The following is a 55132-nucleotide window of genomic DNA, read 5'->3' as shown; positions in this document are numbered from 1 at the left end:
CGGTGAGCGTGTCGTCCAGCGGGGTGTCGATCCGGACCCGCGTCACCGCGTGGAGTGTGGAGCGCGGGAACGGCTTGGTCCGGTCGGCGACGCCGAGGGTGTCCTTGATGTGCAGATAGCCCAGGACGGCACCGGCGGGCCCGGTGACCGGGATCCGCGAGAAGCCGGCCGACGACGCGATCCGCTCCAGCTGTTCGGGCGTCACCCGGTGGTCGACGGTGACCATCCGGCGCAGCGGTACGAGGAGTTCACCGACCGGGCGGGTGCCCAGCTCCAGTGCGTCCCGCAGCCGTTCGCCGTCGGCCGGGGCGAGCAGCCCGGCCTCGCTGGAGACGGCGACCATACGGGCGAGTTCGTCGTCGTTGAAGACGGCGGCGACCTCGTCCTTGGGCTCCACCTTGATCAGCCGGAGCAGGACGTTGGCGAACGCGTTGATACCGAAGATCAGCGGACGCAGCGTGCGGGTCAGGGCGACCAGCGGCGGGCCGAGCACGAGCGCCGTCTTGGTGGGAGCGGCGAGCGCGATGTTCTTCGGGACCATCTCACCGAACAGCATGTGCAGATACGTGGCCACGGTCAGCGCGATCACGAACGCGATCGGGTGCACCAGGGCCTCGGGGACACGTGCCACCTCGAAGGCGGGCTCCAGCAGATGCGCGATGGCCGGTTCGGCCACGGCGCCGAGGACCAGCGACGAGACGGTGATGCCGAGCTGGGCCGTCGCCATCATGGCCGACAGGTTCTCAAGCCCGTACAGCACGGTGGGTGCCCGCTTGTCGCCCTTGCGGGCGTGCGGCTCGATCTGGCTGCGGCGGACGGCGATGAGGGCGAATTCGGCGCCGACGAAGAAGGCGTTGGTCAGCAGTGTCAGGGCGCCGATGGCGAGTTGCAGAGTGGTCATCGGGCTTCTCCGGCGTACTGGCGCGAGGGGTCGTCGGTTTCGGTGTCGGTCTCCGAGCCGGGCTCCATGCCGGTGCCGTTGCCGGGTACGGCTGTGACCGCGACCACCCGCGCCGGCTCCGTGATGTGCACGCGCTCAGCGACGTGGTGCTCGATGTCCAGGACATCCAGCCGCCAGCCGTCCAACTCGACCGTGTCGCCCTCGACGGGGATCCGCGCCAGCCGGGCCGCGACGAGGCCCGCGACGGTCTCGTACGGCCCCTCCGGGGCGACCAGCCCGATCCGCGCCAGCTCGTCGATCCGTACGCTGCCGTCCGCCTCCCAGGTCGCGCGCCCGTCCGCGTGCGGCGGCGCGGGCAGCAGGTCGGGGGTCTCGGCGGGGTCGTGCTCGTCGCGTACCTCGCCGACGACCTCCTCGACGATGTCCTCCATGGTGGCCACTCCGGCCGTGCCGCCGTACTCGTCGATGACCACGGCCATCGTGCGCGCGGCGCGCAGCCGGTCGAGCAGCCGGTCGGCGGTCAGGGTGTCGGGCACCAGCAGCGGCTCGCTGGCCAGCTCGGTGACGGACACGCGGGCGCGCCGCTCCGGTTCCAGGGCGAGGACGTCACGGATGTGGACCGTGCCGATCACCTCGTCCAGGCTGTCGCGGTAGACGGGGAAGCGGGAGAGGCCGGTGGCGTACGTCAGATTGGCGGCGTCGGCGGCCGTCGCTCCGGCTTCCAGCGCCTGGACGTCGACGCGGGGGGTCATCACGTTCTCGGCGGTCAGTTCGCCGAGCCGCAGCGTCCTTACGAACAGCTCGGCCGAGTCCTGCTCCAGCGCGCCCTCGGCGGCGGAGTGCCTGGCGAGCGAGATCAGCTCGTCGGGCGTACGGGCGGAGGCCAGCTCGTCGGTGGGCTCCAGGCCCATGCGCCGGACGAAACGATTCGCCGTGCTGTTGAGGTGCCGGATGAGCGGGCCGAAGGCGGCGGTGAAACCGCGCTGCGGGCCCGCCACGACCTTGGCGACGGCCAGAGGCCGCGAGATCGCCCAGTTCTTGGGGACCAGCTCGCCGATGACCATCAGCACGACCGTGGAGATCATGACACCGAGAACGGTGGCCACGACGGACGCGGCCGAACCGAGCCCGACGGCCTCCAGCGGTCCGCGCAGCAGCACGGCCATGGACGGCTCGGCGAGCATGCCGATGACCAGCGACGTGACGGTGATGCCCAGCTGTGCGCCGGACAGCTGGAGCGTGAGCCCGCGAACGGCCTTCAGGGCGCCTTCGGCGCCGCGCTCACCGGCGGCTGCGGCGCGCTCCAGGCGGTCGCGATCGACGGTGGTGAGGGAGAACTCGGCGGCCACGAAGACGGCGCAGGCGAGTGTCAGCCCGAGGGCGATCAGGAGGAAGAGGATCTCGGTCACCGTGCCACCTCCGCTCCGCCGGTCGGACAACGCGGAGGGGAAACGGCACGGCTGGTACTAGGAGGCTCCATCGTGGAACTGCTGCTTCCTTCTTGGTAGGTCGGGGTGTCCCCGCCGTGGTCGGACACGGGACGAAACATCATGGTAAAGGAATGGCAAACGGAATGGGAGTGCCTGAAGGGGTGACCAGGGGCGACTGAGAGTGACCAACACCGGCGGCAGGTGGAACATTCCCTCCCGCCGCACTCACAATCCGCGACGCAGCCCCTTCTTCACAGGTCCGTCCTCACAGGTCGTTCGCCGGCCAGTCCAGCAGCCGCGCGCCGATCACGGCCGTCTGGAGCGTGTAGCGGTGGAACGGCTCCGCCGGGTCCGACCCGGTGAGCTTGTGTATGCGCTCCAGCCGGTACGTCAGCGCGCGCACGCTCAGATTCAGCCGCCGCGCCGCCTCCGCCGCCACACACCCCGCGTCGAAGTACGCCGTCAACGTGTCCAGCAGCGGCCCGGCGCCGCCGCGCGCCTCCTTAAGTGGGCCGAGCGCGCTGCGCACGAGATCGGTCATCGCCTCCCGGTCCCGGCTGAGCACCGGATAGACCAGCAGATCAGCCGCGCGCAGCACCGGCTCGTCCAGCCGCATACGGTCGGCGAGGTCGTGCGCGTTCAGGGCCTCCTCGTACGACTGCACGACGCCGCCCGCCCCCTGATGCGCGCGCCCGATGGCGACCCGTCCGCCGCCGGTCGCCGCGTGCGCCTGCTTCGCGAAGTACGTGAGGACGTCGCCCTCGTCGGCGGGCGCGACGCAGATCAGCCGCCCGTCCTTGGTGGTCAGCAGGATGCGGCGGTGACCGAAGCGCGAGGTGAGGGCGAGTTCGACGCTGCGGGTGACGGGGTCGGTCTCCGCGTACGCGGTCTCCCCGACGGCCACGGCCACCGCGTGCGCGTGGGAGAGCTGGAGCCCGAACCGCCCGGCCCGCTCGGCGAGCCTGCCGAGGTCGCTGCGGCCGAGCAGCAGGTCGTCGATGAACTCACGCCGGGACGCCTCCTCGCGGCGTACGGCCAGCCGCTGGGCCCGCTCGTAACCCTCCGCGAACGCGTCGACCGCCTGCTCGACGGCGGCCAGGACGCTGTCGGCGGACGCCGAGTCGGCGGAGGAGACGGGCCAGGCGGCGCGGGTGGCGGTCAGATACCTGCTGACGAGCGCCCGCAGGCCGTGCCCGGCCTCGGCGGCCTGCTCGCCCAGCGCGCGGCGTGAGTTGAGCTCGTCGCGGGTGAGGCGGCGCCCGGTCATGGAGACGTCCGCGAGGATCCGGTCGTAGCCGGTCAAGTACTCCCGGAACACGTCGTCGTCCGTGATCCGGCCCGTCGTCTGGTCCGCCATCTCGCCCCCGGCTTCCTGATCCATACTGACGCGTTCTTAACGCGGATGCCGTCCACCCTGTCAGACCTCGATCGTGCGACGACACTCGGCATTGAGGAAGCGTAAAGATTGCCGGGATCCGGCAATGCGTGGAGAGCCCGCCGACTGACAGGATCGGAGCACGGAAAACGGGGGACGGATTCCGGTGCCGGAGTGCGCGCACTCGCACTCCGGCACCTGAACTGGTCCGGTCGGTCGGGCGGCGGAGAGCCGGGCGAGGGGGAGCGGGAATGCGTGAATTCATCGACGCGGCACTCGGATTCCCCACTTTCCTGTTCACCGCCGCACTGATCGTGATCATCGGCTTCTGGCTGCTGGTGCTGGCCGGTGTCACCGAGACCGACAGCTTCGACTCGGACGTCGACCTCGACACCGCCGGGATCGGCGGAGTGCCGGTCACCGTTGCCTTCTCGCTGCTGACCGCGGTCGCGTGGTTCAGCAGCCTCACCGCTTCCGTCACTCTGCACCGCCTCGGTGCCTTCGACGCCTCCGGTCTCGTACGGGCCGTGTCCGCTCTCGGCGTCCTGGCCGGTGCGACGCTGCTCGCCTGGTGGGCCACCCGGCTGCTCGTACGGCCGCTGCACACGCTCTTCCCCGATGAACCCGCGCCGTCCCGGCTCGACTTCGTCGGCCTGACCTGCACCGTCCGGACGGGACGGGTGGATGCCTGGTCCGGCCAGGCCGAGGTCGCCGCGCGGGACGGCTCCACCGCGCTCGTACAGGTCAGGCAGCACCGCGCGGACACCGCGAAGACCGGTGCGCCGGCGCTGGGCAACGGCAGCACCGGGATGCTGTACGCCTACGACGACGCCGGCGAGTTCTTCTGGGTCGCGCCGTACGACACGGCGCTCGACCCGCGCGCCTCGGCCGCCTGACCGCAGCGGCAGCCGCAGCCCGACTCCCTGTCGCGGCGGTGGAGCCGGCGATCACCGAATGGCAGTGGAGCCCTACACGCTGACGGACGGCCGCCACTTCGGGTCACGGCCCGTCGCGGCCAGCAGCGACTCGAAGGGCGTCGCGTCCTCCCCTACGGGGAAGGGCTCGCCGAAGACGCCCATCTTCCGGGCTGTCGGCGCCAGGGCCGCGAACTCGTCGCCCAGCATCCGTACGAGGGCGGCGTCCGGCTCGTACGGCTGCCCGGTCGCGCGGGACAGGTCCCAGGCGTGCACGGTCAGATCGCCCAGTGCCATGGTGCCGACGGTCCGCGCGGGCATGTTCATGGCTCCGGTGAGGCCGTCCTCGGCGCCCGGCGCGGCCCACGCGCTGATCAGTTCGGCGATCTCGACGGCGAACCGGTCGTTCCGGTCGTCCGCCAGCCGCTCGGGCGCCGTGCCGAAGTCGGACTCACCCTTGGCGGCGAGCACCTGGAAGTTGGTGATCACCTGGAAGAGGTGGTCGAGCAGACCGTGCACGTCGTACTCGGCACACGGGGTCGGCAGGGTGAGCTGGTCGTCCCGCACTCCGCGCAGTACCGGAAGGGCGTCGGCGGCGGCCTTTTCGAGGAGCGTGCTGATCGTGTCGTTCATGGGTCCGACGCTACGGACCGCGCTCCCCCGGTGTATTGAACAAACGCGACATAGGATCCGGCCATGACAGGTCCACGGCGCGACACACGAGGCATCGTCGACGCGTCCGCGCTCTTCGCACGGGTCGACTTCCGCCGCCTCCTGCCGGCGCCGGAGCTGCGCCGGTACGTGGAGCTGTACTGGCTGATCGACTGGGACCTGTCGGAGCCGTACGCCTCCCACGTCGTACCCCACCCCTCCGTGAACGTGGTCTTCCAGCGCTTCGGCACGGACCCGCCCTGGGGGGAGGTCGCGGGGATCGGCCTGGAGCTGTTCACGCAGAAGCTGGAGGCGCGCGGGCGGGTGTGCGGGGTGAAGTTCCGCCCCGGCGGCTTCCGGCCGTTCGCGCCCGCGTGGCCGGTGTCCGAGTGGTCGGGGCGGCGGGTGCCGATCGCCGAGGTGCTGCCCGCGACGGACGCGGACGTGGCCGCGATCCTGGACCCTCCCAAGGAGGACGCGCGGGTCGCCGCGCTCGACACGTATCTGCTGGGTCTGGGCGCGGAGCCGGACCCGCAGGCCGACGAGGCGATGCGGGTGGTGCGCCTGGTCGGCGAGGACCGTACGATCCGGCGCGCGGCGCAGCTGGCGACGGCGGCGGGGCTCTCGGTGCGCTCGTTGCAGCGGCTGTTCGCCATGTACGTGGGGGTCGGGCCGAAGTGGGTCATCCTCCGCCACCGCATCCACGACGCGCTGGAGCGGGCCGAGGCGGACGAGGAGCTGGACTGGGCGGCGCTGGCGGCCGAGCTGGGCTACAGCGACCAGGCGCATCTGGTGCGGGACTTCACGGCGACGGTGGGTGTGCCGCCGACGGCGTACGCCCGCGCGGTCGAGCAGGCCGAGTAGGTCGAGCAGTTCGGCGGGGTCGCGTCACCGGGTCCCGGTCGCGGCGACGACACCCCGGCCGTGGGCGGCGGCGTGCCGGAGCACCCGCAGCGGCCCGGCCAGCAGCCCGGCGGCGTCGAACTCCCCCTCCGCCGCACCGGTCATCGCGTACGCCCAGGCGTCGACACGGGCGATCACCTCCGTACGGCGCGGCCCGGTCACGGCCAGCACGGACTCGGCGTCCGGCAGCACGGCCCGCACCTCGTCGGCGGTGAGCAGGAAGTCCCCGAACCAGCCCGGAAGCCGGGCGGACTCCTCGGCGCCCAGGCCGTGGTGGAGCGCGGTCGCCGGCTCCCCGTCGCGTACGGCCACGGCGAACAGCGCGTCGGGACCCGTCCGGTCGGCGGCGGCACGGCGCAGGAGGTCCGCCGCCGCGTCCTTCATGGCCGCCACGGCGGGCGCGGTCGGGCCGCCGCCGCGCGCGAACGCGGCGAAGCGGTGGGCGGCCGGGGTCGGTTCGGGCGTGAAGTACGGCTCGCGGTCGCCGCCACCCAGCCACCAGCGCAGGTCGTCGGCGCAGCCCGGCGGGACGGTCCAGGTCTCGTCGAGATGGGCGAACCGCCGGGGCAGGGCGACGACCTCGGCGTCGGGCACAGCACCGACCGTCCACACGCCGGTGTAGCTCATGTGACCGCCCCTCCCGCTCCGCCGCCCGGTTGTCAGTGCCTCGATCTACAGTCGGTCCCGTGGAGATGAAAGCACCCCAGGTGCGGCTGGAGCCATGGTCTGAGGGGGATCTCGGACTGCTGCACGCGGCGAACGCGCCGGAGCTGATGACGCATCTCGGCGGCCCCGAGACCGACGAGCAGGTGCGGGCCAGGCACCACAGGTACGTGACGCTGAGCGCCGACCGGACAGGCAAGGGCCGGATGTTCCGAATAGTGCTGCTGCCGGACGGCGAGCCGGTGGGGAACACCGGCTTCTGGGAGACCACCTGGCAGGGCCGGGACGTGTACGAGACGGGCTGGAGCGTGCTCGGGGAGTTCCAGGGCCGCGGGCTCGCCGTGGCGGCGACGAGGGCGGTGGTGGAGCGGGCGCGGGCGGAGCGCAAGCACCGCTATCTGATGGCGTACCCCTCGGTGGGGAACGGCGCGTCGAACGCGGTGTGCCGCAAAGTGGGCTTCGAACGGCTCGGGGAGGGCGAGTTCGAGTATCCGGTCGGCCACCTGATGCGGTGCAACGAGTGGCGGCTGGACCTTGAGGCGGAATGAGGCGGCCGGCGGGTCCTACCGGCGCGGAAAGCCCTGGCCCGCCTCCCGGCCCGATGTCATGCTGACGGCGTGAACGGACCGGAGATCCACCTCACCTTCGCCCCTGAGCTGCATGTCTTCGTCCCGGCCGGGCGGCGTGACGGGCGTTCGACCGTGACGACGGACGGCTCCTCGACGCTCGGCCATGTCGTCGAATCCCTCGGCGTCCCGCTCACCGAGGCCGGCCAACTCCTCGTCGACGGACGCCCGGTGGCCACGTCGCACATCCCGTCGGCGGGCGAGTCGGTGGAGGTACGGGCGGTGGCCCGGCCGCAGCGCGTCCCCGGAGCGCCGCTGCGCTTCCTGCTCGACGTCCATCTCGGCACCCTGGCGCGCCGGATGCGGCTGCTGGGCATCGACGCGGCGTACGAGAGCGCGGACATCGGCGACGCCGCGCTGGCCGCGCTCTCGGCGAAGGAGCGGCGGGTCATGCTCTCGCGCGACCGGGGTCTGCTGCGCCGCCGGGAGATCTGGGCGGGGGCGTACATCTACAGCGACCGCACGGACGACCAGCTCCGGGACGTGCTGGAGCGGTTCGCGCCCGCGCTGGCCCCGTGGACGCGCTGCACGGCGTGCAACGGCCGGCTCGGGCCCGCCGACAAGGACTCGGTCGAGGACCGGCTGGAGCAGGGCACGCAGCGTACGTACGACGTGTTCGCGCAGTGCACGGCCTGCGGCAGGGTCTACTGGCGCGGTGCGCACCATGCGCGTCTGGCGGCGATCGTGGACGAGGCCGTGCGCGAATTCGGCGGCACGGCCGTGTGAGCGGGCCTGTCAGTAGACGTACAGATCGCCGGTGGCCGGGACGAGCACGTGGTGCTTGTCGTTCTGCGGGTTGCGGTCGTCGGCGCCGCCGTTCCAGACGGTGGCGATGTCCACGGACACCTCGGCGGGATCGCCGACCGTCCGCAGATCGAGCAGGAACTCGCTGTCCCGCCCGTCCGCCCGCAACGTGCCCGCCTGGCAGTACACGACCTGGTTCCCGCCCCACAGGCAGGCGTCCGGCAGCTTCTGCCCGACGGCCAGCGGCGCGGAGAAGCTGAGCCGCGCCGTCGCGCCGGCGAGGTCCGAGGGGCCGTGGTTGCCGATCGCGAGCCGCACGGCGAGGCGCCCGCCCCACAGGGAGACGTGCCCGTGGTGCGCCACGTCCGCCTCCACGCCCCCGCCCGTGCCACTGTCCGAACCCGCTCCCGCGCCCGAACCCGCGCTCAGCACGACGGCCATGGCCGCGGTCGGCACCACCAACATCACTCTACGCATTGCTCCCATAATCGGAAGATACCCCCACATCACCGCATACTTGACCAACCGTCAGTGCGGCGCGTCGCCCCATTCACCCGCATGACAGGCTGACCTCCATGCTCGTCGCCCGCTCCATCGCCCTCTTCGCCGTCGCCGCCCTCTTCGAGATCGGCGGCGCCTGGCTCGTCTGGCAGGGCGTACGCGAACACAAGGGCTGGATCTGGATCGGCGCCGGAGTCATCGGGCTCGGCCTGTACGGCTTCGTCGCCACCCTCCAGCCGGACGGCGAGTTCGGCCGCATCCTCGCGGCGTACGGCGGCGTCTTCGTCGCCGGGTCGATCGCCTGGGGCGTGGTCGCCGACGGCTACCGTCCCGACCGGTACGACATCATCGGCGCGCTGATCTGCCTCGTCGGGATGGCCGTACTGATGTACGCCCCGCGCAATCACTGAACCGCACCGCCTGTCCATCCGAGGAGCACGCCATGACCGTCGCCGGCAGACCCACCGCCGTCGTCACCGGAGCAAGCAGCGGCATCGGAGCCGCCACCGCTCGCCAACTCGCCGCCGCGGGCCTGCACGTCGTCGTGACCGCCCGCCGCAAGGACCGCATCGAGGCGCTGGCCGCCGAGATCAACGCGGCGGGTCACTCCGCCACGGCCTACGTCCTCGACGTCACCGACCGCGCGGCCGTCGACACCTTCGCCGCCGAACTCGCCGGCCTCCCGTCCGTCGACGTCCTGGTCGCCAACGCGGGCGGCGCGCTCGGCGCCGACCCGGTCGCCAGCGGCGACCCGGACGACTGGCGCCAGATGTTCGAGACGAACGTCATCGGCACCCTCCACACCACCCAGGCCCTGCTCCCCGCGCTCACCGCGAGCGGCAACGGCACGGTCGTGATCCTCTCCTCGACGGCGGGCCTCGCCACGTACGAGGGCGGCGGCGGCTACGTCGCGGCCAAGCACGCCGAGCACGTCCTGGCGGAAACCCTCCGGCTGGAGATCGTGGGCACGCCGGTCCGCGTCATCGAGGTGGCGCCCGGCATGGTCAAGACGGAGGAGTTCGCGTCCACGCGCTTCCGCGGGGACACCGAGCGGGCGGAGAAGGTGTACGAGGGGGTCGCCGAACCGCTCAGCGCGGACGACGTGGCCGACACCATCACCTGGGCGGTGACCCGCCCCCACCACGTCAACATCGACCTCCTGGTGGTCCGCCCCCGCGCGCAGGCCTCCAACACCAAGGTGCACAGGGAGCTTTGACAGCGGGGCGGCGCGCCGACAAGTCCGGCGGCACGGTCGTGGCGTCGCCCCCGACAAATGGTTTGCCCGCCCACCGCCCCTGATGGAACGCTCGCCGTCATGACGACGCCAGTCCCCCGCGTTGACCTGCTGGTCCGCCAACTCGACATGGCCTGGGCCCTGTTCGAGTACTACCAGAAGGACCTGGACGACCGGGCCTGCCTCTGGGAACCCTCCCCCGACTGCTGGACGGTCCGCCCCGACGCCGAGGGCCACTGGGTGGCCGACTGGCAGGTCCCGGAACCGGACCCGGTCCCCAGCACCTCGATCGGCTGGCTCACCTGGCACATCGGCTACTGGTGGACCACCACCCTCACCCACTGCTTCGGCGAGGGAGCCCCACCCCGCGAATCCATCCACTGGCCGGGCACGGCGGAGTCCACGATGACCTGGCTCCACTCCCTGAAGACCGCCTGGCGCACGGAGCTGCTCCAACTCACCGACGCGGCCCTGGACTCGAAGGACCGGACGACGGGCCTGGCGTGGGGCGAGAACATTGAGCTGGTCCATGTGGCGAGCTGGCTCAACTTCGAACTGACGAAGAACGTCGCGGAAATCGGCCTGGTCCACCGCGCCTACCAGGCATCGACACGGCCCGCCCACTCGTTCGAGTGACCAATTCGCGTACGGCTTCACGGACGCGGCGGCGAGCCTAGGCTCGATCGGGAAAAGCACCGAAGCAACGGCCCCGGACGGGACGGCAATCCCGGCCGAGGCCTGACCACCTAAGGAAGAAAGGCCTTCCTCGTGGCTGAACAGGACCATAACCCGCCGCCGCCACTCTTCGACATGGACGCCACCGCGACCTTCATGGATGTCCGAGATCCACGCTACGCCTACATGTTCGGCTTCCTGCAGGCCGACGGACACCTCTCGTCGGGCAGGGGCCGTAAGGGACGGCTGACCGTCGAGCTCAGCGTGCGGGACATCGAAATCCTCCGCGAATTCCAGCGGTTGACCCCCTACAGAAGCACTATCGGCGAACGCACCCGGTCCACGAACTTCGCATCGGCGCATCACTCCGCGATCTGGATCCTGTACGCCCTCGAAGCCCGGACAATCCTCAATGACATCGGCCTGCCCTATGGGCCCAAGTCGGCACGGATCACCCCGCCTCGCGTCGAGTTCTCCCGCCGGGACTATCTGCGCGGAATCATCGACGCGGACGGGTCGGTCGGTTACACCGGCCAGGACCTTCCGTTCCTCTCGCTCACCACAGCGAGCACCGCGGTCGGCGCGTATCTGTGCCACTACGCGAAGAAGGTCACCGGTGCGCAGCGCCAGATCAAGCGCAACGAGCGCGACGGGGTCTACAACATCGTCTACGTGAAGGAAGCGGCCGTGGAGTTGGCCGCCCATCTCTACTATCCGGGCTGCCTGGCCCTGGAGCGCAAGCGGGCATCCGCGGCCTCACTCGCCGCATGGCAGCGGCCGGCGGGCATGAAGTTCCGGCCGCCCGGAAGACGCTGGAAACCGTCGGAGGACCGCGTGCTGCTGCGCCTGGGCGACCCCTCGCGGGCGGCGATCGAGCTGGACCGGTCCGAAAGCAGCTGCGCCGTTCGCCTCTGGCGGCTCAACACCGGTCTCGTCGCGCTACCCCCGGACGAGGGGGAGAACCCGGACGAGTCGTAGCGCGCCTGTGGCGGTGCCGTCCCCCGTGAACGGCACCGCCACAGGCCCCCCGTACCGCGCCCCGCCCTCAGCCCTTCACGCACACCACCTGCTTGAGCTTCGCCACCACCTCGACCAAGTCCTTCTGCTGGTCGATGACCTTCTCTATCGGCTTGTACGCACCCGGAATCTCGTCCACGACGCCGGAGTCCTTACGGCACTCCACGCCCCGCGTCTGCTCCTCCAGGTCCTTGGTCGTGAAGCGCTTCTTCGCCGCGTTACGGCTCATCCGCCGACCCGCCCCGTGCGACGCCGAGTTGAACGCCGCGCTGTTGCCGAGGCCCTTCACGATGTACGTGCCGGTGGCCATCGAGCCGGGGATGATCCCGAGGTCGCCGCTGCCCGCCCGGATCGCGCCCTTGCGCGTCACCAGCAGGTCCACGCCGCCGTACCGCTCCTCGGCGACGTAGTTGTGGTGGCAGCTGATCTCCGGCTCGAAGGTGACCCGCGCCTTCTTGAACTCCTTGCTCAGTACGTTCTTGAGCAGACCCATCATGATCGCGCGGTTGTACTTCGCGTACTCCTGCGCCCAGAACAGGTCGTTCCGGTACGCCGCCATCTGCGGCGTCTCCGAGACGAAGACGGCAAGGTCCCGGTCGACCAGACCCTGGTTGTGCGGGAGCGACTGGGCCACGCCGATGTGGTACTCGGCAAGCTCGTTGCCGATGTTCCGGGAGCCGGAGTGCAGGGTGAGCCAGACGGCGCCCGCGGAATCGACGTTCACCTCGATGTGATGGTTGCCCGCGCCGAGCGTTCCCATCTGCCTTACCGCCCGCTGCTGACGGAATTTGACCGCTTCCGCGATCCCGTCGAACCGGCCCCAGAAGTCGTCCCATCCCGCCCCGAGCACCGCGTCCGGCTCGACCAGGTCGTCGTGCATCCCGCGGCCCACCGGAATCGCCTGCTCGATCCGGGAACGGAGGCGTGACAGGTCGCCCGGCAGGTCGTTCGCCGTCAGGGATGTCTTGACCGCCGACATGCCGCAGCCGATGTCCACTCCGACCGCCGCCGGGCAGACCGCGCCCTGCATCGCGATGACCGAGCCGACCGTCGCGCCCTTGCCGAAGTGGACGTCCGGCATCACGGCGAGGCCCTTGATCCAGGGCAGCGTCGCCACGTTCCGCAGCTGCTGCATCGCGACGTCCTCGACCGACGCGGGGTCCGTCCACATGCGGATGGGGACCTTCTCGCCCGGCACTTCCACGTACGACATAGTTCCTCGATTCCCCCGAAAGTCCGATAGAGCAAAAACCGGAACCAGGTTCGTCAAACCAGACAACGAACCGGCATCCACGGCAGTGCTTGAGGTACACATTGTGTCCACCGCACGCCAAGCGGCGGCAAACCCTTTTCGCGTGAACTCGCCATGTGCGCGGAACCTGGAACCAGCGTGGCACCTGCGCAGTTCTCATCAGTACGACCGTTTAGAACTCATGTCCACATCGCGTAGATAGGGAGCCCAGGGACCGTGCAGCGAAAGGCGTACGTACCCGGCCTGGCGGCGCTGCTCGTGACGCTCGTCGCGGGTTGCACCTCCGGTAACGGCGGGGACGGGTCCGACATCAACGCCAAGGCCGGAGTACCCACCGCGTCCACCGCGCCTCCGGGCAAGTACCGCACGCTCAGCGAGCCGTGCGGATCAGTGGACCGGGCCACGCTGCGCGATCTGCTGCCGGGTGTCACCCAGCTCCCCGCGGAGCAGCAGGAGAAGGCGTTCAAGGGCACGGCGGCCGTGACGTACGACACCGATCGCCGCGTCGGGTGCTCCTGGTCGTCCGACGCCCCCAGCGCCTCCCACCATCTGGCGATCGACGTCGAGCGCGTCGTGTCGTACGACCCGGCGGTGAGCGACGCCGACAAGGCGCAGGAGGTCTACGCGAAGAAGGAGGACGGCGCCGCCCTGCCGCCTCCCGTCGAGGAAACGGGCGAAACGGACGATGCGGGCGGCAGCCCGAGCGACGGCCCGAGTCCGTCCGGATCGCCCTCCGCCGGCAAGACCCCCAACAGCGGCACGACCACCGGCCCCTCCGCGAGCACGACACCCCCCGGCCTCCAGCCCCGCCTGCTGGACGACCTCGGCGACGCGGCCTTCGTGGACGACGTCTTCGCCCCGTCCGGTTCCGCCGCGAAGCGCCGTACGGTCAGCGTGGTCTTTCGCACATCGAATGTGGTGGTGACCGTTCGGTACGCGGAGCAGCCGGCCCACCCGACGACCGTCCCGGACAGCAAGGAGCTGCAGGAAAAGGCCCGCGGGCTGGCCCGCAAGCTGGCCGATCAGCTCGACGAGTAGCTCGACGGGCGGAGTGGCCGAGTCCGCCGCCCGGGCGCGGAGGCACGCGCCGGGCGGTTACCGTGGCCGATCGGACCGTACGACCACCGCCTCACGGAACACTGAAGGAACCATGCAGCGATCAGCCCCGCGCCCCAGCCGCTCCCGCACCCGCGTGTCCATGCTCGCGTGCGCAGTCGTCCCGGTGATGATCGTCGCCGCCGGCTGCTCGTCCGACTCCGGCTCCGACAGCGGCAAGGACGCGGACAAGCCCGCGGCCTCGACGTCGAAGTCGGCGACGAAGGTCGCCCCCGCGAAGTTCACGTCGCTGCCGGCCGACCCGTGCAAGTCGATCGCCGCCAAGACGATCGCGGACCTGGTGCCGAAGGCGAAGGACAAGTCGGGTTCGGCGGGGAAGTCCTCGGACATCACGACGCGCGGCAGCTGCTCGTGGAACGGCCTGGACGACAACGGCGTCAAGGGCTCGCAGTACCGCTGGCTGGACGTCTCCTTCATGCGGTACGACTCCGACCAAGGCATCGGCTCGGGCCAGGATCGCGCCGCGGACTACTACAAGCAGGAAGTCGCCAAGGCGCGGGCCACCGAGGGCGCGAAGGGCGCGAAGGCGGCCCCGGCGGCCGGAATCGGCTCGGAGGCGACGGCGGTCACCTACAGCCTGACGAAGACGGGCGAGACGTTCGGCTACGCGACGGTCGTCGCGCGCTCGGAGAACGTGGTGATCACGCTCACGTACAACGGCGCGGGTTACGCGGGCGCGAAGTCCCCGGCGGCGTCGGACCTGGTGAAGGACGCGACGAAGGCGACGAAGGAAGCGGTAGCGGCCATTCCGGCGGCGGCGAAGTAGCCCCGCTCCCGGACCCGCCAGGCCTCCCCGCCTCTCCCGCGATTAAGGACAAACACCCCAACTCCCCAGCCACGCACGGCTCCCCGCGCCACAGCACCCGTACACATGTGCCAGGCTGTGCCCCGCCAGATGTCCAGGACGGGAGGGGCCACGGGTGGCCGCGATGCAGCTCACTCGCACGCACCGAATACTCATCGGCGTCGTCGTCGCCGGCGCGGTTCTCATCGCCGCGATCGGTTTCGCGGGGTCGTACTCCGCCGTGCGCGACCTCGCCGAGAAGAAGGGCTTCGGCCAGTTCTCGATCGTCTTCCCGATCGGTATCGACGCGGGTATCTGCGTCCTGCTGGCCCTCGACCTCCTGCTGACCTGGATGCGGATCCCGTTCCCGCTCCTGCGCCAGACCGCATGGCTGCTCACCGCCGCCACCATCGCCTTCAACGGCGCCGCCGCCTGGCCCGACCCGCTCGGCGTCGGCATGCACGCGGTGATCCCGATCCTCTTCGTCGTCTCCGTCGAGGCGGCCCGCCACGCGGTCGGCCGTATCGCGGACATCACCGCCGACAAGCACATGGAGGGCGTCCGCCTCACCCGCTGGCTGCTGTCGCCCGTACCGACGTTCAAACTGTGGCGCCGGATGAAGCTGTGGGAGATCCGCAGTTACGAGGACATCATCCAGCTCGAACAGGACCGGCTCATCTACCAGGCCCGCCTCCAGGCGCGCTACGGCCGCAACTGGCGCCGCAAGGCGCCGATCGAGGCCATGATGCCGCTGCGGCTCGCCAAGTACGGCGTCCCCCTCGCGGAGACCGGCCCGGCCGGTCTCGCCGCCGCCGGCATCGAACCGGCCCTGCTCCCGCCGGCCCCCGCGGCGACGACCGCCGCCGCCCCCGTACCCGAACTCCCGCAGGCGCAGCACCAGCAGCAACACGAGCGCGAGCACGAGCACCAGCACCCGCAGCCCGAACTCACCGAAGAAGAGTGGATCCAGCTACAGAAGGAGGAGCAGTGGGCGCGGGAGAACGAGCAACACCAGCAGGACCCCGGCGCCGCCGCCCCCTACGAAAGCCCCTGGTTCGCCGCCCCTCGGGCGCCTGAGGGCCCGTACGAGGGCTCGTACGACCCCACGTACGACCCACAGCAGCACGACCCGCAGCAGTACGACCCACAACAGCACGAGCAGCGGCCCGACGAGCTGTACGAGGAGCGGTACGACGACGTACAGGAACCGCAGCAGCAGACCCCGTCCCGCCGCCCCCTCGGCCGCCAGCCCGAGGTCGACTTCGAGCCCGAGTTCGAGCCGGAGCCCGAACCCGAGCAGGACGAGCTGCCCACCGCCACCCTCCCCGAGGGCATGTCCCGCGAGCAGGCGTACTTCCACGCGTTCCGGAAGTACGTCAGCGAGCGCCAGGACTACCCCAACGCCCGCCAGTTCGCCATCTACTTGCAGGACCTGTACGGCGTGACCGGCCGCACGGGCGGCCCGCTGAGCGAAAGCTCCCTGCGCGCGTATCTGAAGGACTTCCGGCGCCGCTACCAGGAGCAGTTGGACGCGCAGGACGCCGAGCACATCGCCTGAAGCGACGAACCGGCAACCTCAGCCACCTCAGCCGCCCAGCAGCCTCCGTACCCGCTCCGCCCCCACCGCCAGCAGCAGCGTCGGCAGCCGCGGCCCGGTGTCCCTGCTGACCAGCAGCCGGTAGAGCACCGCGAAGAACGACCGCTGCGCAGCCTTCAGCTCCGGCGTCGGCTTCGCGTCGGGCGCCAGCCCGGCCAGTACCTTCGGCACGCCGTAGACGAGCGTCGTGAGCCCGTCCAGCGACCAGTGCGCGTCCAGGTCCGCCAGCAGCAGCCGCAGCGCCTCGCGCGTCTGCTCGTCCAGCGAGTCCAGCAGCTCCCGGTCGGGCTCGTCCCGCACGACCGTCCGGGCCTCGGCGGGCACCTGGCTGGTGATCCAGTTCTCCGCCCGGTCCAGCCGGGGCCGCGCCTCGTCCAGCGAGGTCAGCGGGTCGGCGGGGTCCAGCTCGCTGAGGATCCGCAGCGTCTGCTCCTCGGCGCCCGCCGTGATGTCCACGACGGAGGCCAGCGTGCGGTACGGCAGCGGGCGCGGCGTACGCGGCAGCTCACCGGCAGCCGTACGGGTGGCCCGTGAGTACGCCGCGGCGTCGGCCGCCTGTACCGACTCGTCCGCGATCTTGCGCTCCAGGGCGTCCCACTCGTCGTACAGCCGCTGGATCTCCTGGTCGAAGGCGATCTTGAAGGACTGGTTCGGCCTGCGCCGCGCGTAAAGCCAGCGCAGCAGCGGCGCCTCCATGATCCGCAGCGCGTCGGCCGGGATCGGCACGCCTCCCTTGGAGGACGACATCTTCGCCATCCCGGAGATGCCGACGAACGCGTACATCGGTCCGATCGGCTGCACCCCGTCGAAGATCTCGCGCACGATCTGCCCGCCGACGACGAACGACGAGCCGGGCGAGGAGTGGTCGACGCCGGACGGCTCGAAGACCACGCCCTCGTACGCCCAGCGCATCGGCCAGTCGACCTTCCAGACCAGCTTGCCGCGGTTGAACTCACTGAGCAGGACGGTCTCGCCGAAACCGCAGGCCTGGCAGACGTAGGTCAGCTCGGTCGTCCCGTCGTCGTACCCGGTGACGGTGGTCAGGTCCTTGCCGCAGCCCTCGTTGCCGCAGTAGGGCTTGTACGGGAAGTACCCGGCCGACCCCGCGCCGTCGTCCTCGTCGGCGGCGCCCGACCCCTCGGCGGCCTCCAGCTCGGCCTCGTCGACCTTCTTCTGCTGCGGCTTCTTGCCCGTGCCGGGACCGCCCGCCGCCTTGTCCTTCGTGCGGTAGCGGCCGAGGATCGCGTCGATCTCGCCCCGGTGCCGCATCGCGTGGAGGATCTGCTCGCGGTACGTCCCCGCCAGATACTTCTCGGTCTGGCTGATCCCGTCGTACTCGACGCCCAGCTCCACCAGCGACTCGATCAGCTGCGCCTTGAAGTGCTCGGCCCAGTTCGGGTACGCGGACCCGGCGGGCGCGGGCACGGACGTCAGGGGCTTGCCGATGTGCTCGGCCCAGGACGCGTCCACTCCGGGGATCCCGGCCGGCACCTTGCGGTAACGGTCGAAGTCGTCCCACGAGATGAGGTGCCTGACCTCGTACCCCCGCCTGCGGATCTCGTCGGCGACGAGGTGCGGCGTCATGACCTCGCGGAGATTGCCCAGGTGGATCGGGCCGGAGGGGGAGATGCCGGAGGCGACGACGACCGGTTTGCCAGGCGCACGTCGCTCCGACTCGGCGATGACATCGTCCGCGAAACGGGAGACCCAGTCGGTCTCGGTGCTCTGAGCCACGGTCGGCACGTCCTTCTTTCTGCTGTCTGCTGGGCCCTGCTGAATACGCCTGCGATACCGGCGCCGCCCATTGTCCCAGGCCCTTACGACAATGCGAAAACGACTTGTTGCCCCATGGGAGAATGGGCTTACGAACGCCCCTCCGACACACCCTCTACAGGAACGGCTCCCAGCCCATGGCCCCGGTCACTTCCCTCGCCTCGACCGTCGATCAGCGCATCGCGGACGCCCTCTCGGCAGCCCTGCCGGAGGCCGGCCCCGCGGACCCTCTGCTGCGACGTAGCGACCGGGCGGACTTCCAGGCCAACGGGATGCTGGCCCTCGCCAAGAAGCTGAAGGGCAATCCGCGCGAGCTGGCGGCCAAGGTCGTGGACGCGCTGGCCGGCGGCGACCTCATCAAGGAGGTCGAGGTCTCGGGCCCCGGCTTCCTCAACATCACGGTCTCGGACCGGGCGATCATCGAGACTCTGGCAGCCCGCGTCGCCGACGACCGCCTCGGCGTCCCGTTCGCCACCGACCCCGGCACGACGGTCATCGACTACGCGCAGCCGAACGTCGCCAAGGAGATGCACGTCGGCCATCTGCGCTCCGCCGTGATCGGTGCCGCGATGGTCGAGATCCTGGAGTTCGCCGGCGAGAACGTGATCAGGCGCCACCACATCGGCGACTGGGGCACCCAGTTCGGGATGCTCATCCAGTATCTGACCGAGCACCCGCACGAGTTGGACCACAGTCGCGCGGGCGAGGTCTCCGGTGAGGAGGCGATGTCGAACCTCAACCGTCTCTACAAGGCCGCCCGCACGGTCTTCGACTCCGACGAGGAGTTCAAGACCCGTGCCCGCGACCGCGTCGTCGCGCTCCAGGCCGGTGACGCCGACACCCTCGCCCAGTGGCAGCGCTTCGTCGACGAGTCGAAGATCTACTTCCACTCGGTCTTCGACAAGCTCGACATGGAGATCCGCGACGAGGACGTCGTCGGTGAGTCCGGCTACAACGACATGCTCGAAGAGACCTGCCGCATCCTTGAGGAGACGGGCGTCGCCGTCCGCTCCGACGGGGCGCTGTGCGTGTTCTTCGACGACGTGAAGGGCCCGGACGGCAACCCGACGCCGCTGATCGTCAAGAAGAGCAACGGCGGTTACGGGTACGCGGCCACCGACCTCTCCGCGATCCGCGACCGCGTGGGAAACCTGAAGGCGAACACCCTCCTGTACGTGGTGGACGCCCGGCAGTCGCTGCACTTCCGGATGGTCTTCGAGACCGCCCGCCGGGCCGGCTGGCTCAACGACCAGGTGCACGCCGTCCAGCTCGCCTTCGGCACCGTCCTCGGTAAGGACGGCAAGCCGTTCAAGACCCGTGAGGGCGAGACAGTGCGGCTGGTGGACCTGCTGGACGAGGCCGTCGAGCGCGCGTCGGCGGTCGTCCGGGAAAAGAGCGAAGGACTCGGCCTCACGGAGGACGAGATCGTCGAGCGGGCCACGGAGGTGGGCATCGGCGCGGTGAAGTACGCCGACCTGTCGACGTCGGCGGCGCGGGACTACAAGTTCGACCTGGACCAGATGGTGTCGCTGAACGGCGACACGAGCGTGTACATCCAGTACGCGTACGCCCGGACCCGGTCCATCTTCGGCAAGGCGGGCGACCGCTCGCCGGTGGCCCGTCCCGATCTCGAACTGGCCCCGGCGGAGCGGGCGTTGGGCCTGCACCTGGACCAGTTCGGCGAGGTCCTGGCGGAGGCCGCGTCGGCGTACGAGCCGCACAAGCTGACCGCGTATCTGTACCAACTGTCGTCGCTGTTCTCGACGTTCTACACCGAGTGCCCGGTCGTGAAGCCGGCGCCGCCGCAGGAGGTCGCGGAGAACCGCCTCTTCCTCTGCGACCTCACCGCCCGCACCCTGCACCAGGGCATGTCGCTGCTCGGCATCCGTACGCCCGAGCGGCTGTAGACCCGAGGGGCTAGAGGCTGTACGCCCCGTACGGTCAGCGCATCGCGCCCCGTATCTCCGGATACACCACCTCGTCCGGCAGCCGGTACCCGAGCCCCGTCAGCCGTGCCGCGACGTCCGCCGGGCTGCGGCCCGTCAGGCTGGCACTGCGGAGTACGTACTCCAGGTGGACGTCGTCCAGGTACGAGCGGGTGACCGTGTCCAGCAGCCGGATGTCGGCCTCGTCGGCGGTCTCGGGCAGGTTCGCGCTGTGGTGCAGGAAGTGCCCCAGCGTGGCCAGTCGCCCGGCGATCGCGGCGGGGCCGCGCCCGGTGACGAGGGCGGCGCGCAGGATGTGCCGCACCTGGACACCCACGACGTTGTTCTTCGTCAACCAGGGCGCTCGGCCGTCCAGGTTCTCGCTGAGGATGACGAGGTCGTCCGGCTCCGGGGTGTCGGGCACGGTCCCGTCCGGGCGCTGGCAGCCCAGTTCGTTCAGCCGGGCGAGGATGTCCGCGTGCGAGCGGCCCGTCTCGCGGGCGACGGCGAGGATGTGCCCGACGGGCGGGGCCGTCCAGCGGCCGAGCCAGCCGCCGCCGGGGGTGTCCGTGTACTTGAGAAGCCGCTCGTCCTCCGGTTCGGGCGTGTACGGCAGCCGGAAGCCGAGCGCGATCAGCCGCCGTGCGGCGACGTACGGACTACAGGACAACTCCAGCGCCACGCCCAGCACATGCTGCGCGGACACCTCTTCTCCCCAGTCGAGCCACGACCCGTTGCTCCTGCGCTCGGTGAGGATCAGCGCGACATCACGCGGGTCGGCGGTCTCCGGCAGCGGCCGGACGCCGGTGCCGACCTGGTAGCCGTAAGCGGTCATACGACGTGCGACGTCGGCCGGGGCACGGCCGGTGCGAGCCGCCGATTCGACGATCTGCCGCAGAGACACGGTCTTGTCGATGTCGACCGGGGTGGCGCCGATCCTCTCCACACTCGTGATCAGCGGTGCGTCGTCGGGCTCGACGGCGTCGGGCAGCGGACCTTCGGAGCGCTGGATGTCGGCGTACCCCAGTGTGGCCAGCCGTGTCACGACGGCGGCGGGGCTCCACTCCAGCTTGGCCGCGATGAGCAGCACACGCCCGTACGGCACCTGCACGGCGGGATGCCGCCAGGGGTACCTGCCGTTCAGATAGTTACTGGCGATCAGGAGGTCGTCCGGGTCCTGGGACGCGGGGGCATGGGCTTCGGGCGCGCGGGACATGGTGGTGTGGCCTTTCAACGGTGCGACGGCAGACGGCAGACGGGGCTCAGGCGCTCAGGCGCTCATTCGGACGCCGCGATGTACCGGCCGTCCTCGTCCCAGTCGTCGGGCTCGCGCTGGTGCTTCATCGTCAGATCCACCCGAACTCCCGCCGGCTCCAGGGCCGTCCAGATCCGCAGCATCATGTCGTGGCTGATGAAGTGGAAGGAGAGATCGAGTTCGCGCAGGTGGGTCAGTGGCTGTCCCTGGAGCAGTGCCTCCACGCCCGTGTCGGAGAGTGTGCCCATCGACAGGCTCAGCGACGTGAGTTGGGGCACGATCGTCGCGGTGGCGAGTGCGGCGGCCAACTCGTCCTGGATGAAGCTGTTCTGGAGGCCGAGATGGCGCAGCGCGGGCTTGCCCTCCCCCGCGAACAGCGGGGCGAGCTGCTCGACCGTGACGCCGCCGCCGTAGTTCTCGTCCCCGAGCCACAGCTCCAGGTGTTCCAGCGAGGGCAGTTGGGCGGCGGCGATGTGCTCCGCCGCGAGCGGGGGCAGTCCGCCGGACTCGACGCGCAGCACGCGCAGTCCCTCGTGGCCGGAGACGGGGAAGTCGAGGCCGTCCCCGCCGCGTATGGCCAGCTCCCGAAGGCCGGGGTACGTCTGGAGGATCGGGGCGACGTCACAGTGGCCGATCGTGGAGAGCATCGCCTGCTCGTCCTCCAGATCACCCAGGAAGAGCGCTTCGAGCCCGGTCAGCCGGGGCGCAAGATCGATCAGATCGTCGTGCGACATCCCGCCGTCGCCGTCGTACCAGGGCTGGCCGAAGATGATCGCCCGTACCTTGTCCAGCTCGACCGACTCCGTGAAGCGCTTCCAGCAGACCTCCGCGTCCTCCTCGGTGTCGTACGGCTCCCGGTGCAGGCGCCAGGCGACCGCGTCGGCGGGCGGCAGGTCCGCCGGGTCGGCGTACGGCGGGAAGTTGTACACGGGCAGTCCGTAGAACTGCTCAACATGGTGCACATAAGACAAGATCGGGCTCCTGAGGCTCCTGGTAAGCCAGTTGGCGCTCGTCATCCTTCCGTCTCCGGCCCGTGTTTCGCACACACTTCCGTATCTTCCTTGCTTACCTCCCGGTGGGTATCGCACTAAATAGTCGGTACTTGTGGCCGGAAGTCCGCCGGCAAGAAGATCGGACGACCCCGTCCGCCCCGCCCGGAGGAGCACCTTCATGTCCACGACCCCCGCCCCGCCCGCCAAACCCCCCGTCTCCGTCATCGGTCTCGGAATGATGGGCACCGCTCTGGCCGTCGCCTTCCTCAGGGCCGGGCATCCGGTCACCGTGTGGAACAGATCCCTGTCCAAGACCGGGCCGCTGGCCGCCCAGGGCGCCTTCCCGGTGGACACGGCCGCCGAGGCGGTCGCCGCGAGTCCGCTGGTGGTCGTCTGCCTGTCCACGTACGACACGGTCCGCGCGGTCGTCGAACCGCTCTCCGGGCAGCTCATCGGCAAGACGCTCGCCAACCTCACCAACGGCACCCCCGAGCAGGCTCGCGACCTCGCCACCTGGGCGGCCAAGGAGGGCGCTGAGTATCTGGACGGCGGGATCATGGCCGTCCCGCAGATGATCGCGGGGCCGCACGCGTACGTCCTCTACAGCGGCCCGCAGGACGTCTTCGACGCGCACCGGGAGACGCTCGCGGCGCTCGGCGGCACGAAGTACACCGGCACGGACCCCGGTCTGGCCGCGCTGTACGACCTGGCGCTGCTCACCGGCATGTACGGGATGGTGATGGGCGTGATGCAGGCGTACGCCCTCGTCGGTACGGAGTCGATCCCGGCCACCGAGTTCTCGGAGCTGCTGGTGCCCTGGGTGGGCGCGATGCTCGGCTCGGCGCCCGAGTGGGCGGAGGCGATCGACTCGGGGCAGCATCTGACGGACGTGTCGAGCCTGGCCGTCAACCAGGAGGCGTTCCCGAACCTGCTGAACACCTTCGCCGCCCAGGGTGTGAGCGGCGAACTCTTCGCCCCGTTCCAGCCGCTCCTCGACCGCGCGATCGCCGAGGGCCACGCGGCGGACGGCCTCTCGCGTCTGGCCGATCTGCTGCGCAAGGGCAGTTCCTGACGGCTTGTCAGTGCGGGGCTTCACACGAGCACGCGGACTGGTATCGCGCCATCAGGTCGAGGCGGTCCGCGTACTCGGGTCGGCCGAGATCCCGGTACGCGCGCGCCCACAGCGGTTTGAGGTCGGCGAAGTAGCAGCCCGGTCCGTTGACGAAGGCGTCCTTGAGCGCGAGCAGCGCGGTCGCCGGGTGTCCGGCGTCGAGCCAGACCTCGGCGGCGATCAACTCCGGTTCGAGCTGCGGGCGATCCGCGGCCACCGGCCTGCTGTCGGCGTACGCGTCGGCAGGGGCGAGTACGCCGATGCCGTCCTCGCCCCTCTCGTGCCGCCAACCCTCCGGTACGTCAAAGGAGATGGCGAACCCGGTGTCGTGGGAGACCCGCGAACCGTCCCAGGACGACCCGGCGTAGACACGGTCCGGGTCGGGCCGCACACCAAGCTCGGCGGCGACCCGGTCGAGAAGTCTCCGCCCCGCCGGCGGCTCCGGCTCCGGCCTCTCGCGCCATCGCCGCAGGGTCCACGACAGCATGAACTCCAGGCCCGCGTGCGTGTCCGCGCCGATCAGGGTCACACCGTGGTCATGACCGTTGGCCAGGGCTACCGGGTGGTCGGGCCGCCCGAGTTCCGGCGCGGGCACCAGCCAGCCGACATCGGCGCCGGTGCCCAACGCGCCGAAGGGCACGAACTCCGGCGTGGCGAACATCGGCAGTGCCGGCTGAAGGTGGTCCTCGCCGAACTCCGGGGAGCCGGTCCACCCGTCGAGCGGGCGGGGAGTCGCGGCCAGGTCGAACATGAAGTCGTAGTGGGTCGCCACGAGGGTGTCGTCGTAGCACTCGTCCTCCACGTAGCGCTCGTACGCGCGCTGCCAGGCGATGTCCACCAGCGTCTGTAGCGCGGGCGGGGTGGGGAACGGGAAGAGATCGTCAACCCAGGGCGGCGGCGTCGAGTCGGTCATGGCGCCCACCCTACGATTCGGCCCTCAAGGGCCTCTGCCTTGGCCGGTTGCTGACGGTCCGTCAGTCGCGGGTGCCGGGTATGAGGTCCGTGTGCTCCAGTTCCGTGATGATGCGGTCGGCGCGGCTGTGCAGTCCACGGGCTTCGCGCGGCTCGACATGGGCCAGGAGCTGGAGCGCCATCACGCGGAAGCGAAGCAGGCCGGCATCGCCCGCGTGCTCGACGGCTGCACGGGCGTGGTGGATCGCCCGGTCGCGGTCGCCGAGCCTCCAGTGGCAGTACGCCAGCCCGTGATCGCGCCTGAACAGCGCAAAAGCAGCGGGGCTTTGGACGTTGATGGATCGATACAGCCTTGCCGCCGGCAACAAGCGCGGTTGTGGCCCGGCATGGATCAACCGATAGGCGCGCTGATCGGCCCAGCGCGCGTGATAGCAGTCCCGTTCGCCGCCAGGTGGCAGCCGCGCGATCTGCGCCCGAGCCCGCGCGAGTGCCTCGTCGGCGTGGACCGCCTGCCCGCCGTCCGTCTCCAGCCGGGCCTCAAGCAGGGTGAACTCGACCTGCGCGGCCAGGGCCACCCGCGTCGTGTCGGCGGCATGAGCCAACCGCAGCCGAGCGTCTTGGCGGTCGCGTCGGCGCAGCGCGACCGAAGCCAGGCCGAGGTGGATCCAGCACGCGGCGGGCGACTCGGCGATCGGCGGCCGGTCCCACAGCCACAGCTGTGCCTCGCGCAGCGACAGCGGCAGGTCAGCGAAGCGACCGTGGTACTGCCCCATCCAGCGCGCGGTGTCTTCAAGCGGTCGCGGCACACCGAAGTAGTGCAGCAGCCAGCGCCCGTACTGCCCGCCGGACGCGTTGCCACGGGACTTGAGGCGGCGCAGGCCGCGTTCGACCGTTCCCGGATCAACCGGCAGTCCCACCCACGGTCCGGCGCGCCGCATCAGCGTGTGGGTGAGCGCGGTCCACCCACCGTGCGCGTCAGTCAGGTGTTCGAGGTAGTGCTGCCACGTGCAACCCATCGGGGAGTTGTCACTCACTGTCATGTCCGTAATCGTGTCCTACCGTGCACGTGGTCTCCGTCCCTAGCCTGCGCTGCATGAAGACCTTCAGTGCGGTGACCTACAACGTTCTCGCCCAGCCCTTCGCTCACGCCGATCGCTACCCCCTCAGCCCTCCCGAGGCTCTCGACCCGGTCCGCCGCCGCGCCCTGCTGCTCAACCGTATCGACGAACTCGATGCCGATCTGCTGTGCCTACAGGAGGTCGAGCCCACGATCTACGACGAACTGCGCGCCCGGCTGGAGACCACCCACGATGCGGCTTATGTGCAGCGCGGCCAACGCCCCGACGGTCTGGCCGTCTTCGCCCGGCGTCCCCTCTTCGGCGGGCTCGAACACCACGAACTGCACTTCGCGTCGCAGCGTCGCGGGGGCGACGACCTGGCGCTGATCGTCCAGCTCACCTTCGATGACCGGCCGCTCCATGTCGTCTGCACTCACCTTGCCTGGCAACCCGAGTCGACACCGCCCGCCGAGCACGTCGGCCACCGTCAGATGCTCGAACTCCTCGCCCACCGCGACGCCACAGCCCCGGACGCCACCTGGGTCTTCGCCGGCGACTTCAACGCCATATCGCAGAGCGTCGTCGTCGCGACGGCGCTGGAGCGGGGCATGGACGAGAGCTGCCGCAGCCAACGCCCGTGGGACACCTGCGCCATCAACGGCCGACGGCGCAAGATCGACTACCTGCTGTTCTCCACGGGACGACTTGAACCGCGACCTGGTGTCCTGCCCAAGCTCTCCCGTGACACCGCGCTACCGTCCCTGACGGAGCCTTCGGACCACCTGCCGCTACGCGTCGGCTTCTCACCCATCCCGTAACCGGCCGGTCAAGTTCCCTCGGACGAACCCTTGTTGTCAGTGGCGGCCCTTAAGGTCTCCACCATGGCGACGCTCCCCAACCCCCTGCCCGCCCTGGCCACCGATCCCTCGGGGCGGTCGCTCGGGCTCCAACTGCCGCCCGGCAGGCTGGTCGACACGACCAGCGACGGGACTTGGCACGAACCGATCCTCTGGTACGCGGACGAGCCGGCGGCCCCGCGCGCCTGGGCGGACCTGCTGCCCGCCCGCAGGACGGGGCTGCATCCGCTGCTCGTCCACGGCGGGCACGGCAAGCAGTGGCCCGAGGACTGGGAGTTGAGCCCGGAGTGGACGTCGTATCCCGGCGACCACGAGGCGGATGACGTCCTCGCGGACTTCTGGGAGCAGCTGACGGATGACGAGTGGCCGGGCCTCGCACCCGCGCTGTCGTCGTCGGCCGACCCGGACAAGGAGGCGGCCGAGGTCGCCTCCATCCTGACGGGCGACGGCAGTTGGCTGCACGGCGCGCGGGTGGCCCTGGTCCCGGCCCGCCGCAGCGCGGACATACCGGCGGCCATCGGCTGGTCGGGCCCGGTGAACTACGAGGATGACGTGGCGCGGCTGTGCGCGGTGCTGCGGTCGTGGGAGGACCGCTTCGGGATACGGGTGGTGGCGCTCACCTTCGACCAGCTGGTGGTCTCCGTGGCCGCCCCGCCGACGACCCAGGAGGAGGCGGAGGCGGTCGCGGCGGAGCACTTCGCGTTCTGCCCGGACAACGTGCACCAGGGCCGCCACCCGACGCTCCCCGCGTACGCGACGCACCAGGTGCTCAACCAGCCTGCCTGGACGTTCTGGTGGGACTGACGACTGCCGGGAACATCAGGGGCGCCGGGCGGGTGGGCACGACGCCGGACGGCATCAGCGGTACACAAGCAAATAGTCACAGGTGCTCGTACCGTCGTGGAGCGAAGGGTCGCTGTTGAGGACGTAGAAAGTCCCGGCGAACCCGGCAGCAGTCATCTTCGGCACCACGATCAGTGTCTGATTCCCCATGTCCAGCCCGTTCGGGACCACCACATATTGAGACAAGAGCGTGAACAGATTCTGCCCGAGGTTCGGCAGCTGGAGGGCTCGGTACATGCGATCCCCCACAGCCGGGGGACCCGAGATGGCCACCTGGTGGGCACTCCATTGCGCGGGTTGGGTGGCGATGCGGCCCATCTTTTCGAGGTCTTGCAGGCGATTCTGCGTGCTCGGCCGGACGCCCGCCATGTGAATGTGCAACTGGTCATAGCGCCGGGCGGCATGAGAGTTGATCCCCAATCCGATATTGGGGTATTGCACGGGGACATTCCCCCCGCTCCTCGCGTTCTCCCATGCGTCGTTCCAGTAGTTCGGCGCCGCCGAGGTCACGATAAACGGGCACTCGATACCCTTGATCCGACAACTCGGGAGCAGAAGATAATTGTGCGTGTTGTGGGGTCTGCCGTGCAGCACGACATAATTCTTGGTTGTGTTCAAGCAGTTGGGACCGGGGGTTCCCTGAGTGCAGGACTGGACTTCGTTCCACAGCGGATCATTGTCGGAGATGCTGCCGCAGAGGGACTGAAGCTGAGCAGGAGGGCAGGGACTCGGCCCCCCGGGAGGGGGAGTGGGGCATGAGCCGGAAGAAGGGTCTCCGGCCGCCGGGCCGACTGCCGCGGCCGGGCTCCCCATCACTCCCCCACCGGCCAGGAGCGCCGCCGCACCAATGGCGGAAGCCGCGACGAATTGACGCCTGGGCATCTCGTTCGAATTCTTGTGGTCATTCATGCGTGATCTCCCAGGGTGATGACCGCTGCTTGGATTACTGGCCATGAGCGAGAGAGGGAAGCCTCGCCTGCATTCCCCCTCACCGATCCGCACACAGGGTAGGCGGTGGTGAGCAGGTTTCCCATCAACTGAATGGGTGAGCGTCACACGTTTCGCAATTTCTACCGTGCCCTATACGGCGAGGCGGACAAGCCGCTTCTAGCAGCACAGGGCTCCGGCGAGTTCAAGAAAGTCCAGTAGTTTCAGGAATGACGCCCGGTCAAACTACGAAGTCGCACCACTCGACTCCGAGCACCCCGTTCGCGAGCAGTCACAACAGGATCCGATAGCCGCGCCCCGGCGGAACTCGGTACACCAGGGCCGCCACCCGACGCTGCCCGCGTACGCCCACGCACCAGGTGCTCAACCAGCCTGACTGGACCTTCTGGTGGGGCTGAACCGCCCGTCGCTCACTGGTCCTTGTCGCCCTGGGCCTTGTTCTGATCGTCGATGACGGACTGAGGCGGGACCCACTGTCGCGGGGGCGCGTCCGCAGGCCGGGCGTCCCTGCGCCGCGCGATCAGCATGCCCGCTGCCACGCCCGTGGGCAGTGACAGCAGCAGCCCGCCGGCCAGCCGGTTGTTCTGCTTCGAGGAGCAGACGTTCAGCGTCTCGAGCTGCAAGTCCCGGAACCTCGCCACGGACGCCTTGCTGTCCTCGAAGTCGCTGAAGCCGGATCCGTTGTCGATCAAGTTGACGTTGAGCGCCGGACGGCACTCCCCACTGCTCCGGCCCGAGTCCGGGCTCGACATCAGCAACCAGAGAATGACCGCCAGTCCGGCGCCGGTGAATATCGCGAGGGGGAGCTGGCCTTTGCCCATGCGCCGATGGTACGAAGCGTGCCACCGCGGTGCCACCGAGTAATCGGCCTGGATCAAGCGGACCCGGTCAGATCACGAACTCGCACCACACGACCTTGCCCGGGTTTCGCTCCCCCACGCCCCACTTGTCGGCGAGCGCGGCGACAAGCATGAGCCCACGCCCCGTCTCCCCGTAGGGCTCGCGGACACATGGCCGCCCGTCGCCGCTGTCGTGCACCTCGACACGGAACACCCCGTCCGCGAGCAGCCACAGCCGCATCCGGTAGCCGCGCCCCGGCGGAACTCCGTGCACCAGGGCGTTGGTCGCCAGCTCGCTCACGCACAGCAGCACATCGTCCAGCCGGTCGCCGAGGGCCCAGTCGATCACCGCCTCCCGTACGAACTGCCTGGCGGCGGGCACGGATCGGCGTTCGCGGCGGTAGAAGCGCTCGCGCAGCGCGGGGGGTGGATTCGTCTCGTTCACGGGGTGATTGTCACTGCCTGTGACTACGCTGGTGCAGTACGCGCACCCGTACAAAAAATCCGTACGGGCGGTGAAGGCGTGACGTACGGGCGGGGACGGGGAGTTGGGCAGGTATGCACACCAGAAAACGACAGCGGAAGAACGCGTCGGCGATGAAACTCGTGGGCGCGCTGGTCGCCCTCTTCCGGGAGGCGGCGGGCCTGACCCAACGCCAACTCGCCGAGCGCGCCCGCGTACACACGGAGACGATCGCGTCGGTGGAGCAGGGCCGCCGACTGCTGAAGCCTGATCTGGCGGTCCTGCTGGATCAAGTGCTTTTCACGAAAGGGGCGTTGGAGACGGCGGTGGACAACATGCCGGAGATCGACCGGTATCCGACGTGGGCGGCGGCGTTCATTGATCAGGAGCAGGAGGCGATCGCCATCTCCTGGTACGAGAACCAGGTAGTGCCTGGACTGCTCCAGACCGAGAACTACGCGCGAGCGGTCTTCCGCAGCAGGGTGCCCGCCTTCAGCGAGGAGGAGATCAACACCCGTGTCTCCGGGCGTATCGAGCGCCAGCAGATCCTGCACCTCAAAGTGCCGCCGACGTGCAGTTTCCTGATCGGCGAGGGCGTCCTCAAGGACCGGCTTGGCTCCCCGGCCGTATTCGCGGAACAGCTCCGCCAGCTCCGGGAGAGCGCCGACCTTCCGGGCCTGACCCTCCAGATCATGCCGTTCGGCCGGACCACTCACGCCGGCCTCGACGGACCGTTCGTCCTGCTGGAGACACCCGACCATCAGCATCTCGCCTATGCCGAGACCCAGCGGGGCAGCCTCTTCGTCGAGGACCCGGACGAGGTCAGCATCCTGGCTCGCAAATATGCGATGCTGCGGACGCAGGCCCTCAACCCCGAAGAGCCGAAAGGCCTGTTGGACCGGCTGCTAGGAGAGCAATGAACACCGCACTGGAGTGGTTCAAGTCCAGCTACAGCGGCAGCGAAGGCGGCGCCTGCGTCGAGGTCGCCGCGCACCCCGCCGCCGTACACGTCCGGGACTCCAAGGTCTCCGACGGGCCCGTGCTCACCCTCGCCCCCGCCGCATGGGCGGCCTTCACCGCGGATGTCGTGCGCTGACCGTCGTGCCGACTGCGCCGGTGAGGTGAATACCGCTCCGACACACGCCGTCAGCCGTGACTTTTAAGCCCGGTCCGAGCAATAGACAGACCGGACCATGAGGACTACGACGAGCAGACGGGCTACTAGCGGATGAGAGCCACACACACCCTGACCGTCCTGGGCGCGGCGGTGCTGGGGGCCGTATTGCCGGCCACCCACGCCGCCGCCGACGAGACCCACACGAACTCGCACAACGGCGGCTTCACGCTGCTCTCGATCGGTCAGATCGACGACCCGGCAGAGGACGTCCTGGAACACGCGACCGTGTTCGGCGAGACGCACATGACGGAGGGCGCGGAGGCACCGGACGCACCGGACACCGCATAGGGCGTGCTCGCCCACGCCGCGCCCGGTCAAACCACTTCAACCAATGGCGTGGCCTGGCCACATGCCGAACCACTGCTCGGCGCCGTACTCCTCGAACCGCTCCACCTCGATGAACGCCGCGCGGTCCCTGTCCTCGGACTCCCGGAGCACAAGCCCTTCGGTTCTGATCGGGACACCAGGGAGCCCGGCTGCGGGAGTGGGCCGTGCTGCCGAGGGACGCGCAATCGCCAACCGTCCCTCACAGAAGGACTGTTGGAGAGTGAGACGTGGCGGATGGCATACTTGCGGCCCGAGGCTGACGCCGCCGATCCACAGCGCAAGGATGCCCGATGAGTGCCGCCCGCCGTGGCAAACGCAGTCCCACGCTGCCGCCCCGCGCACGGATCGTGCTCGCAGCGTCCGTCGGGTTGATCGCACTCTCCACCGTGGCCGTGTCAGCCACGGTCCCCGACGCGGGCGGCTCCGACGGCGTGGTAACGCACCATCAGACGGCGTCCCGCGAGGAGGTTCTCAAGTTCTGGACTCCGGAGCGGGTGAAACAGGCGAAGCCCGCTGAGATGCCGGTGCAGCCGGTGGAGTGCGGGGAATGGCAATGGTTCGTCCGCCCGCACTGCTGGTGATCTCGACCTACGGGTGTGCCCCGGCGCCGGGACGGACCGGCGAGGCCGAGAAAGGCCAGGCGGTTGCTGGGGTGTCGTGGCGGTGGTTGAGTCGTCGGTAGCCGGCCAGCCACAACATGGTGCGTTCGATGACCCATAGGCGACGGCCCAACCAGTCGCTGGAGTCGATTCCCTTCCGGGTGATACGTACTCCAACGCGCTTGCCCTATAACCATTTTCGCAGGTGAGGGACGTCGTAGGCCTTGTCTGCGTGCAGGCGTCGGGGATTGAGGCGGTCCCGTTCGTCAGACGATGACGGGGACGGTCTCGGAGGAGTCGGTGGACCAGTTGGTGACGATGGGCTTGTCGACGGTGGCGGTGTCGGGGAGCTGAAGTTCGGCGGGGTTGGGGTCCTCTTCGGTGGTGGCGATGATGACGTTCTCGAATTCCACACCGCCGTCGGTGTCGGTGGTCTTGGGGCTGATACCGGTGTATGCCACGGCGTCGCCGCTGAGCTTGATGGGGTCTGCGCCACCCTGCCCGACGGGGGAGGCGACACCGTCGGCGTCGGAACCGAAGGACACGGTGGGGGTGTTGACCTCCAGGGTGCACGTGATGCCGGACTTGGCCTTGGCGGCGACCAGGTAGTAGCCGCCGGCCTGGGACTCCGAAGTGACCGTGAAGTCCAGGTCGTTGGTGCCGCAGACCTGCCCGTAGCCGCTCTTCCCGCCGTCGCCGGCGTCGCCCTTGTCGCTGGAGCCGCTGGAGTCGGAGGAGTTGTCGCTCTCGCCGCTGCCGTCGCTCCCGCTGCTGCCGGCGGACGCGGCGGCGGAGGGGGGCGCGGAGCTGCCGCTGTCCGTGACCTCTTCGGGGCCGCAGGCGGTGGTGGTGGCGGCGAGGGCCGTCACGGCCACGGCGGCCAGGACGAGACGGGCGGAACGGGCGGCGAGACGCGGACGCATCATGATCTCCAGCGGCTGTCGGTTGCGGTGTTTCCTGCTGACACCGATGACACTAGGGCCGAGTCGATCTTCAAATGATCCTGTGAATGTCCGGGTTCCGTTTCAGCGAATGGGTTCCAAAAAACGGACATTGTTTTTGCAACAGCCCCAGCTCAAGGGGCATTTCGGCATCGGCGTGACCTGCCTCAACGGTTCGGGTCCTGGAGAACGGTCAACACCGTCGAACGGGCCATCAACCGATGGAAGCAGCACCGGGCCGCGGGGACCAGACACGACAAGCTCCTCATGTCCACCTCGCACGGCGACTGCGGCAGCCCACCGTCGCCCAGCATGCCGGTGCAGCAGTGCGCGAGGGCAGTGCTCTCATTGCGCGTTTGTGACCAGTTCCTGGAGCGCGGTGATGTCGGCCGACGCCACCTCGACGCCGTCCGCGGACTGCCGTCGGTGTGTGGCGAGCTCGCTCTCGCCCGGGAGCCGGACCGGTGCGGCCGGGTCGGAGGGCGGGGTGTTGTGCAGGATGCCGGCGAAGTCCGCCATCCGCGAGGTCAGAGCTTCGGTGTCCATCAGCGGCGTGGTGTCGATGAGAAGGAAGGTGTGGCCGAGATTCTGAGGGCGTTCAGGGTCGACGCTCCAGGAGCTCACGTGGTTCAGATAGGCCGCTCCGGAGAGCAGTCCGGTGAACAGGTCGACCATGAGTGAGAGTCCGTACCCCTTGTGCCCGCCGATCGGCTGAAGGAAGCCCGCGAGCGCGGCGTTGGGGTCGGTTGTCGGGTTGCCGTCGAGGTCGGTTGCCCAGGTGTCGGGGATCGCGTTTCCGGCAGCAGCTGCCTGCCGGATCTTGGCCCGGGCGACGACGCTCATGGCGATGTCGAGCATGACCGGGTCTCCGCCAGGGGAGGGGACACCGATCCCGAGCGGGTTGTTGCCGACCCGGGCTTCCCGGCCGCCCCAGGGCGCGATAGTGGTTGTGGCGTTGCTGGCGATGATCGCGGCAAAGCCCTGCTCAGCCGCCTGGAACAGATACGGCATGACCGGCCCGAAGTGGTTGCTGTGCCGTACGAACGCAGCCCCGATCCCGGTCCGGCGGGCACCTTCAGCGGCCGCTTCCAAGGCCCGGGCCCCGACCAGCGGGCCGATGCCACCCGCCCCGTCGACCCGGGCCAGGGCCGGGGCGACCTGCTCGACGCGTACCTGGGCAGCGGGGTCGAGACCGCCGAGCCGGCCGCGCTGGAGGTACTGCGGGATTCGACCGATGCCGTGGGTGTGGATGCCGAAGAGGTCTGCCTGGACGAGTACGCGGCTGATCGCCTCGGCGTCGTCGAGCGGCACTCGGGCGCTGATCAGGGCTTTGACAGCGAGGGAGTGCAGATCGGCGGCGGGGAGAACGGTGGTCTGGGTGTGGGTCACTGTCGGTCCTCGGAAATGGTCAGGTCCACGTCGTGGACGAGGGAAAGGTTGTCGTCGCGCCAGACCTGGAGCCCGGCGTGCACCGCGTTTCGTGCCCACCCCGACTCCAATCAATATAATCAACATTCAATGTTGACGTAAGGGAATCTAGGAGCGAGAACTGCCGTTGTCAACGCCACGCCGAGAGAAACTGTGTTGAGCAGTCAAGACAGAGGGGGCGGGCAACGCGTAAGGAACCAGCAGCTGCGAGCTGAGCTCTTGTCGGCCTGACGGGCGGATATATGGAGCCTGAGGCTTGACATGCAGGGAATCCGCTTCGTACGGTTCCGGCTGTTCATCAACCTTCAATGTTGATTGTATTGATGAGAGGGGCCGCTCATGCAAATAGTCATCGACAACCTGAGCCTGAAATACGGCGACAGCACTGTCTTCAACGGGCTGAACCTGGACATCGTCGACGGTGAGTCCCTGGTCCTGCTGGGCCCGTCGGGCTGCGGCAAGACCAGCACCATGCGGTGCATCGCGGGACTGGAGGAGCCGAGCACCGGCTCGATCGCCATCGGGGACCGGACGGTCTTCAGCGCCACAGGCGGGATCAACATCTCTCCACACCGACGCAACGTGGGGATGGTCTTCCAGTCCTACGCGGTGTGGCCGCACAAGACGGTCTTCGAGAACGTCGCGTTCTCGCTGCGCAGGCAGCGCGCCGGGGCCGGTCAGATCCGCGAGCGCGTCGGCGAGGTACTGGAGTTGGTAGGTCTGAGTGAAATGGCCGACCGTGGCGCGAGTCTGCTCTCCGGCGGCCAGATGCAACGCGTCGCACTCGCACGCAGCCTCGTCATGCAGCCCAGCGTCCTCCTGCTCGACGAACCGCTGTCCAATCTGGACGCACGCCTGCGGGAGCGACTCCGCCTTGAGCTGCGCGAGTTGCAGCTCGCCCTCGGTCTCACCACCGTGTACGTCACGCACGACCAGGTCGAAGCCTTCGCCCTGGCCGACCGGATCGCGCTCATGCAGGACGGCAAGATCCTTCAGCTCGCAAGCCCGGAGGAGATCTACGCGCACCCCGCTACGACGTCACTGGCGAGCTTCCTGGGTGTCGGCAACATCTTCAGCTGCACCGTCGACCGGGGCGGCGCGCACGTCGCCGACTCCGACCTGATCGTCGAACTGCCCGCATCGGCCAGGGTGCTCTCCGGGGCGACGAGTGTGTGCATGCGGCCGGAAGACCTGGCTGTTGCACCCCTGGCAGACAGCCCCCACGGGTCGAACACCTGGGCCGGGCGCGTCCTCGTCTCCAGTTTCCAGGGCGCCTCGATCCGCTATCGGGTCGCCCTCGACGCGGGCCCGACCCTCGACGCCGTGACCTCTCGACGCTCCGGACCGACGCTGCGGACCGGGGACCGCGTCGCTGTCACCTGTCCTGTCGAGGCAGCACAGGTTCTGCTCGACGACGGCGACGACGCACCCGCCGCAAGCGACCTCGCCGCGGGGGTTGCGGCATGACCGTCACGCGCACGCCGTCACGCAACGCGCCTGCCGCACCGGCCGCCGGCCGGCGGCTGATCCGACGCGGTCTGCCCACGGTCCTGCTCCTGGCCGTGCTGGTAATCCTCGTCATTGTTCCCGCGGGCTTCGTCCTGCACTCCGCCTTCACTGCCGACGGTGCGGGGCTGACGCTCTCCAACTTCGGTGTGCTGTTCACCGACACCATGACCGGCGCCATGCTCAACTCAGCCCTGGTCGGTCTGGGCTCGACCGTTCTGGCTCTGACATTCGGATGCAGCCTGGCGTTTCTGTCCGCACGGACCGACGCGCCCTGCCGGAAGTTGATCTACTTCTTCGGCATCCTGCCCCTCTTCCTCCCCGCTTTCGTCGGCGCACTCGCTTGGGCGGTGCTGGGCAGTCCGGCGTCAGGCTTGATCAACCTCGTCCTGGCCGAAGTCGGAGTGCCGCCGCTGGTCGACATCTACAGCTACGGCGGCGTCGTGTTCGTCCTGGGTCTGTATTACGCGCCCTATGCCTTCATGCTGGTCCACGCGGCGCTGTCGCTCATGAACCCGGACCTGGAGGACGCGGCAAGTCTGCACGGCGCCGGCACCGGCAGCATGCTGCGCACTGTCTCCTTCCCGCTGGTCAAGCCTGCGGTGCTCGGAGCCGCTGTGCTGATCTTCGCGCTGACGGTCGAGAACTTTCCGGTGGCACAGGTCATCGGTGTGCCGGGTCAGCTCGACACACTGCCGACCTTGATCTACCGGCTGATGAACGCCTCGCCCGCACGGTCCGGCGATGCGGCCGCCGTGGCTGTGCTGCTCACTGTGCTGCTGATGCTCGCCGTGGCGGTCCAGCACCGGGCGGTCTCGCGCACGCGCTTCACCACGCTCACCGGCAAAGGCGTTCGAGCCCGCCGGATAGCACTGCACCGCTGGCGCCTCCCGGCGCTTGCCGCCGCCTCCCTCTACTTCCTGCTGTCCACGGTCCTGCCGGTCGCCGCCCTGGCGGTCGCGGCATTGCAGACGTCGCCCTACCTCGCTGATCTCAACCAACTCGGCACATCCGGGGCACTGTCGGTGCTGCCGGCCCTCGACATCATCGGCAGTGCGGACTTCCTGTCGGTGCTCGGCAACAGCGTGACCGTCGGAATCGGTGCTGCGGTCACCGGCACCGTTCTGTGCTTCGCTCTCTCCTACACCCGGCACCGCAGCAGGTCCGTCGGCCGTGGCCTGCTCGAATACGTGGCCATGCTGCCGCTGGCGGTTCCGGCCATCGTGCTCGGTCTGGGCCTGCTCCGGACCTGGCTGACGATCCCGCTACCGGTCTTCGGGACGCTGCTGGTCCTGATCATCGCCTGCGTCGCGATCTTCCTCCCCCAGGGCTACCGAGGGGTGTCCTCCTCGATCCTGCAACTCGACCGGGACCTAGAGGACAGCGCCGTCATGCTCGGGGCCACCCGAGGAAGGGCGATCGCGACGGTAACCGTGCCACTGCTTCGGGTGGGGCTCTCCTCGACCTTCTTGCTCCTGCTCATGCTGGCCATGCGCGAGCTCACCGCCGTCCTCTTCCTGTACACAGCGGACACCCGTGTGCTCTCGATCGCCATCTTCGACGCCTACGACAACGGCTCCCTCCACGACGCGGCCCTGCTCAGCTTGCTCTACTGCGCCGTGATCGCCGTTCTCGCCGCCCTCGCACGCCGGTTCGGCGCCAAGGAGACCGTATGACCAGCCGCGCTTTCACCGTCCTTCGCCTCGCGGCGACCGCGATATCCCTGGCCGTCTTCGCCGGAGCGTGTGCCGAGCCCCCCGCACCGCCACGGCTGACCGGATCGGCCGATCGGATCGACCGCGATGCCGGCCTGGCCATTGACGGCGAAACGATCGCCGACGCCCGCACCTACGACGCCGCCCGCGCTCAGAAGGCACTCACCCTCTACAGCGCCTACTCGGCCGAGAGCGAAGAGGCAGTGCTCAAGCAGTTCACCGAGGACACGGGGATCAAGGTCGATCTCGTGCGGCTCACCGCCAACCGGTTGTTCGAGCGCATCATCGCCGAGCACGGCGCAGGCCGCCTCCAGGCAGACGTCGTACGCATCTCCGATCCCGGCTTCGTCGGAAAACTCGACCGCCAAGGCGTCTTCCAGCCCTACCACCCCCCGACGGCGACCCATCTACGGCCCGACGTGAAGTTCGGCCAGGGTCGGTACTTCCGGACGTTCAACCCGGCGTACACCTTCGGCTACAACACCGCCCTGGTCGAAAAGGAGGAGGCACCTCAGTCCTGGCGGGACCTCACCACCAAACGCTGGCGTGGCAAACTCGGCATCGCTCAGGTGGGTGCCGGGGGAAGTGCCCTGGCTCTCACCCGATTCCAGCGCGACCGCCTCGGCGACGACTTCCTGCGTGCCTACGCCGGCAACGACGTGCGCATCTTCGACTCGATCGGCGCAGAACTCGACGGACTCGCCCGCGGCGAGGTCAGCGTCGGCACCGTCGCAGTCAGCGGCGCCAACGTGGCACGGGCACGAAATGCCCCGATCCGCTTCGTCGTTCCCCAGGATGGCTTCGCCGTCTACGACTTCTACACAGGTATGGCCACGACGGCGCGCCACAAAGAAGCGGCCTCGGTCTTCCTGAACTGGTCACTGTCCCGGCGCGGCCAGAGGGTACTGACCGAGTTGGGTGAGTACTCGGTGCGCTCGGATCTGCCAACCCCCACTGTGATGGGCGTGAAATTGCCGGAGTTGGACTCGCCGCTGGTCTTCCGCACACGCCCCGGCGAGGCCACGAAGTTCGCCGCGAGGGACCAGGCGGCGTGGAACGACCTGTTCGGCTACAACCAGTAGACCGCCGGAGCGATGGGCTCACGACAGGAATACCGGTCATCAATGCAATCAACCCTCAGCAGGTTCGAGGGACAGCTGTTACCGCTCGAAACGGCCACACCTCAACGTAACTCTCGGGATAACTTACCTGCGATCGATCAACATTGAGCGATGCAGGAAGGATGAGGTCACATGTCTCCCACCGCACGACGTCGTGACGACGTGATGTCGGTGTCACAGGCGGCCAAGATGCTCGGGGTCAAACCTTCGACGGTCTACGCCTACATCAGCCGCAAGTTGCTCTCGAGCACGCGGCTGCCCGAGGACCGGCGTAGCTGGCTCTCCAGAGCCGAGGTCGAGGCGTTCGCCCATCGTCCCGGGGCGCGAGCGGTCGTCGTCTCCGGGACCGCCGGTGACCCGGTCCCGGAGACGACGACCGCCTCCGAGCCGGTCGCCGGCAGCGAGGTCGGAGGAATCGTCGGAAACCGGCTCCTCTACCGCGGCCGCGATGCCACGGACCTCCTCAAGTTCGGCTCCTACGGCGCGGTGGCAGAGCTGCTGTGGACGGGTAGTCCCGGCACGAGCCGGCTCCGGATGCCCGAGCAGCCGACTCGGGACCTGCTGGGCAAGCTGCAGGACACGATGCCGACGGCCAGCCTCCCCCTGGACCGGCTCAAGGCAGCGGCCGTGCTGCTTGGGGCGTCCGATCCATTCCGCTACGACCTCTCCCGTTCCGCGGTCATCTCCATCGCCCGCACGCTGGCCCCGGCGTTCGTGGAATCGCTACCCGCCCGGGCACCGGCACGGGAGGCGCAGCACACAGGCGACACGCTTGCCACGCAGCTGTGGTCGAAGCTGTCCGACACCGAGCCGTCCCCCGCACAGCTGTCACTGCTCTCCGGCGCACTGATTCTGCTGGCCGAACACGGCCTGGGCCCTTCCACCCGAGCCGCCCGAGAGGCGGCGGCCAGCGAGGCCGACCCCTACTCGGTCGTGCTCGGCGGTACGAGCGTGGCCAGCGGCCTGCTGCTGGGCGGAGGCTCATCACTGGCAGTACAGGCATGGCTGGAGGAAATCGACTCGGTCACCGAAGTCCCTCAGGTTCTGGCAGACCGGCTGGTGCGCGGCGACCGGGTGTCCGGCTTCGGCCAGCCCCGCTATCCGGGCCCCGACCCACGCGCCGCGGCGATGATGACACTGCTCGCCGACAGTGGCGGAGATCATGACCGCCAACACATCGTCCGCGAGGTCGTCGACCTCGTACGCAGCCGTCGCAATCTCGCTCCCAACGCCGAGTTCGCCCTCGGCGCGATGTGCTTTGTCCACCGGATGCCCCGCGGGGCAGGCGAAGCCGTCTTCGTCATCGCCCGCTCAGCCGGCTGGATCGCCCACGCGATCGAGGAGTACGAGACGGCCCCCGGCACGAACCCCCCGTTCACCCGCGGCTGAGCACCTGATCCCTGACCGCCCCCTACCAGCGGCCCGACACCACGACCAACACAACCGCCTCAAGGAAAGACGGAGCACCATGCCGAAGATCAAGACCACAGGAACCATCGTCGAACTTGACGGCGACGAGATGGCTCGCGTCCTGTGGGGGTGGATCAAAGAACAGCTCATCCTCCCCAACGTCGACGTCCCGATCGACTATCACGATCTCGGCATCCAATCCCGCGACGCCTCGGACGACCAGGCCACCCTCGCCGCGGCCGAGGCGATCCGACGCCACGGCGTCGGGGTCAAGTGCGCCACGATCACCCCCAACGAGAGTCAAGTTCAGGAATTCGGCCTGAAGAAGAAGTGGCGATCGCCCAACGGGACGATCCGTAACCACCTCGGCGGCGTGATATTCCGCGAGCCCGTAGTCATCCCCGAGATACCCCGCCTCGTCCCCGGGTGGACCAAGCCGATCGTGATCGGCCGCCACGCCTACGGCGACCAGTACCGGGCCACCGACGTCCAGATCCCCGGACCCGGGACACTCACACTCACCTTCACACCCGACGACGGTACCGATCCGATCGAGCACCTGGTCTTCCGCTCACCGGGGCCTGGCGTCGCGATGGCGATGTACAACCTCGACCAGTCCATCCGGGACTTCGCCCGGGCCTCGTTCAACTACGGACTCGACCGCGGATTCCCGGTGTACCTGTCGACCAAGGACACGATCCTGAGCACCTACGACGGACGCTTCCGCGACCTGTTCGATGAAATATTCGACTCCGAATTCCGGACACGGTTCGAAGCCTCAGACCTCACCTACGAACACCGGCTGATCGACGACATGGTCGCCGCATCGCTGCGCTGGGACGGAGGCTACGTCTGGGCCTGCAAGAACTACGACGGCGACGTTCAGTCCGACACAGTCGCCCAGGGTTTCGGATCGCCGGGGCTGATGACCTCGGTCCTGATGAGCCCGGACGGAAGGACTGTGCAGACCGAGGCCGCGCACGGCACCATCGCCCGGCACTACCGGCGACACCAGCAGGGTGAAGTGACCTCAACCAACCCGATCGCCCTGATCTACGCATGGTCACGAGCCCTGGCCCACCGCGGCACACTCGATGGAGTTCCAGAACTGGTCGGCTTCGCCTCACGGCTCGAAGACGCAGTGACAAGGACGGTCCGGACGGGGCGGATGACCCAGGACCTCGCCCTACTCGTCGGCGACGACGTACCCCACCTGGGCGCCGAAGAATTCTTGGCATCCGTCGCCGAAACCCTGCATGCGACCCCGCACTGAGCGAGCTTCCTGCGATCGCACGCACCGGACGACGCCCCTTCGGGGCAAACATTGCCGGACACGGTACTAGTAGGGCCCGTGGGATGCGGGGTGCCGTGCGCGCTCCACGGAAGTTGAGCCAGAACCATCGATGATCAATGCGGACGGCTTGACGACCGGCCGCATACGCCAGGCCAAACGGGCCCGCACATCTGAGTTATACCGTCGCGCCACTCGTCGGCTGAGGTCAGTACACGGGTTACGGCGCGCTTCCCGCGCCATTCACTTTCAGGCCACGCCGTCCGCCCATGATGAGCCATTCGAAGCGGGCGACCACGTGAACGCATACCCGTGCCCACCTTCGAGATGACACGAGCGAAAGAGATCAACACAATGCAGCGACGTTCCTTTGCCTCCGCAGTTTCCGCAGCAGCGGCAGCGCCATTCCTGCTCGGGGCCGCACCGAGTGGTAGCGACCGCCCGGAAAGCGTGGCAACCGACCGGCGCCTTCGGCGCGACATGGTTGCTGCCCTGGAGCGTGAGCTTCAAGATCGGGACACGGCCCGGGCCGTGGCTGCCTGGATCTTCGACATCGGCTTCGACTGGACCCCCGCCACCGCACCGATCGGCGAGGTCGACTTCATCATCGCCTACGCCTTCGGTAATCGGCCGCCCGCGAACGGCGGCGACCCGGCGAAGGTGCTCGCCGATCCCGGTCCGATGAACGAACTGCTCGCCGGCGTGGTGGCCCAGATCAGGGCCAAGCGCACACTGCCGGTGTACGCGCAGTGGGAGATCGCGCACTTCCTGACCACGAAGTACAACATGTCGCAGGTCATCGCCATCGATCCGGTGATCGCCGACGACGGCACGATCACCTATCTGAGCACGGACGGCGTCGCGGCGCAGGTCGCGGAGAAGCGGAAGTCCAACCCGGGCGGGCCGGGGACGGCGGGTGTTGTCGGCTGGCGCGACCACATCAAGCGCTGTGTGCTGACGACCGAGGGCCGTGGCATGACGGCCTTCGCCCCCAAGGGCTTCACCATGCCGGACACCTACGACCCCGAGTCGGGGCAGCCGTGGACCCGGCGCCGCGATCTGTACCTGGTCCACGACATGAACGCACAGTGGGGGATGAAGCGGACGGAACTGGTCGCCCGGATGTACCCGAACGGCTGAGTCACCGAGTCGGCGTCGCGGCCCCGGCTGGGCCGTCGCCGACCACATGCGAGCCAGCAGCACACCGGGCGCGTGTCCGAGATCATCCTCATGGGGGGTGACGATGACGCGCCGCTCGGAGATCAACTGGCTGGACTGGGGCGTTCGGCGGTACATCCCGGCCACGTTCGAGCGCTTCCACGCCGTCGCTCCAGAGGCGACCAACGGCATCGAGATGGCAGCCGCCTTCAACCAGCTTATGGAGGACCCCGATCCGGAGGTGCGGGCCAAGGCCGCAGCCGACTGGTGTGAGTGGGAGAACGCCGTCGTCGCCCACGAGATCAACGGTGCGCCCGGCTCGTACAGCGCCAGGGTCGATTCGGGCCACACCGGAAATGATCAGATGCGCATCGAGATCCGCCGCGCCTTGGATCGCTTGGCCACCCGCTGAGTCGGCGCCGCAGCTGGCGGCCGCCGGCTCGGCGGTCGGGGGCCACCAAGATAGGTGCGCACCTCCGGCGATGCGAACAGCTCCCTAGGGATACTGGTCCGGGTCGTTCACGGCTGCCGTCTCCCACTTCGAGTCGCCCCCGAGCGGGTAGTCGAACGACGGTCGCCCCTTCGCACCACTCGTACGGAACGGCTTCCCCTGGTCGTCGATACGGAGCGTGCCCTTCCGGCCGCCGCTGGACCACTCCAGCTCCAGGTACCAACTGACGTAGCGGGCCGAGGCGTTCGCGGTGATATAGAAGACCTCCGGGTCGGACTCGCTCACCTTGTACGGGAAGTCCCGCTGTCCGCCCTGCGGTTCGACGCTGGGGCGGCCCGCGTCCAGGTCCACGCTGAACGCCCTGGTCGTGACACCGCCGCCGCAGCCGACGCCCGTGCCGAAGTCGTTCCAGGCGAGCGGCGCATCGCTCCCCACCACGCGCACGTTCAGGTCGTTGAGTACGACGGTGTCGCTCCCGGTGCCCTGGAGTGCCAGTTCGATGAACTGGCTGCCGCTGGAGACCGCGCCGAGCGCGGCGACCCAGCCGGGCGCGTCCGGCTCGTTGGGGGGCGGGGGGACCTCGGTCGAGGGGCGGTCGATCAGATAGCGCTGAGTGCACGGGCTCTCGAAGGCGTACGGCCTGGTGTTCACCGTCACCGGCACCCCGCCTACCGCTCCCTTCCCACCCCCACCCCCGGCGTCGCCGCCACCCTCCTTGCCCTTCGGGGTCTCCCGCGCCGAGGGAGAGGCGTCGGACGAGGGCGACTTGCCGGGGGAAGGTGATCCCGAGGGCGATGACGACGGCGGGGCCGACGACGGCGTACCGCCATCCGAGACGTCGGACGCGGCGGATGAACGGTCGGTCGACGGATCGTTCAGCGGGCCGAAGACAAGAGCGGGGACGGCGACGGCCACGACGACCGCCGCGGCGGCGAGGGTGACGTACAGACGCTTCCTGCTCCGCGAGGCAGGCTGATCAGGACCGGGCCCGGGATCGGGCGCCGACCCCTCGGCCGAATCGGAGCTCTCGGCGGGCTCGGCGTCCGGGACGGCGGCGGCAGGAACAGCCTCAGCACTCGCCTCCGGCGCGGCCGTCGCCGCCGACCGCGACCGCCGCCGCGCCTCGTCCGCGAGGATCCACCGCCGGTGCAGCTCCACGAACTCCTCGCCCGTCGCCCCGCACAGACGCCCGAACCGCTCCGCCGTCGAGAAGTCGGCCGGCACGGCGTCGCCGTTGCAGTAGCGGTGCAGCGTGGACGTACTGACATGGAGCTTCGCGGCGAGCGCGCCGTAACTCTGTCCGGAGCGGTTCTTCAGCTCGGTGAGCAGTTCGGCGAAAGCTCTGGATTCGGTCGTCGCCACTCGCGGTTCCCCTCCACGTACGTGTGCCACAGTGCTTGGCCGTTCCAGGAACGCGTCCCAGGGAAACTTTGTTCCCGCAGGTCACAGCCGTCTCAGCGTTCCAGCTTCCCTCATTGTCCCTTGCCGATTGCGGCCGCTTCCGACCGACCCGCAAGGTGAGTGCAGCACCCGCCGAACGAGGAGGAGCGATCCGAACCCGCCTCCGCGACAGCCTCGTCGATGCCGTGGCCGTCTGCGTACTCATCACCTGCACAGCCGTGCTGCTCGTGCTCATCAACCGCTACTGACCGCACCACCACAACGGGAGACAGACACTCATGCGTAACCTTCGATTCCGCTCCGCCACCACCGCCACCACCGCGCTCGTGGCCGCACTCGCCCTCACCGCCTGCGGGCCGGAGGATGTGGTCAACTCCGCCCCGGAGCCCGGCTCCACGGCAGCCACGGCCACGGCCACGGACGCGCCGGACGCCAAGGCGAGCGACAAGCCGCAGCCGCCCGCCGACCAGAAGGCGGACAACGGCAACGGCAACGGCAAGGGCGACGACAGCGGCAGCAACGCCAACAGCAGCGGCAGCGACAGCGACAAGAGCTCCGGCAAGGGCAGCACCAAGACCACCACCTGCACCGGGTCCAACACCAAGGTCACCGTCACCAAGGTCAGCCGGCCCCTCAACCACCTGCTGGTGACCGCCACCAACACCGGCAGCGGCACCTGCCACGCCTACTACGCACCCCTCCTCGGCTTCGACGACGCCCAGGCCGTCACCCAGATCAACGAGGACAGCCAGCCGCAGGCCGTGGTCACCCTGTCGCCCGGCCAGTCGGCCTACGCCTCGATCGCGCTGGGCGGCGTCGACGGCGCCCCGACCACCGCGGCGTACAAGCTCAGCGTCGCCTTCTCGGGCCGCGACAACCAGGGGTCGGTGGGCTCGGCCGCGAACCTCACCCTCCCGAAGGGAACGGCGACCACCGCGGACACGTCGGTCTCCTACTGGCAAGCGACCATGGCCGACGCCCTCACCTGGTAGCCGGTACCAGCACAGACCCCCCCACGGGAGGAGGTCGCGCGGGCGCCTCACAGCCCCCGCGCGACCTCCGTCGCCCAGTACGTGAGGATCATCCCCGCGCCGGCCCGCTTGATCCCGGTCAAGCTCTCCAGGATCGCCTTGTCCCGGTCGATCCAGCCCTTCTCCGCCGCCGCCTCGATCATCGCGTACTCGCCGCTGATCTGGTACGCGGCGACGGGCACGGCCACCTCGGCGGCGACCTTCGCCAGCACGTCCAGATACGGCCCGGCCGGCTTCACCATCACCATGTCGGCGCCCTCTTCGAGGTCCTGCGCCAACTCCCTCATGGACTCACGGGAGTTGGCCGGGTCCTGCTGGTACGTCTTGCGGTCGCCCGTCAGCGAGGAGCCGACCGCCTCCCGGAACGGGCCGTAGAACGCGGACGAGTACTTCACCGCGTACGCCAGGATCGCCACGTCCTCCTTGCCGATCGTGTCCAACGCCTCGCGGGTCACGCCGACCTGACCGTCCATCATCCCGCTGGTGCCCACCACATGGACACCCGCGTCGGCCTGCACCTGGGCCATCTCCGCGTACCGCTCCAGCGTCGCGTCGTTGTCCACGCGCCCGGCGGCGTCGAGCACCCCGCAGTGGCCGTGGTCGGTGTACTCGTCCAGGCACAGGTCGGACATGATCACCAGATCGTCGCCGACCTCCTCACGCACCGCGCGGATCGCCACCTGGAGGATTCCCTCGGGGTCGGTCCCGGCCGTCCCGACCGCGTCCTTCTTCGCGTCCTCCGGCACCCCGAACAGCATGATCCCGGAGACACCCGCGGACACCGCGTCGACCGCCGCCTTCCGCAGCGTGTCCATGCTGTGCTGGACGACACCGGGCATGGCCGAGATCGGCAGGGGCTCGGAGACACCCTCCCGCACGAAGGCGGGCAGGATCAGATCGGCCGGGTGCAGCCGCGTCTCGGCGACCATGCGCCGCATCGCGGGGCTCGTCCGCAGCCGACGGGGCCGGGCACTGGGGAAGGAACCGTACACAGTCATGGTGAGTCGCCTCGTGGTCCGAGAGATCCGAAAGAGCTGTCGCTGACGTACCCGTCCACGCTACGCCGCGTCCCCCGCGAGCGCGGACGGCTCCCTCGCACCAGTGCGCTACGTCGTACGCCGCCGCCTCGACCCCGGTCGCCGTTCGCTCGGCCGGGTGACCGTTTCTCCGGCCTCCCGCGCGGCCTCCCGGCGCTGCGCGCCGAACGCGGCCAGCGCCTCGGCGAGCTTGTGCACCGACGGCTCCGGCGACAGCACGTCCACCCGCAGCCCGTGCTCCTCCGCCGTCTTGGCGGTCGCCGGACCGATACAGGCGATGACGGTCACGTTGTGCGGCTTGCCCGCGATGCCGACCAGATTCCGCACGGTGGACGACGACGTGAACATCACCGCGTCGAAGCCCCCGCCCTTGATGGCCTCACGCGTCTCGGCGGGCGGCGGCGACGCGCGCACCGTCCGGTAGGCGGTGACGTCGTCGACCTCCCACCCCAGCTCGATCAGCCCGGCGACCAGCGTCTCCGTGGCGATGTCGGCGCGCGGCAGGAACACCCGGTCGATCGGGTCGAAGACCGGGTCGTACGGCGGCCAGTCCTCCAGCAGCCCGGCCGCGGACTGCTCACCGCTGGGCACCAGGTCCGGCTTGACGCCGAAGTCGACCAGCGCGGCGGCGGTCTGCTCGCCGACCGCGGCGACCTTGATCCCCGCGAAGGCACGGGCGTCGAGCCCGTACTCCTCGAACTTCTCCCTGACGGCCTTCACCGCGTTGACCGACGTGAAGGCGATCCACTCGTAGCGCCCGGTGACGAGCCCCTTGACCGCGCGCTCCATCTGCTGGGGCGTACGCGGCGGTTCGACCGCGATGGTCGGGACCTCGTGCGGTACGGCGCCGTACGACCGAAGCTGGTCGGAGAGCGAGGCGGCCTGCTCCTTCGTACGTGGGACGAGCACCTTCCAGCCGAACAGCTGCTTCGACTCGAACCACGCGAGCTGGTCGCGCTGCGCGGGCGCGCTGCGCTCCCCGACCACGGCTATGACCGGCTGATGCCCGGACGCAGAGGGCAGGACCTTCGCCTGCTTCAGCGTCAGCGCGATCGTGCCGAGCGTCGCGGTCCAGGTGCGCTGCCGCGTCGTCGTACCGGCGACGGTGACCGTCATCGGCGTGTCGGGCTTGCGGCCCGCGGCGACGAACTCACCGGCGGTCGCGGCGATCGTGTCGAGCGTCGCCGAGACGACCACCGTGGCATCGCTCGCGCCGAGTTCGGTCCAGCAGCGCTCGTCGGCCGTACGGCTGTCGACGAAGCGGATGTCGGTGCCCTGCGCGTCCCGCAGCGGCACACCCGCGTAGGCGGGCACCCCCACGGCGGCGGCGATACCGGGCACGACCTCGAAGGGAATGCCCGCGGCGGCGCACGCCAGCATCTCGGCGCCGGTGTCGCCGTCGAGACCGGGGTCCCCGGTCACCGCACGGACGACCCGCTTGCCGCCGCGCGCGGCCTCCATGACAAGATTGACGGCATCCCTGATCGCTGGGATACCGGCGGCTGTTGACGCATCGTCAACAATCGTGATCTCAGGCGTGCTCACACCCGGACGGGCATGGCCGCGTACGACTTCGAGCACATCCGGCTCGGCGATCAGTACCTCCGCCCCCGCGAGCGCCTCGACGGCGCGGAGTGTCAGCAGACCCGGATCCCCGGGTCCGGCACCGAGGAAGGTGACGTGCCCTGATGCGTGGACGGCCGGATGGTCGGCGATGGGGCTCAAAGTGCTCGCTCCCCCATAAGACCGGCCGCACCCTTGGCGAGCATCTCGGACGCGAGTTCGCGACCGAGCGCGACGGCGTCGCCGTGCGACGTGGGTACGGGACCGGTGATGGACAACTGCACGAGCGTCGAGCCGTCGGTCGTGCCGACGACGCCACGCAGGCGCAGTTCGTTGACAAATCGCGTGTCCTGTCCGTCGCCCAGCAGGTCGGCCAGCGCACCCACAGGTGCGCTGCAACCGGCCTCCAGGGCGGCGAGCAGGGAACGTTCCGCGGTGACGGCGATCCGCGTGTGCGGATCGTCGAGGCCGGCGAGTGCGGCGGCGAGTTCCGGATCGGAAGCCGCGCATTCGACGGCGAGCGCCCCCTGGCCGGGGGCCGGCAGGACGGAGTCGACCGACAGGAAGTCGGTCACCTCGTCGGTCCTGCCGAGGCGGTTGAGACCTGCCGCGGCCAGCACGACCGCGTCGAGCCGGCCCTCGTGGACGTAGCCGATACGGGTGTCGATGTTCCCGCGTATCGGCACGGTCTCTATGAGCAGGCCGTGGCTTCGGGCGTGCGCGTTGAGCTGCGCCGTACGCCGGGGGGAGCCCGTACCGATCCTGGCGCCGTGCGGCAGCCGGTCGAGCGTCAGCCCGTCGCGGGCGATCAGCACGTCCCTGGGGTCCTCGCGGCGCGGTACGGCGGCCAGAGTCAGGTTCTCGGGCTGCGCCGTGGGCAGGTCCTTGAGCGAGTGGACGGCGAAGTCGACCTCGCCGCGCAGCAGCGCGTCGCGCAGCGCGGTGACGAAGACGCCGGTGCCGCCGATCCGGGACAGCTGCTCACGGGAGGTGTCGCCGTACGTCGTGATCTCCACCAGCTCGACGGCGCGCCCGGTCAACTCCCTGACGGCGTCTGCCACTTGCCCGGACTGGGCCATGGCGAGCCTGCTGCGCCTGGTCCCCAGTCTCAGTGTCTTCTCGGTCATACTCGCCCTCGGTTCTTCACGTCGACCTTGTTCCGGTCGGCGACCTCGTGCCGGCCGGCCTCAGTGCGGCCGGCCTCGCTCCGGTCGGCCCGGCTGACGGAGGCGACCGTCTGCGGGTCGAGGTCGAAGAGTTCGCGCAGCGCGTCCGCGTAACCCGCTCCGCCCGGCTCACCCGCGAGCTGCTTCACCCGCACGGTCGGGGCGTGCAGCAGCTTGTCGACGACGCGGCGTACGGCCTGTGTGATCTCGGCGCGCTGCCGCTCGTCGAGGCCGGGGAGCCGGCCTTCGAGCCGCGCGATCTCGTTGGTGACGACATCGGCGGCCATGGCGCGCAGCGCGACCACGGTCGGGGTGATGTGGGCGGCGCGCTGGGCGGCGCCGAAGGCCGCGACCTCCTCGGTGACGATCCGCTTGACCTCGTCGACGTCGGCGGCCATCGGGGCGTCGGCGGACGCGTCGGCCAGGGACTCGATGTCGATCAGCCGGGCGCCGCCGAGGCGGTGGACGGCCGCGTCGATGTCGCGGGGCATGGCGAGGTCGAGGAGCGCGAGTTCACGGCCGCCGTGCAGGGCCGTCTCGACGGCGGCGGCGGTCAGGACGAGGCCGGTGGCACCGGTGCAGGAGACGACGATGTCGGCACGTGTCAACTCGCCGTCGACGGCGCCCATCTCGACGGCACGGGCCCTGACTCCCGTACCGCCGGGCTCGTTCAGGATCGCCACCAGCCGGTCCGCGCGCGCGGCGGTGCGGTTGGCGACGACGATCTCGGCGACGCCCGCGCGGGCGAGCGTCGCGGCGGCGAGCGAGGACATCGATCCGGCGCCGATCACCAGCGCCCGCCGGCCGGCGGCCCAGCCTGTGACCTCGGCGCCGGCGGCGAGTTGTTCGAGACCGAAGGTGACGAGCGACTGCCCGGCCCGGTCGATCCCGGTCTCGCTGTGGGCGCGCTTGCCGACCCGCAGCGCCTGCTGGAAAAGGTCGTTGAGGAGGCGTCCCGCGGTGTGCAGCTCCTGGCCGCTCGCGAGCGCGTCCTTGATCTGCCCGAGGATCTGTCCCTCGCCGACGACCATCGAGTCCAGCCCGCACGCCACCGAGAAGAGATGGTGGACGGCGCGGTCCTCGTAGTGCACATAGAGATAGGGGGTCAGCTCCTCCAGCCCGACACCGCTGTGCCGGGCGAGGAGCGTGGACAGCTCGGCGACGCCCGCGTGGAACTTGTCCACGTCCGCGTACAGCTCGACCCGGTTGCACGTGGCGAGGACGGCCGCCTCGGTGGCCGGCTCGGCGGCCAGCACGTCCTGAAGAAGCTTGATCCGGCTGTCCGGGGACAGCGACACCCGGTCCAGCACGCTCACGGGCGCGCTGCGGTGGCTCAGCCCGACGACCAGAAGACTCATGCCGGCATCACGGCGGGGACTTCCCCGTCGGGTCCCTTCCGGCCGGTGGCGGTCGAGCGTATCGGCGGCGGCGTACCGGCCTCGGCGGCGGCTTCCTCACCGGCCTTGCGCTGCTCGTGGAAGGCGAGGATCTGGAGTTCGATCGAGAGGTCGACCTTCCGTACGTCCACGCCGTCGGGCACGGTCAGCACGGTCGGCGCGAAGTTGAGGATCGAGGTGACGCCGGCGGCGACAAGACGCTCGCAGACCTGCTGCGCACCGCCCGCCGGGGTCGCGATGACGCCGATGGAGACGCCGTTGTCGCTGATGATCCGCTCCAGCTCGTCCGTGTGCTGGACGGGCATCCCGGCGACCGGCTTGCCGGCCATCTCGGGGTCGGCGTCGATCAGCGCGGCGACGCGGAAGCCGCGAGAGGCGAATCCGCCGTAGTTGGCGAGCGCGGCACCGAGGTTGCCGATACCGACGATGACGACGGGCCAGTCCTGGGTGAGGCCGAGTTCACGGGAGATCTGGTAGACGAGGTATTCGACGTCGTACCCGACACCGCGCGTTCCGTAGGAGCCGAGATACGAGAAGTCCTTGCGCAGCTTCGCGGAGTTGACCCCGGCGGCCACAGCCAGTTCCTCGGACGACACTGTCGGTACCGAGCGCTCGGAAAGCGCGGTGAGCGCCCGCAGATACAGCGGAAGCCGGGCGACCGTGGCCTCGGGGATTCCTCGGCTACGGGTCGCCGGTCGGTGAGTTCGGCCAGTTGCCACGGTGCTCCTGCGGGATGAGCGGGGCTGCAGGCGGCCGTATGTCCAAGGACCGCCCCGTCCTGTGCAGGTTATGCCTTTGTGAACGCGTGCACAAAGATTGTGTCCGCTTTGTCCGTGCAAAGTGACCGGGGTCACGCGACCCGAACGAGGGATCTTGGAACCCTCGACCGCACCGGCCCGTTGAACCCATGATGGGGGCAAAACAGCACAACTCCTCATGACCACGCCCCCGAGACCGCTTCCTCCGCGCCGGCCGGAGCCGGTCGCCCCGGCTCCCCGGAAAAGGCTCGGTAAAGCGCCCCCGATCGTAACCGTCTTTCTGTCAGGCCCCCAGTTCCTTGCGGAGCCGATCGGCGTCCACCCGCCAGAACGTGTGCTGTTCACCGTCCACGAGCACCACCGGAATTTGCTCCCAGTAGGCGCGATGCAGCTCTTCGTCGACAGTGATGTCCTTCTCCTCCCAGGACGCCCCGGTATCGGCACACACCGCGGCCACGACCGCGCGCGCGTCGTCACAGAGATGGCAGCCGGGTTTGGAGACGAGCGTCACCACGCGCTCGGTGGGCTTCTTCTTCGTACGGCGCAGGAGAGGGCTCATGGCGTCCATTCTCCGTCGTTCCGCGACCGCCCCGCGGCCGCTTGCCGCCGCCTTCCCCTCCGCCTTCCCGGAGAGTTCACACCGACGGCACCCCGGAGCGTCCGGAAGTACCGAACAGACTGACTATGCTCACGCTATGGCCGCACTGGGATGGCTCACCCCTCGTAAGCGCTCCGCGACAGCACGGAGCGTGCTCGCGGGTGAGGCCGCAGCAGAGGCAGGACTCAAGTCGTCGCAGGAGATCGACGGCGTCGGCGCGGCACCGACAGACACCGCCGACACCGACGTGCCCGACTTCCCCGTCTTCGGGGACGCACGCGCCGCGGCGTTCTTCGACCTGGACAACACCGTCATGCAGGGCGCCGCGATCTTCCACTTCGGACGCGGGCTGTACAAGCGGAAGTTCTTCCAGCGCCGCGAACTGGCCAGGTTCGCCTGGCAGCAGGCCTGGTTCCGGCTCGCCGGCGTCGAGGACCCGCAGCACATGCAGGACGCGCGGGACAGCGCGCTGTCCATCGTCAAGGGCCACCGGGTCGCCGAGCTGATGGCCATCGGCGAGGAGATCTACGACGAGTACATGGCCGACCGCATCTGGCCGGGCACCCGCACCCTCGCCCAGGCGCACCTCGACGCCGGCCAGCAGGTCTGGCTGGTCACCGCCGCGCCCGTCGAGACGGCCACGATCATCGCCCGGCGCCTCGGGCTGACCGGCGCGCTCGGCACGGTCGCCGAGTCGGTCGACGGCGTCTACACCGGCAAGCTCGTCGGCGAGCCGCTGCACGGCCCGGCGAAGGCCGAGGCGGTACGGGCGCTGGCCGCGTCCGAGGGCTTCGACCTGGACCGCTGCGCGGCGTACAGCGACTCGCACAACGACATCCCGATGCTGTCGCTGGTCGGACACCCGTACGCGATCAACCCGGACAGCAAGCTCCGTAAGCACGCCAAGGACCGCGAGTGGCGGCTGCGTGACTACCGGACGGGCCGCAAGGCGGCCAAGGTCGGCATCCCGGCGGCAGCCGGGGTCGGCGCGCTGGCGGGCGGCACGGCCGCCGCGGTGGCCCTGCACCGCCGCCGTCGCTGACGCACCAGGCGCACCTGACGGCCCGTCGCGCTTGACGCACTCAGGCACAACAGATCACGCCCGCTGACACATCGTGACGCCAAACGATCAATATCCGCTCACGATGTGCCACTTGATTCGCCGTATAGGCGTAACAGAAGCGACGTAATCGATGATTTGAGCAACTGGGTGTAGTGCTGCCTGTACGAAGCGTTATTCTCCTCAGACGCATACCGGACCCCACACGTCGCCACGACGAGTGAAAGGTCCCGCACTGAACGTGATGGAAGCTCTGCCTCTGGGAGTCCCGTGTACCCACACGTCGGGGTTGACGCCTCGGGCCTGGCTACGCTCCGCGCATCGGTCATCGACCGCTTGCGCGGCTTCGTCCCCACCGCGTACGCCGTCCCCGCATACGCCGCCGCGGCCCCTGCCGCGAGCGGCCCGATTGGTCCTTGCTATGCCCTGGCGAACGGCGGTGCGGCGGTCGGCAGACGGGGAAGCCGGAGCAGCACCGCCACCGCCTCCACCTCCGTCCGCCGCCCCACGGCGGACAGCGACAGCGCCCGCATGATGGAGCTGGTCGAGCGCGCCCAGGCCGGCGAGTCCGAAGCGTTCGGCCGGCTGTACGACCAGTACAGCGACACCGTCTACCGCTACATCTATTACCGCGTGGGCAGCAAGGCGACCGCGGAGGACCTCACGAGTGAGACCTTCCTGCGCGCCCTGCGGCGTATCTCCACGTTCACCTGGCAGGGCCGCGACTTCGGCGCCTGGCTGGTCACGATCGCGCGCAACCTGGTCGCCGACCACTTCAAGTCGAGCCGCTTCCGACTGGAAGTGACCACCGGCGAAATGCTCGACGCCAACGAGGTCGAGCGCAGCCCGGAGGACTCCGTCCTTGAGTCCCTTTCGAACGCCGCGCTGCTGGAAGCCGTACGGAAACTCAACCCCCAGCAGCAGGAGTGCGTGACCCTGCGCTTCCTGCAAGGGCTCTCGGTCGCCGAGACGGCACGGGTCATGGGCAAGAACGAAGGAGCGATCAAAACCTTGCAGTACCGGGCCGTGCGCACCTTGGCGCGACTGCTCCCGGAGGACGCCCGCTGACGGCCGGCGAACGGACACCGACGGTCGGCCACCGCCTCGGCACCGGCCCGGCACCCCGTTCAACTCACCGTCGGTGATGCCTCGATGACACACTGGTCCGATCATCTTTCGCGCGTAACCCAAGTGCCGCGACGCTCGTTGTGCGGGATGCAGGCTCCCTGTGGATGCGCTCAACGCGTGAAACCTTCCGAACCCCCAGGGGAGTCGATCGTCATGACGAGAGGAGGTGCCGCCAGTGATCGCGAATGTCTCGGCACACCGGCGGGCGAACGCCTTCGCCCAGGCCCTGGAAGACCGGACACCCCAGGGCGCGGCGGTGGAACCGCCCGCCGCGTCGGCCGAACCGACGGAGCAGGGGCGGCTGTTGGCCCTGGCGAGCGGTCTCGGTGAGCTACCGAGACCCACGCTGGACCCCGAGGTCAAAGTGGTGCAACGAGCACAGCTCGTGGCCGCCATGGAGGCCATGCTGCTGGAGGGCACGGCGGGCGGAGCCGCGTCCACGGGCCCTGCGGTGCCCGAGCAGCGACGGACATCGGGAAGGGGAGCCCACCGGGCGTCCCCGCTCCGCAAGCTCCGGAAGCTCCAGCCGAGGGCTCGCTGGTCGAAAGGGCTCGCGGCCGGAGGACTCACCGTCGGTGTCGCCGCCGGCGCCTTCGGTGGAGTGGCCGCTGCCAGTTCCGACGCCCTGCCCGGTGATTCGCTGTACGGGCTGAAGCGCGGGATGGAGGACTTCAAGCTGGGCATGGCCGAGGAGGACGCCGACCGCGGCGGTCTCTACCTCGACCATGCCTCGACCCGGCTGAGCGAAGCCCGCCGACTGCTGGAACGTGGCCGCACCGGCGCGCTGGACCATGAATCGCTCGGCGAGATCCGCCGCGCGCTGAACGGTATGAAGCACGACGCCACCGAGGGCCACCGGCTGCTGCACCGGGCGTACGAGAAGGACGGCAAGATCAACTCGATCGCGACGCTCTCCTCGTTCTCCGAATCGCACCGCGCCATCTGGAACGGCCTGCGGGACCGGCTGCCACCGCAGCTCAGCGACGTGGGAAGCCAGGTCAACTCGGTGTTCGACGCCATAGACGAAGACGTCGCCCCGTTGCAGTCCCTGCTGCCGCGTACTCCCGACAAGGACCGGCACTCGCAGGACCCCGGCGGCGCCACCAAGGACTCCACGGGCTCGGTCGGTACGGACCACAGCCCGTCGCCGTCGAAGCCGCCCCCCGACAAGGGGCGCCCGGACGGCGCCGGGAAACCGAGCCCGTCGGATCCCGGAACCTCGGAGAGCGAGGGGCTGCTGCCCGGCACCCCCGGCGATCTGCTCAACCCGCCGTCGGGCGGCGGCCTGCCGTCGGCGCCCGGCCAGGGCGCCATCCCCCCGGCCCCGGACGTCACGATCCCGCCGCTGCTGCCGGACCTGCTGCCGGGTCTGGGCATCGACACGGAGAACACCGACTGACACTGCCTGAGGAGAGTCACAGCACATGAGAGAGGCGGGGGGCGGGGGGCCCCCCCCCGCCCAAGTGGCCGGGGGGGGGGGGGGGATGGAGGAATGAACACCCGGGTACGG

At 69.4% G+C, this 55132-nt stretch carries 54 protein-coding genes and 2 pseudogenes (1 of these 56 running past the window's edge); 31 read left to right on the top strand and 25 right to left on the bottom strand.

Going from position 1 to position 55132, the window contains the following annotated elements:
* The 3 genes from ACIBLA_RS26805 to ACIBLA_RS26795 all read right to left on the bottom strand — a co-directional run.
* Positions 1–901 carry the 5' portion of a hemolysin family protein gene (locus ACIBLA_RS26805; protein ID WP_363243418.1) on the bottom strand. It extends 119 nt beyond the left edge of the window, so 901 of the gene's 1020 nt are visible here — the first part of the coding sequence; it begins with the start codon at positions 899–901; its stop codon lies off the left edge, out of view.
* Positions 898–2310 carry a hemolysin family protein gene (locus tag ACIBLA_RS26800; protein ID WP_399200106.1) on the bottom strand — a complete coding sequence of 471 codons (1413 nt, stop codon included), beginning with the start codon at positions 2308–2310 and terminating at the stop codon, positions 898–900. Before ACIBLA_RS26800 ends, ACIBLA_RS26805 begins: the two co-directional genes overlap by 4 nt.
* A 286-nt stretch (positions 2311–2596) precedes the next feature.
* A complete protein-coding gene (locus tag ACIBLA_RS26795) occupies positions 2597–3688 on the bottom strand; it encodes a PucR family transcriptional regulator (protein ID WP_399200145.1) in 1092 nt (363 codons plus the stop codon).
* Positions 3689–3957: 269 nt separating this feature from the next.
* Here ACIBLA_RS26795 and ACIBLA_RS26790 point away from each other — a divergent pair, with 269 nt between their 5' ends.
* Positions 3958–4602, top strand: coding sequence for a hypothetical protein (locus ACIBLA_RS26790; protein ID WP_399200105.1), 645 nt, complete (start codon positions 3958–3960; stop codon positions 4600–4602).
* A gap of 72 nt (positions 4603–4674) precedes the next feature.
* Here the strand turns inward: ACIBLA_RS26790 and ACIBLA_RS26785 are convergent, their stop codons facing one another.
* Positions 4675–5253 carry a TIGR03086 family metal-binding protein gene (locus ACIBLA_RS26785; RefSeq protein WP_363243415.1) on the bottom strand — a complete coding sequence of 193 codons (579 nt, stop codon included), beginning with the start codon at positions 5251–5253 and terminating at the stop codon, positions 4675–4677.
* A 63-nt stretch (positions 5254–5316) separates the two neighbouring features.
* On the opposite strand from ACIBLA_RS26785, the gene ACIBLA_RS26780 reads away from it, so the two are divergent.
* Complete coding sequence (locus tag ACIBLA_RS26780) at positions 5317–6135, top strand: helix-turn-helix domain-containing protein (protein ID WP_363243414.1); 819 nt, start codon at positions 5317–5319, stop codon at positions 6133–6135.
* Positions 6136–6159: 24 nt separating this feature from the next.
* Here ACIBLA_RS26780 and ACIBLA_RS26775 read toward each other — a convergent pair whose 3' ends face one another.
* Positions 6160–6801, bottom strand: a complete 642-nt coding sequence (locus ACIBLA_RS26775) for a hypothetical protein (protein WP_363243413.1) — start codon at positions 6799–6801, stop codon at positions 6160–6162.
* 65 nt (positions 6802–6866) lie between these two features.
* Here ACIBLA_RS26775 and ACIBLA_RS26770 point away from each other — a divergent pair, with 65 nt between their 5' ends.
* The gene (locus ACIBLA_RS26770) at positions 6867–7385 is read left to right on the top strand and encodes a GNAT family N-acetyltransferase (protein ID WP_399200144.1); all 519 of its coding nucleotides are present in this window, start codon (positions 6867–6869) and stop codon (positions 7383–7385) included.
* Between the two features lie 69 nt (positions 7386–7454).
* Complete coding sequence (locus ACIBLA_RS26765; RefSeq protein WP_399200104.1) at positions 7455–8189, top strand: Mut7-C RNAse domain-containing protein; 735 nt, start codon at positions 7455–7457, stop codon at positions 8187–8189.
* 9 nt (positions 8190–8198) lie between these two features.
* On the opposite strand, the gene ACIBLA_RS26760 is transcribed toward ACIBLA_RS26765, so the two are convergent.
* Positions 8199–8684 (bottom strand): hypothetical protein, encoded by a 486-nt coding sequence (locus ACIBLA_RS26760; protein ID WP_363243411.1) that lies wholly within the window; start codon positions 8682–8684, stop codon positions 8199–8201.
* Positions 8685–8782: 98 nt separating this feature from the next.
* On the opposite strand from ACIBLA_RS26760, the gene ACIBLA_RS26755 reads away from it, so the two are divergent.
* From ACIBLA_RS26755 to ACIBLA_RS26740, 4 genes are all read left to right on the top strand, one after another.
* Complete coding sequence (locus tag ACIBLA_RS26755; RefSeq protein ID WP_363243409.1) at positions 8783–9118, top strand: YnfA family protein; 336 nt, start codon at positions 8783–8785, stop codon at positions 9116–9118.
* 32 nt (positions 9119–9150) lie between these two features.
* The gene (locus tag ACIBLA_RS26750) at positions 9151–9924 is read left to right on the top strand and encodes an SDR family NAD(P)-dependent oxidoreductase (protein ID WP_363243408.1); all 774 of its coding nucleotides are present in this window, start codon (positions 9151–9153) and stop codon (positions 9922–9924) included.
* Between the two features lie 99 nt (positions 9925–10023).
* On the top strand, positions 10024–10578 hold the full coding sequence (locus ACIBLA_RS26745; protein WP_363243407.1) for a DinB family protein: 555 nt from the start codon (positions 10024–10026) through the stop codon (positions 10576–10578).
* Between the two features lie 132 nt (positions 10579–10710).
* Entirely contained in the window at positions 10711–11595 is an 885-nt protein-coding gene (locus ACIBLA_RS26740) for a hypothetical protein (RefSeq protein ID WP_399200103.1), read from the top strand.
* A gap of 67 nt (positions 11596–11662) precedes the next feature.
* Here ACIBLA_RS26740 and ACIBLA_RS26735 read toward each other — a convergent pair whose 3' ends face one another.
* The gene (locus tag ACIBLA_RS26735) at positions 11663–12847 is read right to left on the bottom strand and encodes an RtcB family protein (protein WP_363243405.1); all 1185 of its coding nucleotides are present in this window, start codon (positions 12845–12847) and stop codon (positions 11663–11665) included.
* A 255-nt stretch (positions 12848–13102) separates the two neighbouring features.
* Here ACIBLA_RS26735 and ACIBLA_RS26730 point away from each other — a divergent pair, with 255 nt between their 5' ends.
* The 3 genes from ACIBLA_RS26730 (at position 13103) to ACIBLA_RS26720 (ending at position 16344) form a co-directional block, all read left to right on the top strand.
* The gene (locus ACIBLA_RS26730; protein WP_363243404.1) at positions 13103–13924 is read left to right on the top strand and encodes a DUF3558 domain-containing protein; all 822 of its coding nucleotides are present in this window, start codon (positions 13103–13105) and stop codon (positions 13922–13924) included.
* 112 nt (positions 13925–14036) lie between these two features.
* The gene (locus ACIBLA_RS26725; protein WP_363243403.1) at positions 14037–14768 is read left to right on the top strand and encodes a DUF3558 domain-containing protein; all 732 of its coding nucleotides are present in this window, start codon (positions 14037–14039) and stop codon (positions 14766–14768) included.
* A gap of 154 nt (positions 14769–14922) precedes the next feature.
* A complete protein-coding gene (locus ACIBLA_RS26720; protein WP_363243402.1) occupies positions 14923–16344 on the top strand; it encodes a DUF2637 domain-containing protein in 1422 nt (473 codons plus the stop codon).
* A 27-nt stretch (positions 16345–16371) separates the two neighbouring features.
* Here the strand turns inward: ACIBLA_RS26720 and lysS are convergent, their stop codons facing one another.
* A complete protein-coding gene (lysS, locus tag ACIBLA_RS26715; protein WP_363243401.1) occupies positions 16372–18126 on the bottom strand; it encodes a lysine--tRNA ligase in 1755 nt (584 codons plus the stop codon).
* Between the two features lie 167 nt (positions 18127–18293).
* Between lysS and argS the strand changes: the two genes are divergently transcribed.
* On the top strand, positions 18294–20063 hold the full coding sequence (gene argS, locus ACIBLA_RS26710; protein WP_363243400.1) for an arginine--tRNA ligase: 1770 nt from the start codon (positions 18294–18296) through the stop codon (positions 20061–20063).
* Between the two features lie 34 nt (positions 20064–20097).
* On the opposite strand, the gene ACIBLA_RS26705 is transcribed toward argS, so the two are convergent.
* Both ACIBLA_RS26705 and ACIBLA_RS26700 read right to left on the bottom strand, forming a co-directional pair.
* On the bottom strand, positions 20098–21297 hold the full coding sequence (locus tag ACIBLA_RS26705) for a hypothetical protein (protein WP_363243399.1): 1200 nt from the start codon (positions 21295–21297) through the stop codon (positions 20098–20100).
* A gap of 62 nt (positions 21298–21359) precedes the next feature.
* Complete coding sequence (locus ACIBLA_RS26700; RefSeq protein WP_399200143.1) at positions 21360–22298, bottom strand: STM4015 family protein; 939 nt, start codon at positions 22296–22298, stop codon at positions 21360–21362.
* Positions 22299–22506: 208 nt separating this feature from the next.
* On the opposite strand from ACIBLA_RS26700, the gene ACIBLA_RS26695 reads away from it, so the two are divergent.
* Positions 22507–23400: an NAD(P)-dependent oxidoreductase gene (locus tag ACIBLA_RS26695; RefSeq protein ID WP_399200102.1), complete on the top strand. Its 894-nt coding sequence runs from the start codon at positions 22507–22509 to the stop codon at positions 23398–23400.
* A gap of 7 nt (positions 23401–23407) precedes the next feature.
* Here ACIBLA_RS26695 and ACIBLA_RS26690 read toward each other — a convergent pair whose 3' ends face one another.
* Together ACIBLA_RS26690 and ACIBLA_RS26685 are read right to left on the bottom strand one after the other, a co-directional pair.
* Entirely contained in the window at positions 23408–24352 is a 945-nt protein-coding gene (locus ACIBLA_RS26690) for a hypothetical protein (RefSeq protein ID WP_399200101.1), read from the bottom strand.
* Positions 24353–24413: 61 nt separating this feature from the next.
* The gene (locus tag ACIBLA_RS26685) at positions 24414–25385 is read right to left on the bottom strand and encodes a hypothetical protein (RefSeq protein WP_399200100.1); all 972 of its coding nucleotides are present in this window, start codon (positions 25383–25385) and stop codon (positions 24414–24416) included.
* A 59-nt stretch (positions 25386–25444) separates the two neighbouring features.
* Here ACIBLA_RS26685 and ACIBLA_RS26680 point away from each other — a divergent pair, with 59 nt between their 5' ends.
* Together ACIBLA_RS26680 and ACIBLA_RS26675 are read left to right on the top strand one after the other, a co-directional pair.
* Positions 25445–26227, top strand: a complete 783-nt coding sequence (locus tag ACIBLA_RS26680) for an endonuclease/exonuclease/phosphatase family protein (RefSeq protein ID WP_399200099.1) — start codon at positions 25445–25447, stop codon at positions 26225–26227.
* Between the two features lie 63 nt (positions 26228–26290).
* On the top strand, positions 26291–27070 hold the full coding sequence (locus ACIBLA_RS26675; RefSeq protein WP_363243392.1) for a DUF4253 domain-containing protein: 780 nt from the start codon (positions 26291–26293) through the stop codon (positions 27068–27070).
* Positions 27071–27124: 54 nt separating this feature from the next.
* On the opposite strand, the gene ACIBLA_RS26670 is transcribed toward ACIBLA_RS26675, so the two are convergent.
* The 3 genes from ACIBLA_RS26670 to ACIBLA_RS26660 all read right to left on the bottom strand — a co-directional run bounded on the left by ACIBLA_RS26670 (position 27125) and on the right by ACIBLA_RS26660 (position 29341).
* Positions 27125–27778, bottom strand: a complete 654-nt coding sequence (locus tag ACIBLA_RS26670) for a CDP-diacylglycerol diphosphatase (RefSeq protein WP_363243467.1) — start codon at positions 27776–27778, stop codon at positions 27125–27127.
* A gap of 689 nt (positions 27779–28467) precedes the next feature.
* The gene (locus tag ACIBLA_RS26665; RefSeq protein WP_363243391.1) at positions 28468–28878 is read right to left on the bottom strand and encodes a hypothetical protein; all 411 of its coding nucleotides are present in this window, start codon (positions 28876–28878) and stop codon (positions 28468–28470) included.
* Positions 28879–28945: 67 nt separating this feature from the next.
* Positions 28946–29341, bottom strand: coding sequence for an ATP-binding protein (locus ACIBLA_RS26660; protein WP_363243390.1), 396 nt, complete (start codon positions 29339–29341; stop codon positions 28946–28948).
* Between the two features lie 113 nt (positions 29342–29454).
* On the opposite strand from ACIBLA_RS26660, the gene ACIBLA_RS26655 reads away from it, so the two are divergent.
* The 4 genes and pseudogenes from ACIBLA_RS26655 to ACIBLA_RS26640 all read left to right on the top strand — a co-directional run bounded on the left by ACIBLA_RS26655 (position 29455) and on the right by ACIBLA_RS26640 (position 31444).
* A complete protein-coding gene (locus ACIBLA_RS26655; RefSeq protein ID WP_399200098.1) occupies positions 29455–30279 on the top strand; it encodes a Scr1 family TA system antitoxin-like transcriptional regulator in 825 nt (274 codons plus the stop codon).
* Positions 30280–30290: 11 nt separating this feature from the next.
* Positions 30291–30455: pseudogene (locus ACIBLA_RS26650) on the top strand (DUF397 domain-containing protein); the annotation flags it as partial.
* 132 nt (positions 30456–30587) lie between these two features.
* Positions 30588–30824, top strand: coding sequence for a hypothetical protein (locus tag ACIBLA_RS26645; protein ID WP_363243387.1), 237 nt, complete (start codon positions 30588–30590; stop codon positions 30822–30824).
* A gap of 329 nt (positions 30825–31153) precedes the next feature.
* The gene (locus tag ACIBLA_RS26640; RefSeq protein ID WP_363243475.1) at positions 31154–31444 is read left to right on the top strand and encodes a hypothetical protein; all 291 of its coding nucleotides are present in this window, start codon (positions 31154–31156) and stop codon (positions 31442–31444) included.
* Positions 31445–31482: 38 nt separating this feature from the next.
* Here the strand turns inward: ACIBLA_RS26640 and ACIBLA_RS26635 are convergent.
* The 3 genes and pseudogenes from ACIBLA_RS26635 to ACIBLA_RS26625 all read right to left on the bottom strand — a co-directional run.
* Positions 31483–31709: pseudogene (locus ACIBLA_RS26635) on the bottom strand (IS5/IS1182 family transposase); the annotation flags it as partial.
* A 19-nt stretch (positions 31710–31728) separates the two neighbouring features.
* Positions 31729–32385, bottom strand: a complete 657-nt coding sequence (locus tag ACIBLA_RS26630; protein WP_363243466.1) for a DUF4232 domain-containing protein — start codon at positions 32383–32385, stop codon at positions 31729–31731.
* A gap of 363 nt (positions 32386–32748) precedes the next feature.
* Positions 32749–33792, bottom strand: coding sequence for an Ldh family oxidoreductase (locus ACIBLA_RS26625; RefSeq protein WP_363243386.1), 1044 nt, complete (start codon positions 33790–33792; stop codon positions 32749–32751).
* Between the two features lie 378 nt (positions 33793–34170).
* Between ACIBLA_RS26625 and ACIBLA_RS26620 the strand changes: the two genes are divergently transcribed.
* The 7 genes from ACIBLA_RS26620 (at position 34171) to ACIBLA_RS26590 (ending at position 42444) form a co-directional block, all read left to right on the top strand.
* A complete protein-coding gene (locus tag ACIBLA_RS26620; protein ID WP_363243385.1) occupies positions 34171–35298 on the top strand; it encodes an ABC transporter ATP-binding protein in 1128 nt (375 codons plus the stop codon).
* Positions 35295–37013, top strand: coding sequence for an iron ABC transporter permease (locus ACIBLA_RS26615; RefSeq protein WP_363243384.1), 1719 nt, complete (start codon positions 35295–35297; stop codon positions 37011–37013). The genes ACIBLA_RS26620 and ACIBLA_RS26615 overlap by 4 nt, the downstream gene beginning before the upstream one ends.
* Positions 37010–38134, top strand: coding sequence for an extracellular solute-binding protein (locus tag ACIBLA_RS26610; RefSeq protein ID WP_363243383.1), 1125 nt, complete (start codon positions 37010–37012; stop codon positions 38132–38134). The genes ACIBLA_RS26615 and ACIBLA_RS26610 overlap by 4 nt, the downstream gene beginning before the upstream one ends.
* Before the next feature lie 171 nt (positions 38135–38305).
* Positions 38306–39562 carry a citrate/2-methylcitrate synthase gene (locus ACIBLA_RS26605; RefSeq protein ID WP_363243382.1) on the top strand — a complete coding sequence of 419 codons (1257 nt, stop codon included), beginning with the start codon at positions 38306–38308 and terminating at the stop codon, positions 39560–39562.
* A 79-nt stretch (positions 39563–39641) separates the two neighbouring features.
* Positions 39642–40856, top strand: coding sequence for an NADP-dependent isocitrate dehydrogenase (locus ACIBLA_RS26600; RefSeq protein WP_363243381.1), 1215 nt, complete (start codon positions 39642–39644; stop codon positions 40854–40856).
* A 549-nt stretch (positions 40857–41405) separates the two neighbouring features.
* Positions 41406–42014, top strand: a complete 609-nt coding sequence (locus ACIBLA_RS26595; RefSeq protein WP_363243380.1) for a hypothetical protein — start codon at positions 41406–41408, stop codon at positions 42012–42014.
* A 97-nt stretch (positions 42015–42111) separates the two neighbouring features.
* Entirely contained in the window at positions 42112–42444 is a 333-nt protein-coding gene (locus ACIBLA_RS26590; protein ID WP_363243379.1) for a hypothetical protein, read from the top strand.
* A gap of 84 nt (positions 42445–42528) precedes the next feature.
* Here ACIBLA_RS26590 and ACIBLA_RS26585 read toward each other — a convergent pair whose 3' ends face one another.
* Positions 42529–43845: a helix-turn-helix transcriptional regulator gene (locus ACIBLA_RS26585; protein WP_363243378.1), complete on the bottom strand. Its 1317-nt coding sequence runs from the start codon at positions 43843–43845 to the stop codon at positions 42529–42531.
* A gap of 155 nt (positions 43846–44000) precedes the next feature.
* On the opposite strand from ACIBLA_RS26585, the gene ACIBLA_RS26580 reads away from it, so the two are divergent.
* Both ACIBLA_RS26580 and ACIBLA_RS26575 read left to right on the top strand, forming a co-directional pair.
* Positions 44001–44132 (top strand): hypothetical protein, encoded by a 132-nt coding sequence (locus tag ACIBLA_RS26580; RefSeq protein ID WP_329383497.1) that lies wholly within the window; start codon positions 44001–44003, stop codon positions 44130–44132.
* Positions 44133–44162: 30 nt separating this feature from the next.
* A complete protein-coding gene (locus tag ACIBLA_RS26575) occupies positions 44163–44876 on the top strand; it encodes a DUF4232 domain-containing protein (protein WP_363243377.1) in 714 nt (237 codons plus the stop codon).
* A gap of 47 nt (positions 44877–44923) precedes the next feature.
* Here ACIBLA_RS26575 and hemB read toward each other — a convergent pair whose 3' ends face one another.
* From hemB to ACIBLA_RS26545, 6 genes are all read right to left on the bottom strand, one after another.
* Complete coding sequence (gene hemB, locus ACIBLA_RS26570) at positions 44924–45913, bottom strand: porphobilinogen synthase (protein ID WP_363243376.1); 990 nt, start codon at positions 45911–45913, stop codon at positions 44924–44926.
* A gap of 108 nt (positions 45914–46021) precedes the next feature.
* On the bottom strand, positions 46022–47677 hold the full coding sequence (locus tag ACIBLA_RS26565; RefSeq protein WP_363243375.1) for a bifunctional uroporphyrinogen-III C-methyltransferase/uroporphyrinogen-III synthase: 1656 nt from the start codon (positions 47675–47677) through the stop codon (positions 46022–46024).
* Positions 47674–48642, bottom strand: a complete 969-nt coding sequence (hemC, locus tag ACIBLA_RS26560) for a hydroxymethylbilane synthase (protein WP_363243374.1) — start codon at positions 48640–48642, stop codon at positions 47674–47676. The genes ACIBLA_RS26565 and hemC overlap by 4 nt, the downstream gene beginning before the upstream one ends.
* Positions 48639–50039, bottom strand: a complete 1401-nt coding sequence (locus ACIBLA_RS26555) for a glutamyl-tRNA reductase (protein ID WP_363243373.1) — start codon at positions 50037–50039, stop codon at positions 48639–48641. The genes hemC and ACIBLA_RS26555 overlap by 4 nt, the downstream gene beginning before the upstream one ends.
* Complete coding sequence (locus ACIBLA_RS26550) at positions 50036–50797, bottom strand: redox-sensing transcriptional repressor Rex (RefSeq protein ID WP_363243372.1); 762 nt, start codon at positions 50795–50797, stop codon at positions 50036–50038. The genes ACIBLA_RS26555 and ACIBLA_RS26550 overlap by 4 nt, the downstream gene beginning before the upstream one ends.
* A 322-nt stretch (positions 50798–51119) precedes the next feature.
* Positions 51120–51395 (bottom strand): glutaredoxin family protein, encoded by a 276-nt coding sequence (locus ACIBLA_RS26545; protein WP_363243371.1) that lies wholly within the window; start codon positions 51393–51395, stop codon positions 51120–51122.
* A gap of 136 nt (positions 51396–51531) precedes the next feature.
* On the opposite strand from ACIBLA_RS26545, the gene ACIBLA_RS26540 reads away from it, so the two are divergent.
* From ACIBLA_RS26540 to ACIBLA_RS26530, 3 genes are all read left to right on the top strand, one after another.
* The gene (locus ACIBLA_RS26540) at positions 51532–52476 is read left to right on the top strand and encodes an HAD-IB family hydrolase (protein ID WP_363243370.1); all 945 of its coding nucleotides are present in this window, start codon (positions 51532–51534) and stop codon (positions 52474–52476) included.
* Positions 52477–52764: 288 nt separating this feature from the next.
* Positions 52765–53562 (top strand): ECF subfamily RNA polymerase sigma factor, BldN family, encoded by a 798-nt coding sequence (locus tag ACIBLA_RS26535; RefSeq protein ID WP_363243369.1) that lies wholly within the window; start codon positions 52765–52767, stop codon positions 53560–53562.
* A gap of 235 nt (positions 53563–53797) precedes the next feature.
* Positions 53798–55021: a DUF5667 domain-containing protein gene (locus ACIBLA_RS26530; RefSeq protein WP_399200097.1), complete on the top strand. Its 1224-nt coding sequence runs from the start codon at positions 53798–53800 to the stop codon at positions 55019–55021.
* The last annotated feature ends 111 nt before the right edge of the window (positions 55022–55132 follow it).

This window comes from Streptomyces sp. NPDC050433, from assembly GCF_044458565.1.
Lineage (GTDB): Bacteria > Actinomycetota > Actinomycetes > Streptomycetales > Streptomycetaceae > Streptomyces.
Note: the sequence above shows the minus strand (reverse complement) of the source record. Positions and strands in the feature narration are given on the sequence as shown.

Excerpts from the sequence above, each read along its gene's own strand:
- ACIBLA_RS26745 (WP_363243407.1), top strand. The coding sequence starts at position 10,024 with ATGACGACGCCAGTCCCCCGCGTTGACCTGCTGGTCCGCCAACTCGAC.
- ACIBLA_RS26775 (WP_363243413.1), bottom strand. The coding sequence starts at position 6,801 with ATGAGCTACACCGGCGTGTGGACGGTCGGTGCTGTGCCCGACGCCGAG.
- ACIBLA_RS26640 (WP_363243475.1), top strand. The coding sequence starts at position 31,154 with ATGAGTGCCGCCCGCCGTGGCAAACGCAGTCCCACGCTGCCGCCCCGC.
- ACIBLA_RS26655 (WP_399200098.1), top strand. The coding sequence starts at position 29,455 with ATGCACACCAGAAAACGACAGCGGAAGAACGCGTCGGCGATGAAACTC.
- ACIBLA_RS26615 (WP_363243384.1), top strand. The coding sequence starts at position 35,295 with ATGACCGTCACGCGCACGCCGTCACGCAACGCGCCTGCCGCACCGGCC.
- ACIBLA_RS26605 (WP_363243382.1), top strand. The coding sequence starts at position 38,306 with ATGTCTCCCACCGCACGACGTCGTGACGACGTGATGTCGGTGTCACAG.
- ACIBLA_RS26540 (WP_363243370.1), top strand. The coding sequence starts at position 51,532 with ATGGCCGCACTGGGATGGCTCACCCCTCGTAAGCGCTCCGCGACAGCA.
- ACIBLA_RS26630 (WP_363243466.1), bottom strand. The coding sequence starts at position 32,385 with ATGCGTCCGCGTCTCGCCGCCCGTTCCGCCCGTCTCGTCCTGGCCGCC.
- ACIBLA_RS26770 (WP_399200144.1), top strand. The coding sequence starts at position 6,867 with ATGAAAGCACCCCAGGTGCGGCTGGAGCCATGGTCTGAGGGGGATCTC.
- ACIBLA_RS26620 (WP_363243385.1), top strand. The coding sequence starts at position 34,171 with ATGCAAATAGTCATCGACAACCTGAGCCTGAAATACGGCGACAGCACT.
- ACIBLA_RS26750 (WP_363243408.1), top strand. The coding sequence starts at position 9,151 with ATGACCGTCGCCGGCAGACCCACCGCCGTCGTCACCGGAGCAAGCAGC.
- ACIBLA_RS26785 (WP_363243415.1), bottom strand. The coding sequence starts at position 5,253 with ATGAACGACACGATCAGCACGCTCCTCGAAAAGGCCGCCGCCGACGCC.
- ACIBLA_RS26780 (WP_363243414.1), top strand. The coding sequence starts at position 5,317 with ATGACAGGTCCACGGCGCGACACACGAGGCATCGTCGACGCGTCCGCG.
- ACIBLA_RS26645 (WP_363243387.1), top strand. The coding sequence starts at position 30,588 with ATGAGAGCCACACACACCCTGACCGTCCTGGGCGCGGCGGTGCTGGGG.
- ACIBLA_RS26705 (WP_363243399.1), bottom strand. The coding sequence starts at position 21,297 with ATGTCCCGCGCGCCCGAAGCCCATGCCCCCGCGTCCCAGGACCCGGAC.
- ACIBLA_RS26610 (WP_363243383.1), top strand. The coding sequence starts at position 37,010 with ATGACCAGCCGCGCTTTCACCGTCCTTCGCCTCGCGGCGACCGCGATA.
- argS (WP_363243400.1), top strand. The coding sequence starts at position 18,294 with ATGGCCCCGGTCACTTCCCTCGCCTCGACCGTCGATCAGCGCATCGCG.
- ACIBLA_RS26790 (WP_399200105.1), top strand. The coding sequence starts at position 3,958 with ATGCGTGAATTCATCGACGCGGCACTCGGATTCCCCACTTTCCTGTTC.
- ACIBLA_RS26665 (WP_363243391.1), bottom strand. The coding sequence starts at position 28,878 with ATGGGCAAAGGCCAGCTCCCCCTCGCGATATTCACCGGCGCCGGACTG.
- ACIBLA_RS26680 (WP_399200099.1), top strand. The coding sequence starts at position 25,445 with ATGAAGACCTTCAGTGCGGTGACCTACAACGTTCTCGCCCAGCCCTTC.
- ACIBLA_RS26545 (WP_363243371.1), bottom strand. The coding sequence starts at position 51,395 with ATGAGCCCTCTCCTGCGCCGTACGAAGAAGAAGCCCACCGAGCGCGTG.
- ACIBLA_RS26755 (WP_363243409.1), top strand. The coding sequence starts at position 8,783 with ATGCTCGTCGCCCGCTCCATCGCCCTCTTCGCCGTCGCCGCCCTCTTC.
- ACIBLA_RS26690 (WP_399200101.1), bottom strand. The coding sequence starts at position 24,352 with ATGACCGACTCGACGCCGCCGCCCTGGGTTGACGATCTCTTCCCGTTC.
- ACIBLA_RS26675 (WP_363243392.1), top strand. The coding sequence starts at position 26,291 with ATGGCGACGCTCCCCAACCCCCTGCCCGCCCTGGCCACCGATCCCTCG.
- ACIBLA_RS26600 (WP_363243381.1), top strand. The coding sequence starts at position 39,642 with ATGCCGAAGATCAAGACCACAGGAACCATCGTCGAACTTGACGGCGAC.
- hemB (WP_363243376.1), bottom strand. The coding sequence starts at position 45,913 with ATGACTGTGTACGGTTCCTTCCCCAGTGCCCGGCCCCGTCGGCTGCGG.
- ACIBLA_RS26555 (WP_363243373.1), bottom strand. The coding sequence starts at position 50,039 with ATGAGTCTTCTGGTCGTCGGGCTGAGCCACCGCAGCGCGCCCGTGAGC.
- ACIBLA_RS26695 (WP_399200102.1), top strand. The coding sequence starts at position 22,507 with ATGTCCACGACCCCCGCCCCGCCCGCCAAACCCCCCGTCTCCGTCATC.
- ACIBLA_RS26735 (WP_363243405.1), bottom strand. The coding sequence starts at position 12,847 with ATGTCGTACGTGGAAGTGCCGGGCGAGAAGGTCCCCATCCGCATGTGG.
- hemC (WP_363243374.1), bottom strand. The coding sequence starts at position 48,642 with ATGACCGAGAAGACACTGAGACTGGGGACCAGGCGCAGCAGGCTCGCC.
- ACIBLA_RS26795 (WP_399200145.1), bottom strand. The coding sequence starts at position 3,688 with ATGGCGGACCAGACGACGGGCCGGATCACGGACGACGACGTGTTCCGG.
- ACIBLA_RS26725 (WP_363243403.1), top strand. The coding sequence starts at position 14,037 with ATGCAGCGATCAGCCCCGCGCCCCAGCCGCTCCCGCACCCGCGTGTCC.
- ACIBLA_RS26760 (WP_363243411.1), bottom strand. The coding sequence starts at position 8,684 with ATGCGTAGAGTGATGTTGGTGGTGCCGACCGCGGCCATGGCCGTCGTG.
- ACIBLA_RS26575 (WP_363243377.1), top strand. The coding sequence starts at position 44,163 with ATGCGTAACCTTCGATTCCGCTCCGCCACCACCGCCACCACCGCGCTC.